Origin of the sequence: Clostridium sp. HBUAS56017, assembly GCF_007115085.1 — a bacterium.
Lineage (GTDB): Bacteria > Bacillota > Clostridia > Clostridiales > Clostridiaceae > Clostridium > Clostridium cibarium.
This window is the reverse complement of sequence record NZ_SULK01000022.1, coordinates 29,473-73,995: the sequence shown is the minus strand read 5'-3', so window position 1 is coordinate 73,995 and position 44,523 is coordinate 29,473. Positions and strand designations below refer to the sequence as shown.

The window sequence follows — 44,523 nt, the reverse complement described above, 5'->3', positions numbered from 1 at the left end:
AAATAAGTTGAATAATTTCTTCAAATTCAAAAAAGGGAGCCGTCTCCGACAAATGATTTTAAATCATTTGGAGACAGCTCCTTTTGTATTGTACCTAAATTTATTAAATTCATAATTAAAAGGCCTAATATTACGCCCCTTTATTTTTTCTTGAAAAATATCTTTTTCTATATATCAAATAAATTATTGTTGGCCAAGGTGCTTGAACTAATCCTATAATTCCCCAAAGCCAAGGATTAGGAATATTTTTTTTCATTGCATCTCTAAAAATAGTAGTTCCCTGTATAATAAGAATTATAAGAGCACAGACTAAAGCAATTTTTGTACTTAATGTCACTGTGCCTCCCTCCTTGATTTCTTCCTTAAAAGAACAAAGTTTATTATCAATAACACTATTAATAATATAGTTTGAGATATCATCATAACTTCTATTGACGTTTTTATATAAACAAATCCAACTAAAGTAGATACTAAAATGGCAAATATTAAAAATCTAAATGTAGCTTTTCTAATTTTTGAACTAAATCTTACCTCTTGACCCTTTTCCACTATAAAACTTACATCAATAGGAACTGATACTTTATCATCTATATTACTTCCAAGAGACATCTTATCTAAAGCTTCTTTTATTTCCAACTCATCAGAAGTAGTGCCAACTAATGAACCTTCATAATACTTATCAATCTTTTTATCTAAATTATCAAAAGATTTCATGTTATCTACCTCCTTTAAATTTCGAAAGAATCTCTTTTATTCCATAATGCAATCTTGATCGCACAGTACCAACTGGACAATTCACCACTGCACTGATTTCTTCATAACTATATCCATAGTAATGTTTTAATATAAAAACAACTCTTTTATCATTTGACATAGATTTTAATATTTCTAAAACTTCCTCTAACTCTTCCTTATTAATTATTTCCTCTTCTAATGAATAGGAAGATGGAATAATATCTAATAATATATCGGTTTCTTTATTTCTCCTTAAGTAATCTTTATACTTATTTGTTGCAATTTTTATTAACCAGGTTGAAAATTTAGCCTTTGAAGTAAAAGAATCTATATGAATAACAGCTGATAACAGGGTTTCTTGAAGAATTTCTTCAGTTAAGTCTTTATTACAGGTAAGCTTTAATATATATCCCTTTAATATAGATAAATTTCTACCTATGAGCATTTCAAATGCATATTTATCACCATCTTTGGCTCTTGCTATTAATTTTTCTTCATTTTGATCTTCTAAATTCATATAGCTTACCCCTTTTTGCTGTTTTCATATATTAAACGCATTAGCTTTAAAAAAGTTCAATAAAACCAAAAAATATTTTTACCCTATATTATAACAATAAAAATCCCCTAAAATACATTTCTGCACTTTAGGAGACTTTACTGTATTTATATATAATTATTAATCTACTATAAATTTATCTTATATAGCAAACAATATGACAAACAAAGCCGAAATAACATATAATGCTTTAGGAATTTCTTTTGCTCTACCTGTAAATAACTTTATTAATACATATGATATAAATCCAAATGCTAAACCATCTGTAATTGAGTATGTTAAAAGCGTTAATATTAATGTTAAGAATACAGGTACTGCTTCTGTTATATCTGAAAAATCAATCTTTGCTATTGGTTCCATCATTATGCATCCTAAAACAATTAATACAGGAGCTGTAGCATATCCAGGTATAACTGTTAATATTGGCGAGAAGAATAATGATAATAAGAACATACCAGCTATCACAATTCCTGTAAGTCCTGTTCTACCGCCTTCTGCAATTCCTGAAGCTGATTCAACGAATGCAACTGGAGTTGAGGTTCCTAAACAAGCTCCTACTGCTGACCCTATAGCATCAGCTGTTAAAACTTTGTCTGCATTCTTAACATTACCCTTTTCATCTAAATATCCTGCTTTTGAAGCTAATCCAATTAAAGTACCAATACTATCAAATACATCTATAAATAACATAGAAAGAATAGCTGGAATTATTCCAATTACCATTGCACTCTTAAAATCAAATTGCATGAATACTGGAGAAACTGATGGAGGCATAGAAACTATTCCTTTTGGAAGCTCTGCAACACCAAAAATTAAACCAAGTATATAAATAGCAGCCATTCCTATCATGAATGCTCCCTTTACATTTTTGTATGACAGTACAGATATTATAACTACTCCAAGTAAAGCTAATAATACCGTTATATCTTTCATATTACCAATACCAACTAATGTAGATGGATTAGCAACGATTATCTTTCCACCTTGTAACCCTATAAATGCTATAAAGAATCCAATCCCTATACTAATTGCATGTTTTAATGATTGAGGGATACTATCAATAATAACTTGTCTTACTTTAAATACGCTAAGCAATAAAAATATAATTCCTTCTATAAATGAAGCTGCCAAAGCTGTTTGCCATGAAAAGTTCATTCCTAAACAAATTGAAAAAGTAAATAAAGCATTTAATCCCATACCTGGCGCCATACCAAATGGATAGTTTGCTAAAAAAGCCATAATAACTGTTCCTACAACTGAAGCTAATGCTGTTGCTGTAAACACTGCACTTTTATCCATTCCTGATTGGCTCAAAATATCAGGATTAACAACTAAAATATATGCCATAGTAAAAAAGGTTGTTATTCCAGCCAATATTTCAGTCTTAACATTTGTATTGTTCTTTTTTAAGTGGAATATCTTTTCTAATAAACCACCTTCAGTTTTGTTTACCGATTCTTTTGATAGATTGTTCACTATGAATTCCTCCTGTTTTATGAAGTGTACAGTTATATACTGCCATTCAAAAAATAATTTCGTTAGATCTTCTGCTAACCTTTGTAAAAGAATATGATAAGAATTTATAGGTATCATAAAAAAATATAATCCCCTTTGTATTATTAACAAAGGGGCTTGAAAGTAAACCAAATACCTACAAACACCCATAGTCAGACAATTTACGGTAGTCCGGTAGAAACACTTAGACCTTATCACTAAGCATATACGGGAAATTTTTTTATTTTTATACTCTTAATGCTACAATAATTTGTTTAATAAATCAATAGAAAAGGTAAAAAAAACGAATATTTTTTTGTTTTATTGCAATATTATTTGTGTTTTAAAGCTGATTTATGTAAATTCCTTCTTTAAAATAACATTTGATTTGTTATAATTACCAAAAATATTTTAATAATTATTTTATCTACTAAACAATCTCCATAAAACTACAGGTATAACATTTAGTATTCAAAATATTATTAGGTGAAGTATGATTTTTAGAATCCACTCCACCTAATAATAATTTTATAATATTTAAATTTTAGTTTGAATTGATTTACTAGGATATAATGTTGTTCCCCATATAGAAAAAGTCGTTTCTTTAGCTAATGGTACATTTTTTTCATCTATTACAGTTCTCCACCACTCCCATGCAAGACCTGTACATTCTCCTGCTCTTACGCAAATATTTCTAGCATTTCCTTTTAAGTATATTTCCGTATTGAAATGAGCTGTTTTACCCTTTCCATTTCCGTCCCATGATTTATGTTCAACAACTTCATTTCCGTTTTTATCATAACTTACCTCATCCCATGTTACATAAAATTTCGCAACGTATGCTCCACTATGGTCAAGTATTATCTTCCCATCATTATGCTCTGTTGTGGTTGTCTCCACATATTGTGTTTTATTATTTACACACGCTACCTTATTATCTTTTAAAAATGTAGTTGTATATGATATTGGATATCCTGGATTTTGAGGACTATATACTGAATTATTTTGAATAACATTTCTTATATCATCAAAGTTTTTAGTGATTATTTTATTATGCTCTTGTGCTCCTCCACCTAAAACCACAGCTGTAAATGAACTTTGATCTATAATATCTTGATACTCCGCATTAGTACTTATTCCTTGATTCTCTATTAAAGCATTAAATGCAGCTTTGACATTTGAACTCTTAGAATTACTTTCAAGTTTAACGTAGATTGTTCTACCATATGAAACACTGGAAACATATGCAGGAGGATTGTCTTTATTTACCCCTCTTACAGCTAAGTCATTATAAGTTACATTATCACTAAATAAATCAGATGGTCTCTCTGGTGAGTCTACATTTGCTGTATAAAAAATTTGCTTGTAGGCTACTATCATAACCTTTTTTTCACCTTTATATATGGAATCAAAATCTATATTTAATCCATTCTCTAAAACTTTAAAGTTACCTCCAAACATAGTAGATAACTGAGATTTACTATAAACCATTGTATCAGTATAGCTCATTCTTGTAGGAATGCTATATCTAGGTGCATATTTTGTATTCCATGTTTCTAACAAAGAATTTAAAGAAGACTTAACCGAAGAATATGTAGGAGAATTAACTACTGTCTTCCCATCATCACTCATTCCAGGCAAATCAACACTTAACGTAATTGGCTTTCTTTGACATGAAATAATATCTGGTCTATTTTCTACAAGATTTCTATTAGCAAGCTGTATAACCCCAGGATAAGTTCTATCATTCATTGAATCTATTATAGAAATATCTGAAGTAGAATTAGAAATATCCTTCTTTTCTCTTTTTATTTGAACATATTTATTTTGCTCTTGAAAACCTTCTGCAGGTACAAAACTCGCAACATTATCCCCATTAGATGATAATATTGTATTTGAATCATATGATAAGCCATAAATACTTCTATCTATATCCTCACTATTATTTTTAATTTGATTATCTTGTATAGCTTGTCCACTATTTTCCATAGATACATTTTCTTTAGTATAATTATCTTTAGCAGTCAAACTATCTCCACCATCTACAGTAGATCTAAAGAAACTGCTAACAGAATTATTATTTTGATTAATAGTTTCCCCATATACAAAACTACTTGTAGTAACGATAACCGCTCCACATAATGTTAATGACAATAAAACCTTTTTAATATTTTTCACCTATATTATCCCCCTTATAGTCTTCAAAGAATATAAATTCATTGAAATTTTAACAAAATTATACATTAAGATGCGATAATTGTCAATTTTCATCTTATTTAAAAAAATCCACGATAATTTATCGTGGATTACACTAAGAAAATATAATTCTATTATGCTCTTACATCAATAATATTCCCTTTACTTGTATCTACAGCCATCTTTCCAATCATGTCTGTCATTTGAGTTGCCATTTCTTCCCCATTATTCATGGCCATCTTTAAAACTGATGTTGAAACCGCATTTTGAGTCGATGATTGACTCATATACATCGATAATGCTCCTATATCCATAAATTCACCTTCCTTTCTATACCTCATTTCTTTATCGTCTTATAAAATATTTACTTTAATAGATTATTATCCTTTTATTATTTAAAGCAACTTCATCTGGCCTAGATATGAATATACCAAGTTTATAAATTGCAGTAAATATATGTTAATCACTTCTATTACAGTGTATAATAAACTTTGTAAAAGGAGGCTATGATAACTCATGAAGAAATATAAATTAACATCAAGAATTATTATTTTTCCTATATTAATCTGCTTAATTCTTTTCTTTTATTTTCCTAAATCGCAGAAAAACTCTGAAGAAAGTCTAATATTATCCTCATGTGATAATTTAATAGTTCCAACACTTGCTTACGATGATAATAGCATTACACTAGCATGGCATAAACAAACTAACTCTAGCGACATTGTTGATTATAATATTTATATTGATGGGAATCTTATAGGTAATGCAAATAATAGTAGTGAATTTAAAGCTAAATCACTTATTGAAAAATTTTATAATGATCCTAGCAATAGTTCAGCAGTAAATATAAGCTCACATAGTTTTAAAGTTTCAGGTCTTACTCCTGATACATCCTATAGTTTTATAGTAAAAGCTGTTGACAATAAAGGTAATGAAATAGCTGAGAGCAACAAAGTGATTCAATCTACAGAAAAACCTTCTAAAATATTTAATTCTCTTGATTACGGGGCTGCAGGTGACGGGAAAACTCTAGATACTAAAGCAATTCAATCTGCTATAGATGCTTGCACTCCTGGTGGACAAGTATTGCTTCCCTCTGGGAAAACCTTCAAATCTGGTTCTCTTTTATTAAAAGGCAATATTACCTTCAAAGTAGATGGAACTCTTCTTGGTTCTGAAAATCCAGAGGATTATTTAAAAAATAATAATTCTAGAGATAAACTAGCAAATTACTCTCTCCTTTATATTAATGCAAATAATAAAGAAGAAAACCTAAAAATTATAGGTACTGGCACAATTGATGGAAATGGATGGAGACAAGCTGCTTTTGAAAATGAATATGGATTTCCAAACTCTTTAAAAAGCAGCCTAAAAACTGTTGAAGAAAACGGAATTTTAGCTGCTAACCAATTCAAACTTTGTAAAACTAATGGTCTTTCAGAAACTGACGCTTATTCCAGACGATCAAATTTAATTTCTATAAGGAATATGAAGAATATTTATTTTGGTGATGGACTTTCTTTTATTAATCCTTCAAGACATACAATTTCATTAAGCAATTGTAATGATGTTGTCCTAAATAATGCTTTAATTAAGACTTTTGATTGCAATAACGGAGATGGAATAGACTTTAACGGCAAAGGATTAACAGTTTTAAATAGCGTTTTCGATACCGGTGATGATGATATAAATTTCAATGCCGGAAAAGGTGATGATGGTGAGGAAAGTTCTACGCCTGTAGATAATGCATGGATATTCAACAACTACTTTGGACGAGGACATGGTGCCGTTGTTGCTGGTAGCTATACAGCTGCATGGATACAAAATATATTGGCAGAAGATAATGTTTTAAACGGAACGGGATCAGGACTACGTTGTAAGTCCTCTGCTAGAATTGGAGGTGGCGCTAAGAATATTGTATTTCGTGATTCTGCTCTTAAGAATATTGTTGATGAAGAAGGCAAACCGTTTATATTTACTTCAAACTACTCTGATTCAAATTCAGCAGGCTCCTTTAAACCAGCAAAAACCTTTCCTCAATTTAAACATATTCTTGTATCAAACTGTAGCGTAGATACCTCTAAAGACAGCTCAATATTAGTAGCAGGATTAAAAGATTCTTACCATGAAGATATATATTTTAAAAATATCTCTTTCAAAGGAACTAAACCCGCTAAAATAACTTATATGAAAGATAGTACTTTTAAAAACGTGACCTTTGATAGCAATATAAAAGACCCTTGGGATATAACAAATTGCAAAACACTTGATTTTGACAATGATTAATTCACATAAAAAAGGCTATAGTTTTCACTATAGCCTTATAACAATCTAAAATTATCTTCTATTGTTTTGTTGTTTCTTAGCTCTTCTGCAATCTGCACATCTTGTTGGTTCATTTTCGAATCCTTTTTCTTTGTAGAATTCTTGTTCTCCAACTGTGAATACAAATTCGCTACCACAATCTCTACAGATTAATGTCTTATCAGTCATATTAATTCCTCCTATTTTAAAGATTCTAAATTGATAATAATCTCTAATTACGAGAAACTATTTACCTAAATAAAACTCTTATATTTATAGCTTTTTCAGCTACCTATTCATAATAACATATAAACATATTAATTACTACACTTTTTTTTAAATTATCAATATACTATAAATGGTATATATAAAATCTATTACGGTAATAGCTCCTAAAACACCACTTATAATCAAGCTAAATCTCATTCTAAAATATTTATCTAATACTTTATATAAAAATGGATGAATCCAATATACTAACATGATCCCAAATACTCCAAAGCCAATAGAACTAAATAAACTCACTCTTCCATAAATATTAAATATCCATCCACTATAATCCCACCATATCCTTCTAAAAAGTTTTTCCATCTCCCAAGATGTAATAAACTCTAATAACCCTGTTACCAATACACTACCCCCAAAAACAGTCATCATATTATAATTTCTTTTGCTAAATAAGAATAAAATTAAAGCTACCCCAACTCCATAAATAGTACAAACTGGAATATGCAAAAAGCCTCTTTCTTCTAGCGTTCCATCTATAATGAATATAAATACTTTTTCCCAAGCCCAACCTAAAAAACTATAAAACATAAAATATAAATAATATCTACTAACTTCTGATAGATTCAAACTTTTAGCTTGAATGTATTCACCATTCTTTTTATTTACTGTATTAATAATTGTCATCTCCTAACTTTTGCAAAAAATAATATATTTTCTACACATAGGATGCCCAATTATTATAAGATACATTATTAAGTTCCTTTAAATTTTTTCATTCAAAAAAAGCCTATAAAGTAATTCAATTAAAGTACAAATACTACTGGAAAATTGAATATGAATTTCTTAAATTCTATAAACATTGCAATTTCTACAACTGCTTTTGCATCTGTATATAACAGTGGGTTGCCTACAGTTGGATATGGTTACACAACAAGAGGATATTTTGTTCAGGAAGTGCAACGAAAATTAAACTTTATTGGACAAATGATACAACTATACCTTAAATTCTGAAGTTAACTTTCTTAGTTTACTAGCCATTTCTGATAATTGTGATGTTGTACTTTCTATTTCGTTCATAGTACTAAGTTGCTCTTCTACACTAGCACTAATATTTTCAGTACCTTCAGCCATTTCACTTGAAGTATAAGCTATATTACTTATAGCTTTTTCCATTTCTTTAGTGCTTTTTGCTTGTCTATCGTTTGCTTCATCTATTTGCTCTATTTGAACTACAATATTTTGTATATTATTAATAATATTTTTTATACTTTCTTCAACTTCTGAAGCCTTACTAACTCCTTGAGTTACTTTCTCCTCAACTAAATTAACAGAATCTACAGCTGAAGCTGATTTTAATTGATTTTCTTTTACTAGATTAGATATTTCTCTAGCAGCGTTATTACTTTCATCTGCAAGATTTCTTATTTCATCTGCTACTACATTAAACCCTTTCCCAGCTTCCCCTGCACGAGCTGCTTCAATAGCTGCATTTAATGCTAAAAGATTCGTTTGTTCTGAAATAGAAGTTATTATTTGAATTATATCTCCTATTCTCTTTGATGAATCATCCAATTGTTTTATCATCGATGATACTTCCTTTGATGAAGAAGCTATATCTGTTATTGAAGATGCAACCTCTGATATCATAACAGCACTTTCTTCTGCTGTTGCTTTAGCCTTTTTACTATTAACAGTTGTATTTCTACTAGCAGTAGATGTAGCTTCTGAAAATTTTGCTACTTCCGTTAATCCTGCATAAGTTTCTTCCACTACTGCCGCTGAATCTGAAGTACCTGCAGATAGTTCAACTACTGTATTTGAAATTTCTTCTAAAGATTTTGTAGTTTCATTTGTTGCCAAACTTAATTGGTCACTTGAAGATGCTATTGTTTCAGCAGAAGCAATTACTTCTTTTATAATTCCTTGAAGCTTGTCTACAAACAAGTCAAAGCTACTACTAAGCTCTCCTATTTCATCTTTACTCTCATATCCAATTCTTTGTGTTAAGTCTCCACCACTAGTTGAAATTTCTCTTAACTTTTTTGTAACTCTATTAACCGGAACAGTAATTGACCTTGCTATTATCACTGATATTACTAATAAAATAAGCATAGATATACCGATTAACACAATAGTTGAAACTATGGTTTCTTTATAAAGGAATCTACTTTCATTATAAGTTTCACTTGCATTACTTACTTGTTGATCTATAATATTATCGAAATCTTGAATTACTGTTGCTTTTGCATTGTCATAATCGTCCATATCACTTCTTGATTTATTTGCCTCAACGTTGTTAGCTGGCGGTCCTCCTGCTCCTGGTGTTTCTCTAACTGTACCTACACCGTGATTTTTCACAAAACTATCCTTAGCTTCTATAAAAGCATTAAAATCTTCAAGCAAAGTTTGAAATTCTTCCTCATCATTATGTTTTGATAATTTTTCTGTTGTTGTAGCTACTCTAGCTTCAATATCGTCTTCTATAGTTTGTCTAACACTATCATCACTACTCTCCATTAAGGCACTTGATCTTGTTCTTATATATTCAATATCTGATTTTATGTCTTGCAACTCTACAATTGGAAGTAGTCTAGAATCATTTAATTCCATAAGTTTAGAATTAATTGAAGATATTTGAATGATTGACGTAATCCCTATTATACCTAAAAATACAAGAAAACTTACAGAAAGTAATCCAATCTTAAATCCTAGTTTCCTATTTTTAAAAAAGTTCATTTTGCTTCCTCCTACTTTTTATCTCTTGCTTATTATTGAATTAATTATGCATTAAAATTGTCTTATAATTAACTAAAAAGTATGAACAAATTGTGTACAATGTCAATCACATACAAAAAAACATCAATAATTCTAAAGTAGATATCTACAAAAAGTTAACTTTTTTACAGTAATCAAGCATTCTTTTAACAGCTTCATCATCTAATTGACTCCATTCAAAGCCTAATTTCTTTAAAATGGAATTTGTTCTATTACTAACAGTTATAAATGTTGTTAAATTATTATTTTCAAGTAAACCTAGGTGAACCATAACATCATCAATATATTCTCTTAAATTTTCATCTTTATTCCTAAAAGAAATATATGACATAAATTCATCTATATTTTTAATTTCTATATTTTTATATCTTATTCTTAATAACTCTGCTAAATCTATAGAACTTAATTTTTTAGGATTTTCTATATGAAATACTTGGTTATTCAAGTTTGTCTTGTTAAAAATAAGAACAACTGCTTTAGACAATTCATCTACATAAGAAAAATCAAAAACCTTTTCTTTAATTTTAGGTATACAATTAAGTTTAATAAATGCTTTAATATTTTTATAAAAAGCGTTTTCTATTATATTCTCTTGAAATAGTCCTGTTGAATAATTAAAAGTTACATTTCCAAGTCTAAATATTTTAGTATTTAATAACTTTTCACCAGCTTCTTCAACTAATTTTTCAGCTTCTAATTTTGAACGCACATACACATTATCACACTCTTGCCCAATATCAATATCTGATTCTGAAAACATAACTAAATTTTTATTATGAATACTTCCACTTCCAACACTGATAGTAGATATTTGATTGAAATCTTTTATTAATCCTTTTTTAGCAAAATCAATCAAATTCTTTGTTCCTAAAACATTTATATTATAAAACTCATCATATTTACCATAATGTTTTACATTGGCTGCTGAATTGATTATACAATCTATTTCTAAAGATAGTTTTTCATAAGTATCAATATCTAATCCCAAATTATCTCTTGAAATATTTCCCATTAAAATATTTATTCTATTCCTATATTTAAAGTAAAATTCTTCTCCAAAATAGAAATTAGTCTTTTCTATAATTCTCTCTTCAGCTGTTTTAATATTTTCTCCTCTTAATAACAAATGTATTTTGCAATTTGTCCTTAATATAAGCTCTTTTAAAATATTTACACCAACATATCCTGTAGCCCCTGTAAGCAAAATGTTTTTATATGTAGTTTCATTATTTAAATCCAAATCTGTATATCTTTTAATATCATCTATATATGATTTATAAGCTAATTTTATATCTTTCGGAATTTGATTTCCTTCTTTAAATTCTGTAACAGCTATTTCATCATGACCCCATTCAGTATTTACTCTTAAACTCTCTTTTTTCAATTTAATAATTGAAGCCAACTCTTGTATGGTTGGATATTTAAATATATCATTTATAGAAATACTAAATTCTTTAGCTAGTCTTGAAACTACTGAAATTGCTTTTAATGAGTTACCTCCAATTTCAAAGAAATTCAAATCAGTGCTCACATTTTTTATACCCAACACTTTACTCCATACTTCTGAAATTTTTTCTTCAAATTTATTTTGAGGCGCTATATATTTACAATTAAAATTATCTAGATTAGGTGTAGGCAATTCTTTTCTGTCAATTTTTCCATTAGAATTAATAGGCATACTTTCAAGCTGCATTATATAAGAAGGAATCATATAACTTGGAACTTCTTTCTTTAAAAAATCCTTTATTTCTTTTGAGCAAACTTTTTCTTCACTTACAATATATGCACATAAATACTTGTTCCCACTTTCATCCTTTTTATCTACTACAACTACTTCTTTCAATTTTGAATACTGTAATAATTTTGCTTCAATTTCTTGAAGTTCTATTCTAAAACCATTAATTTTAACTTGATAGTCAATTCTCCCAATAAAATGTATATTCCCATCTGGAAGCCATTTTGCAAGATCCCCAGTTTTATATATTTTCTCTCCCTTTACATAAGGATTTTCTATAAACTTTTCTTTTGTAAGATCTTTTCTATTTAAATATCCTCTTGCAATTCCATCTCCACCTACACATAGTTCTCCAGGTACCCCTATTGGAAGTAAATTATTATTCTTATCCATTATATAGGCTGTTGAATTAGATATTGGCCTTCCTATAGGTATTGCTATATTTTCATCCCACTTTTCCTCAACTTCATATACTGTAGAAATTACTGTATTTTCTGTTGGCCCATATCCATTTAAGATTTTCAGTTTCTTATACATCTTGGTTATTTTACTTACATACTTACTTGATAAGACATCTCCACCTACCATTAAATATCTTAAGTTCTTAAATACTCCTACATTACTTTCACTATATTCATTAAATAATGGAGTTGGCATAATCATTATTGTTATTTTGTTATGATTAATATAATTTTCTAATTTAATACCATTTATTATTAAGCTTTTATCTTCTAAGTGTAATGTTATGCCTTTAATGAGTGTAATCCAAATTTGAAATACTGATGCATCAAAAGATAAAGATCCAGATTGAAGAACTTTATCATTATCATTAATTTCAATATAATTAGGATTTTTTACAAGGTTAATCAAATTCTTATTTTCAACACATACTCCTTTAGGGTTTCCAGTTGACCCTGATGTATAAATTATATATACTAAATCATTTGGCAAATTAATATTTTTAAGGTTTTCTTTACTTTCTTTAAATATTTCTTTACTATTTAAATCCATTAATTTTATATCTATTTTCTCTAGATTCACTTTTTTCAATTGATGTTTTTTAATCAAAATCATTTTACTCTTGCTATCCTTAAGCAAATAATTTATTCTTGCCTCAGGGTAATCTTCATCTATTGGCATATATGCCGCACCACTTTTTATAATAGCTAAAATTCCAACTATTGTATCTACACTTTTATCACATATTATTGCAACAATGTCCTCTTTACTCACTCCTTTTTTTACTAATAAATTACCAAGCTGATTTGCCCTTTCATTTAATTGTCTATAAGTTAGTCGTTCTCCACATGATACAAGGGCAGTTTTATTTTTTGACTTTTCAGCTATTTCTTCAAATAATTCTTTTATTGTTTTATTTTTTTCATATTTTCTTTTTGTATTGTTAAATTTATTTAATATTAAATTTTCCTCTTTCTTAGATAAAACTCCAAAGTTATTAATAGGTCTATCTAAATCCTCTAGAACTTTTATTAGAATATTCATATAATGTTCTACAAAATTCTCCATTGTTTCTTTTTTATATAATGATGTTTGATATTCTAATTCACCTAATATTTTTTCCTTATCTTCAGTAAGTATCATAGAAATAGAAAACTTTGATCCTTTGCCTTTTAATTTATAAGTTTCTATTTGTACATCATTAAAACTTAAATTCTCAATATTTAAATTTTGAAAAGAAAAAATAACATTAAAAATATCACCTTTTTTTACATCTACTTTTTCAACTAAATTTTTAAGATCATAGTTTTGGTTTTCAAAAGCTTTCAAGGAGTTCTCCTTAACTTCATTTAAAAAATCTCTAAAACTCATATCATTACTTACTTTATTTCTTAGTGGCAATGTATTAACAAACATACCAACTATGTTCTTAAGATCTTCATGTGTTCTTCCCGCTACCGGAATTCCTATTATCAAATCCTCTTGATTGCTATACTTATATAAAAGCACATTGTATGCAGCTACATAAAACATAAATTTTGTTACGCCTAAACTATTTATAGCCTTATTTATTTTTTGAATTAAAGTTTTATTTATCTCAAACTCTATTTTATTTCCTTCAAAACTTTTAGCTGATTTACTTTTGTAATCTGAAGGCATATTTATCACAGGAATTTCTCCTTCAAACCTATGAATCCAATACTTTTCCTGATCATCTAATAACCCATTTTTATATAACTTATTCTGCCAATTTGAAAAATCTTTGTATTGAAATTTCAACCCAGCAAGTTTCTCATCATTGTATAATGAAGATAATTCTTTTGTTATTATACTCATTGAAACACCATCTGAAACTATATGATGTATATCTATTATTAAAATTGAAACATCAACGAATTCAATAATACTTACATGAATAAGAGGAGCTCTACTTAAATCAAATGGTCTTACAAATCTTTCAACATTAATTTTATTTTCATCAAATTTACTATGAACTTTAATATTCTCAACATTAAAATCCACTTTAGAATGGATTTTTTGAAATATATTCCCATCAAACATATGAAAACTTGTCCTTAAAGTTTCATGCCTATTTATTAACTTGCAAATTGCTTTTTCGAAACGTTCCTTATTAAAGTTTCCTTTAATAAGGTATGCAATAGGTATATTATAGTTTGTACTATTTAAATTTACTTGGTTTATTGCATATATCCTTTTTTGTACTGATGATGCTTCATAGTACTTTTTTTCTTCCACCTTTTCAATTTCATTAATCATCCCCTTATCTACTTTTATAGAATCCAAATACTCAGCTAATTCTTCTATTGAAGGCTTATTAAATACATCTGTAACAAGAATTGGACATTTAAATTCTTTATGAATTTTAGATACCAAATTTACAGCTGTTAAAGAATTTCCTCCTAGCTCAAAAAAGTTATCTTTTATAGATATCTCATTTATGTTAAATATCTTGCACCAAATACTCATAAGCTTTTGTTCTATTTCATTTCTAGGCTTTACAAATTCTACATTACTTTGTGATAAATCAGGACTAGGTAATGCTTTTTTATCAAGTTTTCCATTATAATTAAGTGGTATATTCTCAACCTGAACTATATATGAAGGAATCATATAATTAGGTAATTCTTTTTTCAAAAAATCTTTTATTTCTTTTAAAGAAACTCTCTCTTCACTTACAACATATGCACATAAATATTTATTACCGATTTTATCTTTTCTATCTATTACTATTGCTTCCTTTAGCCTTGAATATTTTAGTAGTTGCGTTTCAATTTCTTGAAGTTCTATTCTAAATCCCCTTATCTTCACCTGACTATCAATTCTTCCCATAAAAACTATATTCCCATCTGGCATCCATTTTGCAAGATCTCCAGTTTTATATATTATCTCCCCTTTTATATAAAGATTTTCTATAAATTTTTCTTTCGTCAGTTCTTCTTTATTAAAATACCCCTTGGCAACTCCATCTCCACCTACACATAATTCTCCAGGAACGCCTATTGGAAGTAGGTTATTATTCTTATCCACTATATAAGCAGTCGAATTAGCAACTGGTTTACCAATTGGTAATTGTGTATTTTTATCCCAACTACTACTTACAGTATAAGTTGTTGAAAAAGTAGTATTTTCTGTTGGTCCATATCCATCAATTATTATTAACTCCTTATTAACCTCTTTTAATTTACTTACAACAATAGGTGAAACTACATCTCCACCAGTTAACAAACATCTCAATGGCCTAAATAAATTTATATTTTCTTTACATAATTGATTAAATAATGGAGCTGTAAACCAACATATTGTAATTTTATTTTTTCTTAAATAACTTTCAAGTAATTCTGGATTTAAAATAATATCTTTTGATTCTATAAATAATTGCTTACCATTAAGAAGGGCCCCCCACACTTCAAAAGTAGATGCATCAAATGCAATGGATCCTGTTTGAAGTATTTTATCATCTTCTTCAAATTCAATGAAATTAGTATTCTTAACAAGTCTTATAACATTCCTTTGCTTTATACACACTCCTTTTGGCTTTCCTGTCGAACCCGATGTATACATTACATATATTAAATCCTCTGAAGTGTTGATGTGATCTAAATTATATGTACTTTCATTTAATATTTCTTCATCATCATAATTTACTATTTCAATACTATTTTCAAAATCAAATTTATCTACTGAATTCTTTTTTCCTAAAACTACTTCACTATTAACCTCTTCTAACATATATTCTATTCTCGATTTAGGATAATCCTCGTCTATTGCTAAATATGCTCCTCCACTTTTTACAATAGCTAAAATTCCTATAATTGTGTCTAAACTTTTATCACATATGATTGGAACTATACTATTTCTTGTTATTCCTTTTTTTCTTAATAAAAATGCAATTTGGTTAGCTCTTTCATTTAACTGTCCATAAGTTAGACTATTCCCTTTTGATGTAACTGCTATTTTATCTTTTGCATCATCAACCACTTTTTCAAACAATTCACTTATTGTTTTATTTTTAGGATATTTTCTTTTTGTATTGTTAAATTCATTTAATATAATATTTTTTTCTTCTTCAGAAACTATTTGTATTTCTGATATTTTCAGATTTGAATTATTAATAATTTGACTAGCAATAAGGCCAATACTTTTAACCATTTGTACAACTTGTTGCTCTGTATAATCCTCTATTCTATATTGAACTTCCAATTCAATATTTCCCTCTTTTTTTAATTCTTTAATAAATATATGTAATGGAATATTTGTATACCCTTGGGAAAGAATTTTATTGCTTATAAATTTTCCGCTACCTTTTTCTAACTCATAGCTTTCAAGTACATAGTAATTCACACAGCATTTAAATAGAGAATTAACTCTTTTTTTATTTAATTCTAAATCCTGTACCAGCAAATCATAAGGATATTTTTGATTATTATAACAATTCTTAAGTTCTACATTTAAATATTCTAAAAATTCATTAAAGCTTTTTTTATCTTCTATGTTTATTCTTAAAGGCATAGTTCCTGTAAACATACCCATTGTATTTCTTTGGCGCACATTACTCCTATTAAAGCAAGCAATAGCTAGTGTTATATCATTTTCATTTAATACCCTGCTCATATATATGCTTAAAACAGAAACAAAAAATTTGTTTAAAGAAATTTTATGTTTATTCAAAAATCTTTTTAACTCTTCATTCTTACTTTTATCTAACAAAAACAACTTTGTTTTTGACTTAGCGCTTTTGGGATTTATATATAAAGATTTTTCATTTAAATTTGAAAATTTTTCATTCCAAAATTTTTTGTTTTTCTTAAATTCTTCAGAATTTAAATACGCCCTTTCATCAGATATAAAACTTATGTATGAATTCCCAACATTGTCATCTACAATTTCATTATTGTATAATCGCTGATATATGGTAGAAAGCTGTTTAATCAACAAATTACAGGATGCTCCATCAAAAATAAGATGATGTATAAAAAAGCATATTCCCATATCTTTTTCATTAATTTTGTAAATAAAAAACTTAAATAATAATTGATTTTGCTTATATAATGTTTTTACACCTTCATTTATACAAAACTCTTTAAATTTACTTTCAGCACTACTACCATAAGTTGTAAAATCCAAAAAAGATATATTGATAAATTTATATTCATCTACATATTGATATAATTTACCACTTTCCTCATAGAATTTTAATCTAAGTGAATCATTTTTTTTAATAATTAAATTTACTGCTTTCTCTAACATCCTAACATCTAAATTACTACCAATATGTATTTTAGATACTATATTGTGCATTGGTGTATTAGAAAACAGCATTTCATTGTACCAAATTCTCTTTTGTGGATGAGTTATTTCAGATTTTTTGACAATATTATTCATAAAGAACACCTCCCAATATATTGCTTTCATTAAATATTACAATTCAAACTAGAAAATAGTTGCATTTTTTCATTTATAATACAAAAAAGAATACTTAAAGCCTTTATTGCTCTAAGTATTCTTTTTGATTCTTATTTATTATATAAACTACTCATAATAATATTTATTATTGACTCTTCATTAATTCCATCTTTTGATGAAATAGAATATGATACATCATCCTTTTTCCAAGTTGCTAGATTAACTACTTTATTTTTATATCCCTCTAAACATATAATAGTTCCATCTATTTCATGTGTATTCTTAATTTCATATTCATTATAATCACCACTTATATCTCCAGTAACTTTCCCAGCTCTAAATTTTACTATATCCTTCCCATAATTATATTCTATTTCAATCGTATCATTTCCTATAACACATATATTATGTATGCTAAGTTCAGCAGGGATTTCTTTTATATGATTTATTTTTAATTTTATTACATCTTCAGCTTCCTCTAGTGTTTTACATTCCTTAATCCCACTTCCACAAACAGTTGAAAGTCTCCCTCCATCATAATTCCTATTCTTATCATTATCATTGTCTCTATTATCATTATTGTCACTATCATTGTTATTACTATCATTACTTTTGCTTTCATTATATTTTGAATAATCACTTTTCTTATAGTTTTCAACATTACTATTATATTTATTTATACTATCATATTCTTTTAACATTTTATCATTTTGAATATAACTATTCTCCGTACCCTCTTTATCTTTATCATATGATTTGCTTATTTTCACTTCTTTAGAATCATTATTCGTATCATTTATTTCTTCCTGTTTTAAATTATTACTATCATATTTATTTAACTGATTATTCATATTCATGACATTAAAAGATATAACTACTATAAAGCATAAAGCAATAATTTTTACCTTTCTTATAAATACGCTATATTTCTCTATTCCCGGTCTCTCACTTTGAATTTTTATATTTTCATTGAGCACATTATGGAGTATTCTTTTTTTCATATTTTCAGTCATAACAATTTTATTTAACTCTTCTTTGTATCTCTTACTCAAAATCATACTCCTCCTTTAACTCTTTCTTTAATATCTTCCTTCCCCTACTAAGTAATGAACGAACCGTTGCTTCTTTCTTATCTATAATAGATGCAATTTCCACTGTTGTATAATCCTCATAATAATATAAATAAATAATTTCTCTATATTTTACTGGAAGTTGCATTACTTTATTAAGAACATTACCATCTTTATATTGGTCATAATATGGAATTTCTATTAATTCTGCTCGTTTTCTAAACCAAGCAGATTTTAGTTTGTTTTTGCAAATATTTCTTGTAACACAAATAAGCCAATTGTTTTTATGATCATTACTTTTAAAGCCCCCTATATTTTTAAGCAATTGTATAAAGACCTCTTGTACTACATCCTCTGCATCATAAATATTTTTCATATATGAATATGCAAGCCTCAGCAGCATATCTCCATAATCATCTAAATCTTGTGAGATAATTTCATCTATACACAATGAAATCTCATTCATTATAAACCTCATCCTTCCATCCTGTAGTACAATTAAGTAATTATGAAATCCATCCTAAGTTGTGCATTCTTCATCTAGAGGTTATAAATATAAAATAAATATATCATTAGATTTTTCTCGCCTTCTAAGTTAAATACTATTTTTGGTTTTTCTAAATATGATACAATTTAACTTATAAAGATGTTGCAATAAATATAAATATTATTATATTTCCTCTTTCTATAATATCTAAATTATATATTCTTGTAACCAAAAGATGATCACTTATATTTAGAGTTAATATCATTGATATCGAAGGAATATATACTTTAAAAATAAAAAATCCCTCATAGCACCTCTACCATAAAGGATTAAATAGTATCTTTTTATTCTTGTTTAAGCGGATTAAGCTTCATATAACTACTATATTGATAAGGATAAAACTCCTTTAAATGTTGTAAATAGCTTATCCATTGAAAAGTTAATGCCTTATATACCCTAACTACATCCCCTTTAAGGTGTGCACAATCCTCCTTAGTTAATTCTTTATATCTTACAAGTACAATCTCATCCCTTAAATGTACCAAAGCGATGAGTAAATCAGCAAAAGTCTCATGCTCCAAAATATTTTCATTACTTATAAGATTGGCTAAAACATCTCTATTCTGAACCACAAGCTCTTTCAATTGCTGATAATCAATCTTTTGAAAATCTATATCATGATCATATTCTCTTAACCAATCACCACATGATTTCAAATCATTAAAATCTAGTTTTTCTTTTTTTATACTTTCATCTCCAGCTACTATAATCTTTAAAAGTTTGTATCCAATATCGCTGAAAAAAAGTCCAACTAGCATATTTAGTTTACTTAATCTTTCATTATAACTACGTCTTTCTGCAAGCTTGTCAAACAGCACAGTTACAGCAAGAATATTTATTGGAATAAAACAAATATTCATTACAGAATAGTATATGGTATTTTCCAGTTGTCCAAAAATTTCATAATGGATAAAGAACATCCCAAACGATAAAATTATTAAAATGATAGAAACAAATAAATAGTGCTTTAAATTTTTCATATGTACTCCTTTTAAATTCTTACTACTTAATATTTAGCAAATCTTTTACATCACTTTCCTTTTGAAAAAGAAGACATCCTCCATAATGTTCTCCAACTAACATCTCAGTTTCATTAAGTCTTCTAAATAATGGGGATTTTAAGGTTTCTCTCAAACTAGTATTACCTAGATTAGTATCTGAATATGGTGAAAATGGGCATGGTTCTGCTGATCCATCTACATTTATATGAAAGAACCCCCTACCTGCAGCTAGACATCCTTCTGAATATTTCTCATCACCAGGGAATGATATAAAAATAGAATCTTTATACTCTTCTCTAAGCTTTTGCTGTCCCTTTTCCAATATGCTCCTTTCATTATCTGTAGGTGCTAAATACTTAGTCCCTTCCGTTACAGGAACATATTCTACAAAAATTAATATCTTACACCCTTTTTTATATAAACCATCAAAGAAATCCTTACCAGTAACAGTGTTAATATTTTCTCTAGTAACTGTTACAGATACCCCATATAATATACCTTTTCTATTTAGGTTATCCATTAACCTGATTAATGCATCATAAGTTCCTTCTCCACGTCTATTATCAGTTTGACTTTTATCTCCTTCAATACTAAGCATAGGAAGAAGGTTCCTGCTTTTATCAAATAATTTTAAATAATTTTCATCAAAGATTATTCCATTTGTGAATATGGGAAACATAATATTCTTTACTTTTGCTGCCTTTTCTATTATATCCTTTCTCATTAAAGGTTCTCCACCTAAAAGAACTATAAAAGGTATTCCTATATCTTTTGCTTCGTTAAATATTTCTTTCCATCTCTCACTAGATAACTGTTTCTTTTGCAACCCTTCACCACAGGATTTATTTGCTCTCGCATAACATCCCTTGCAAAACAAATTACAGCTACTGGTTATACTTGAAATCAAAAAGACAGGAACATTCTCTCCTTTCTCCTGAAGGTTATCTCTTTTCTTCTTGGCTTCCTTAACAGATAATGAATACTTTAATATAAACTTAGTTTCTTTTGGATTCTTTAAAGAAGCTTTCATTGCACCTTTCACCATATTCTCAATACCATTACTCATATACTCCGCTAAATTAAAATCACTCCCCATTTTACCTCTCCCTATAAAATTATTAGCTAATTACCATAGATATTTTAATTTCTATTTTCATTATAACAACTTCTATATGTATATTGTGAAGTTATCACAAAATTCCAATACGACTTAAATGTAATCTTATATAAAAAAATAGCAGTCAACCTAAATAAGTTGAAACTGCTATTTTAAAATATATCTAACTTAGCCCTAAACCTTTTCTTTTGCTTATTATATGTGCTTCAATATCATTTGCTACTTGCACTGGATCATCTCCTAATGCAATTTTCCCACCTGTTAATCCTTCAACATCCTGTGTTAATAATTTTACCAATTTTTCTGCCCCAGTTAAAAATGGTGTTGGAGATAGATGAGTATATGCTCCATAAGCTACTGCAAACACTCCATCTATAGTAGCTTTCTGCTCCATCCATTCAGGAGCTGTTACTGCGATTGGAAGCTGTGGTACATCCACATCAAGATGATTAGCTAGCTCAGTTACAAGCATAGATATTCTTCCTGTATCTGTGCAAGTTCCAAAGCTTAAAACAGGAGGTATCTTTAACATATTGCATACTTCTTTTAATCCTTCTCCTGCCATATTTATTGCATCAAGATTACATAGTCCTGCCACTTCTAAAGCATGATTTCCACATCCACCTGCTACTACTAAAATATCTTTTTTAATTAACTGTTTTACTAGATTAACTGAATTCCAATCTTGAGGTCCATTTCTTAATGTAGAGCAGTTTGCTAAAGCAACTACTCCTTTAATCTTTCCTGCTGCAATTACATCAACTAAAGGATCCAATTTATTTCCTAATGCTTTTAAAACTGCTTCTGTTGAAAATCCTGCTATGGCTTTCTGTGTTATTTTAGGAACCTTTGGTGTAACTTTATCTTTTCTCTTTTTAAAGTTTTCAATAGCTAAATCAATTAAGTTATCTGCCATTTGATCTACTTTTGAAGGATCATATGGAATCATATGATCAAGTCCTGGAAGATTAATAATAGTACTTACTCCTACTAAAGTTACCTGATATTTTTCAGCATAACAATCTATTGCAGGTGGTGAACAATTTTCTTCCATAGCTAAAACATCTACAGTTCCTGTAGCTAAAAGAGGTTCTATTGAAAGCCAATTACCCATTAATCCTACAAATACATCATCCACTTCAAATCTTTGTAGTAATTCTTGACCTGTTTCAATTGATCCTACTACTCTAACTCCTTTTGCTCCAGCATCCTTTGCCCTTTGTTGAACTTCTTGCATCTTTGCCTTTTGTATAGTAGCTACCCCCGGCCAAGGTTGATGCCCATTAAACACAATATTTACATACCCTGGATCCATAATACCTAAATCAACATTTACTTCATGTGGCATAGGTGTTCCAAATAATATATCTTGTGTCATTTCTAATCCAATTTGTGCAGTATATATTGTGGATAACCCTAATCTTAATGCTTTTTTTGCTAAAGATACATGATCTCCATCAACATTTGTCAAGCAGCTTGCTACTGCATTTTGCTCATCATGTACTACTCCATTTGGATATATATCAAGATCTTTCCAAACTTGTTTTCTCTTATTTGGAGCAAAAACTTCTACCATCACACTTGGTTCTTCAACATCTTTACCCATTTCAGCTTCTAAAAAATCAGCTAATTGTATAGCCATTTTGTTTGTATCTTGATTTGTGTTTATTCCAACTTTTTCACACATCCATTTTAATTTATCAACATCTTTGATTGTAAATGGAGTCTTTCCTTCTCCAGTTGCTCTCAATGTTCTAAAAGCTTCATATGCATGATGTCCATAGGTGCCTGCTCCCATAATATTTCTTAGAAGCATATTTCTCATTGCCATGGCATCTGGTCCAATACCACAAACACCCTTTTGTTGCTCTCCTTTAAGATTAATTCTACAAGGCCCCTGTGAACATAACTGACAACTTAAACCTTCTAAACAGAACTTACACCTTATCTTTTCTTGAGCAGCCCACCTATCAAATACGTTAGTCATTCCATCTTCTCTAATTCTCTTTAGCATCTCTTCTACAGAATCATGATAACTGACACGCCCCTCTGTTTTTTCTAGTATAGTTTCACTCATTAAATATACCTCCTATAATAAACATCTTATATAAATAATTTTCATTGAAAACTCTTTTACATAACATATTAATTAGTATTTCTAATAAAAAAGTTATTATACATGTATATTCTGAGCTCTAATCATACAAAAAAATTAGGGGATACCCAAACCTTTAGATATCTCCCAACTTTGAATTCTATAACCTTATTATTATAAAAGTACTTCTCTCTTATTTTTCTTCAATAAGCTTTTTCAACTTATTTTGAACTAACCACAATTTCTTTTGTTTTCTATTAAATGCTACCATCCTATTCTTATTATTCTTATTTTCCTCAATTAATCTTATATATTCTGCATCCGCAATTTTTAATGCATCTTCTATTACTAAAAGTTCTTCCTTAGAAAACATAAAACTCCTCCTAAATAACACATTCTATATTTTAAAAATTTTATTCATTACTTTTTATTCTATATTTTACTATATTCTTTGTAAATATAATTTATAAAAAACTAGCTTAGCACCTAAGACTAAGCTAGTTTATATCAATTTAAACTCAGAAATTCTATTAAAAGAGTCACTCTTATTAAATAAGGCACCTCTTATTTTTATTTAAATGCGTCTATTGCTGTTGAGAATTTTAGAACATTATTAGACACTTTAGTTGTTGCTCCTAATGGATACTTATCAGGAAGAACACTTGAATTAGCCTCAGGTTCCCAATAGAATACACCTAGTCCCTTTCCATTTGGAACAGCTTTTACTTTATTTATTACTGCTTTAACCATGTTATAAGTATTTGTAGGATTACTTTCAAGTCCTCCAACTTCACAAATCATAACTTCTTTTCCATAACGAGCTACCATATCATTTAAATTGTTACCTAATGCATTAATATTTTTAGTATAATCAACGTTATTCCAATATGGATAATATGACATTCCTATCACATCGTATTTAGCTCCCGCTGCTTTAAGTCCATCAAAAACACTTCTATATAAACTATTATCAGCCCCATTAGATAAGTGAATAATAGTCTTTGAAGATGGACTTACTGCCTTGATTGCATCATACCCCTGATTAATTAATTGAGCCCAGTTACTATAGTTTGAAGTACTTGCTGTAGGCCATAACATCCCTGAATTTGTTTCATTTCCTATCTGTACCCATTCTGGAGTTACTCCAGCATTTTTCAATGCATTCATAACATAATATGTGTGACTATAAACATCTTTTTTTAGTTGATTAAAATCATGATTTACCCATGCTAAAGGTTTGTCTTGATAAGCTGGATCTGCAAAATGGTCACTATAATGAAAATCAAGCATTACTCTCATCCCAAGCGCCTTTGCACGCTTAGCCATATAGATTACACCAGTTGTATCTGCATAACCTAATATACAACTTGTTCCATCATTTTTAGTCCATTGAAAATTTGATGGCGGATTAACAAATACTCTTAGTCTTACAGAATCAATTCCATGATCTTTTAGGATTTGAAGTGCGTCTTGTTGAGCTCCATTGTCATTTTGCCACTTTACTCCTTTATTCTCCAATTGATTTAACCAACCAATATCAGCTCCTTTTGCAAAGGTAGTAGCAGCTTGTACAGGTATTGGCTTTGAAGCAATTCCAAGGGCAACCCCTGTTAACACTGATAAACTAAGAACTCCTGATATAATGGCTTTAATACTTTTTTTAAACATACTTTTTCCCCCCCCTGTAAAATATTGGATTTATAATATAGCGAATCATAATATATTAGATTTCTTCAACTACAACTTTTTCAAGTAATTCATTAACTACATTTTCTTTTACACAACCTGTTTCCTTCTCTATAGCATTTGCTGTTCCACAAGCTGAAGCCAATTGCAGTATTTCTTTTATCCCATATCCTCTTTCTAATGCAACTGCTATTCCTGCTACATATGAATCTCCTGACCCAACTGTATTAACTACCTGAACTTGAGGAAATGTTACTTTATAAAATTTTCCTTCATAGCCAGCTATTGAGCCTTCTTCTCCTAAAGATATTGCAACAAACTTTATTCCACTTTTTTGAAATTCCTTAATCTCTCTTATTGCATCTTCTACACATGTAATTTTTCTTCCTGTTAATACTTCTATCTCATCTCTGTTAGGTTTAATAAAGTAAGGCATTCCTTTAACACCTTCTCTTAAAAGTTCGCCACTACTATCTAGCAAAAACTTTTTGCCTTGAGAATTTGCCATTTCTATTAACTTCTTATAGAAGTCAACAGGAATATTTCTAGGAACACTTCCTGAGGCTACAACTACACTAGATAGAGAAAGCAGACTTTCATATTTTTCTAGAAATTCTTGCTGTTCTTCTATGCTAACTTCAGGTCCTGGTTCCAGTATTTCCGTTTGTACAAGATCATCTGTTATAAAAGCTAAACATTCTCTTGTTTCTCCATTAATTTTTACAAAATCCTGCTTCACTCCATAATCTTGAAGCTTTTCTTGTATAAACTCTCCACTTTTCCCACCAAGAAACCCCGTTGCTATGCAATTTTCCTTTAGGATAGTAGCTACATTAGCAACATGTAAACCTTTGCCCCCAGGTGTATTTTCTACAGTCCTTGCTCTCATTACTTGACCTTTTTCTATGTCTTTAATCTCATATCTTTTATCTATTGATGCATTCAAGTTTATAACTAATATCATATTTTTTCTCCTTTTATGGTGTACCATTACTAATCAATCAAATATTTTTATATCTCCGCTAGTATCCTGATTCTTATAAAGGCGTAGATTATTAAATTCTACGCCTCTTCTATTGTGTTTTTTTATTTTATGTTTTAATATTAATCTGTACAATTTTTTTATTTATTTTTACTTGTCTTAGGTTTAGTATATCTATTCCTAAGATTTTTTTTATATCTTTCCATCGCATATCGACAATTATTTGTTCTATATATGCTAGTCCTATTTTTAATATCTATTTGCACTTCCGCATACTTCAATCTTATGTTTTACTATCTTTTTCATAGCATCTTTTCCAGGAGTCATATATTTTCTAGGATCATTCTCCTTTGGATTTTCTTTAAAAAATTCCTTTACTGCATCTGAAAATGGAATCTTTAAATCAGTTGCAACATTAACTTTGCATATTCCAAGAGAAATGGCCTTCTTTACTAACTCATCTGGCACATCCGATGCCCCATGAAGTACTAATGGTATACTAACTTTATTTCTTATTTCTTTTAATCTTTCAAAATCAAGCTTTGGTTCTCCTTTGTATAACCCATGAGCTGTGCCTATTGCAACAGCTAATGAGTCTACTCCTGTCCTTTTTACGAATTCTGCAGCATCATCAGGATTTGTGTACATTGTATCTTTTTCATCTACAACTAAATCATCTTCTCTTCCACCTAGTTTTCCAAGTTCAGCTTCTACAACAGCATCATATTCATGAGCATATTCAACAACTTCCTTAACAATTGCTATATTCTCTTCAAAAGGCTTCTTAGAAGCATCGATCATACAAGATCTAAACCCAATATCTATATCTCTTTTAATGGCCTCAACATCTTCAAAATGATCTAAGTGTATAGCTATAGGTATCTCATATTTCCCTGCCGCTACTTCTGCCATAGCCTTTACATAGTCTGGTCCAGCATATTCTTCTATTGTGGATGGAGTTCCTGCTATTATTACTGGAGATTTCATCTCCATTGCAGTTTCAACAACCACTTGTAATGTCTCTAAATTATGAATATTAAATGCTGGAACTGCATAACCTTCTCTTTGTGCCTTTAAAAGCATCTCTCTTGTTGATAATATCATCTTCTATCATCTCCTAATATTCAATTTCATTTGAATCTACTAGTTCTTTAGTTTCTACAATCTTTTTATACCAATAAGCACTTTTCTTTGGATATCTCTTTTGATCTTTATAATCTACATAAAATAAACCATAACGTTTATTGTATCCATTTGACCAAGATAATACATCCATTAAAGACCATACATAATAACCTTTAACATTAACCCCTTCATCTATAGCTTTTAGAATGTATTCAAAATGTTTTTTAATATATTCTATACGAGGTGTATCATCTATCTTTCCATCAACAAAATCATCCTTATATCCCATTCCATTTTCAGCTATATATACTTTTTTATAATTAGGATAATCCTTCTTTATTCTAAGTAATGTTTGATACATTCCTTGTGGATAGATTGGCCAATCCCAATCAGTAGTTTCAACTTCTGGATTATTAACACGAGCACCTATTCCTTTAAGGGCAAAGATACTTGTCCCTTTTTCACCAGTTCCATTATGATGAATTTTACTTTCTCCTTCATAAGCCTTTAGAAAATGACTAGAATAATAATTCATTCCTAAGAAATCAATTTTCTTAGCAGCTGCCTTAATCACATCCATATCTCCATCATAAATTGCTAACTTTCCATTATTTTTAGAAAGTATTTCATTTACTGTTTCTAATGTTTCTTTGGCGTACTCACCTTTAAAGCATGCATCAAGCATAAATTTATTTGCTAATGTATCATCTAAATAAGCTGCTCTTTTATCTTCCTCAGAATCTGTTATCGGAACCTTTCCTTCAAGAGTGTGAACTATTCCAATTTCACCATTTAAATTCATGCTCTTATATAATTCAATTACTTTAGCATGAGCAACCATCATATTATGCATAATTTGAACAGCTTTTTCTATGTCATATCTTATACTTGGTGGAAAGTTCCCAATTATATATCCATTTTGTGCTACAGACCAAGGTTCATTAAATGTTGCCCACTGCTTAACCCTGTCTCCAAAATTCTCAAAGCATACCTTTGCAAAATTAACAAAGTTATCTATATTCCTTCTATCTAACCAGTCACCATTTTTAAATAATTGTAATGGTGTATCAAAATGATGTAATGTTACAAAAGGTTCTACATTGTTCTTTAAGCATTCATCAATAAGATCATTGTAATATTTAATACCTTTAGGATTAACTTCACCTACTCCATTTGGAATTACTCTACTCCATGAAATAGATACTCTTATTCCATTCACTCCAAACTTATTTGAAAGTTCAAGATCATCTTTATACTTATGATAAAAATCACTTGCTACATCCCCATTAAATTTGCTTTCTGGTCTATTTAAATATTCATCCCATTCACATGGACCTCTTCCTTCTTCTTTAGCTGCCCCTTCAACTTGGTAAGCTGCTGTTGCTCCACCAAATATGAAATCATCTTCAAATTTATTCATATTATTCATTACCTCCTGCCATTACTATTGTTATGTTGTGTATATTATTTATTTATTAAGTCTAATGCAAACTTTAATGCCGCATCTGGATCTCTAGTTAATTTTACATATTCTTGACCTGAAGTTGTTGCTGATTTAGTTCCCTTTGCATCACAATCGCTCTTTAATTCGTCATACATTGATGCCATTTGTGGGGCTAATACAATTAGATCAAAATCTGTTATCTTTTCTTTATGTTGACCATAAGCCATAGCTATTGAATCTAAGTTTACTCCATGTTCTTTAGCGCCCTTTGATATTGCTTTTGCAAGCATACTGCTTGTAGCACCACTTGCACAAAGTACTAATACTGCTAATTCTTTATCTGTTTTACTTTCTAACTTAACCTCTTTTAACGCAGGTTTAACAGTTTCCTCTTTAACTTGTACTACTTCCTCTACCCCTTCAACAGCTATTTGAGCTTCCTTAGCAAGTAATTCTCTATCATAGTACTTAAAGAATGGATAATAAATTACAGTGTCAATTACTAATAATAAGGGCGCTAGTACAAATGATAATTTTGCAAATCCTGTTCCTAAAATTAAACCTATTGTACCTGGGGTTGTCCATGGTAAGGTATAAATAAATCCATTCATTCCTAAACCATCAATAAAGAATTTAAATAACCATACATTTACTATTGGAGTCACAATAAATGGTACAAATAATATCGGATTTAATACAATTGGTGCACCAAATAATATTGGTTCATTTACTGCAAATAGTACTGGAATAATAGAAGTTCTACCAACTGCTTTTAATTGTTTTGATTTAGCTATAAAGGCACACATAGCTGTAAACATTAAAGTAGCACCAGTTCCTCCAAGAGTTGCTACGAAATATGAAGTTCCATGAGTCAATGCATTAACTGCATGTTCACCAGATTGGAATAATTTTAAATTAGCATCAACATTTGCTATATATATTGCTGTTACTGCTGGCTCTACTATAGATGGTCCATGAATACCAACAAACCAGAACATTGCCATAGCTCCAAATATTACAGCTAATCCTGCATATCCATCTGCTGCTGTAAATAAAGGCTTAAACACTTCTAAAATCCATGCACTGAAACTCATTCCAGCTACATCTCTGAATCCTATATCTACTAACCAAAAGAATAAAACTGATAGAGCTAATGGAATTAAATCTGCAAAAGTTTGTGATATATTATGTGGAACTTCATCTGGCATTTTTATGGTAACATTATTCTTAACACATACTTTATAGATATTAGGAACTATAAATGCTACTACAAAGGCTGATAATAATCCCTTTGTTCCCATATAAGTACTTGAAAATCCACCTTCAATAGAATCTACACTTAGTAATAAGAAACAACTTATAGATACAATCATTACTGATACTGGATTGATTTGTCTAAGCTTAGGTAATTTATTGTTAAAATTATCTGCTAGACTTTTAGCAATTGTTGCTACCATTAGAACTGCTAATATTCCCATTGAATAGTTATATGCTTTCCAAAGCATATTACTTACATCATCAGACCAATAAAAATCAAATATATTAGGCACACAAGCGATTAATATGAATATACTTGAAAATAAAACAACAGGTATACAACCGATAAATCCATCTCTAATTGCTCTCAAATACGGATTATTTGATATTTTTTCAAAGGCTGGTTTCATCTTTTCAATTAGTTTAATTAACTTTCCCATTATATAATTCCTCCTCAGATTAGATTACTATAAATCGCCCTATAAACTACTTTATCTGACGTTTATTATTTTTTTAGGCTAATTACATTTCTTACTTAATTTTAAGAAACCCTTTACAACATCCCTTAAAAGCATCACTGTCATTAAGTGATCTTGTGCATGAACCATCAAGAAACTAACATCTACCTTTTCTCCTCTTGCTTCCATTTGGATCATATTTGTTTGAACTTTATGAGCTTCTTGGATACAATCATTTCCCTCTTCTATTAATTTTTCTGCCTTATCAAATTCTCCATCTGTAGCTGCATTCATAGCTTCTATATATTTAGTTCTCGCATCTCCTGCAAAAGCTACTATTTCAATTGTTGTTAATTCTAATTCTTCTCTAGTCATTTAAAATCATCCTCCCAATCAAGCTATTTATTATTATTAATCGTGATATTCTCCTCTGTCCCACTTTTCTAAAAATTCATCAAAGAAATGTTCATTTCCAAACTGATCATCCTTTTGAGTTGTTATAGCATCTATTTTAGCTATAATCTTTTTATCTTCTTCAGTTGGTTCAAATTTTGTTTCTAGGAAAGCATCTATTATATTTTCCATTAACCCAACTCCTGTTATTCTTCCACCAAATGCAATTATATTTGCATTTAAATGCTTCTTAGCATACACAGCTGTCGATACATCCCTTACTAAAGCTGTTCTTGTCCCTACAACCTTAGCTGTAGAAGCACTTATTCCAACGCCTGTCCCACAAAGAACTACTCCTAAATCAGCTTCCTTAGATACAACTTTTTCAGCTGCTTTCTTTCCAAATATAGCGTAATGTGTTCTTACATGATCATAAGTTCCACAATCTATTACCTCATGTCCTTTCTCTGTTAAGTACTCTACTATATGTATTTTTCTATCTGTAACAATATGGTCACATGCAACTGCAATTCTCATCTTCTATTCCTCCTCTTATAACATTTTATTCAACATATCTACTCTTATTTGATGTCTTCCACCAGCATATTCAGATTCTAAATATGCATCTACTAATGCTTCTGCTAATTTTTCTCCTACTATTCCTGAACCAATTGCTATAATCGATGTATTATTATGGCTTCTTGTCATATAAGCTGAATGTTCATCTGAAACTTCTGCACATATAATCCCTTTATGCTTGTTAGCTGCCATAAAAGATCCAGCACCATATTCATCTATTAATATTCCTCTATCCCCTTCATTAGATAAAATTCCTTTGCAAACTCTATCTGCCGAATCTACAAAATCCACTTCATCTTCTGTTTTATCCAATACATCATGGCCCTTTTTTAATAAATAATCCTTTAAATATTCTTTTAACTTTATTCCTGCTTTATCTGAACCAATTAAAACTTTCACTTTTATTCCTCCTCTATCTTATCTATTACTTTACAATATCTTGAATACTTCTTCTTCATACCAGGATCAATTCCTGAATCTGTTACTAAAGCCGTAACATCTTCTAATTGATATAATGTAAAAAAGTCTTCTTTTTCTATTTTTGTAGAATCACAAATAACATATCTACTTATGGCATTGTTCATAATAATCTTCTGTCCAACGCCTTCTTCTTCATTAGAAGTCATAATATTATTATCAGAAATTCCATTTGCCCCTATAAAGGCTGTCTTAACTCTTATTTTTCCTAAAGCTTCATTTGCGAAACTCCCAATAAAAGTGCTTGTTTTCTCCCTTAACCTTCCTCCAATAAGTATTAATTCAAATCTCTTATCATCCTTAAACTTATCAAATACATTAAGACAATTTGTTATAATTTTTGCAGAAGAAACATTAATATAATCATAAATATGTTCACTTGTTGTTCCTGGTCCAATATAAACAATATCGTTTTCCTTAATTAAACTTGCTGCAATCTTTGCAACTTCAATTTTCTTATCTATATTTAATGTTCTTTTTTCATTAGGAGACAATTCTTCAAATTTAACATTTTCTTTACTTCTTGCTCCACCATGAATCCTTACAAGTAAACCTTGTTCTTCTAAATACTTAAGGTCTCTTCTTAGTGTCATTTCAGTAGCTTCTAGCTTTTCTGTTAGTTCTGAAATTCTTATTATTCCAAGCCTATTTACAGTTTCTAAAATTAGTTGTTGTCTTTCTTCCTTTAACATTCTACCTCACCTTACTTTACTTAATTTCATCTATATATTATGCAAAAGTAAGTTTATCTCCTCCCACACATTTATTGTTTGTATATATGTTTGATTTTTTTCTATTTTGTTCTCTTTTGTTTATATCTTTATTATATATCGTTTTCAGAAAGTTGCAACTTATTATTTTCCGCTTTTACATTGAATTATTTCAATTTATTTAAAGTTAACTAGTACTTTCTCATTTTTTCTTCTCTTTCCTATATTGACCACCTCCTTGTAAACGTTAATATGAGCGATTCTTATTATTCCACGACTTTGCTTAATAATTAATTGTTCTTTAATGTTCTTTTTAAACATTTCTTCTCTTCTATACCTCATAATATAAGGCTATATTGTGTATTTTTTACATTTTTGCTGTATACTATATATTAAAGTTATTAAGTTATATATAAATAAAATGAGGTGGTTTAATTATGAAGGTTTTACTCATTAATGGAAGCCCTAAAGCTCAGGGTTGTACTTACACTGCTTTAAGCGAAGTAGCTAAAGAATTAAAAAAAGAAAATATCGAAGCAGAAATATTTCATGTAGGAAATGATCCTATTCGAGGATGTATGGGGTGTGGTGGATGTTCTAAAACTAATTCTGGTAAATGTGTGTTTAACAATGATACTGTAAATATTGCACTTGAAAAAGCCAAAGAAGCTGATGCTTTTATCTTTGGATCTCCTGTTCACTATGCAGCTCCATCTGGCTCAATTACATCTTTTTTAGATAGATTTTTTTATGCGGGAAACTGTTTCCAATACAAACCTGGTGCTGCAGTTGTAAGTTGCCGTCGTGGTGGTGCTGCATCAACTTTTGATCAGTTAAATAAATATTTTTCTATTTCTAATATGCCTATTGTATCTTCTCAATACTGGAATATGGTTCACGGAAACACTCCCGAAGAAGTAAAACAAGATTTAGAAGGAATGCAAACAATGAGAACTTTAGGAAGAAATATGGCTTGGCTTTTAAAATCCATACAAGCTGGTAAGGATGCTGGTCTTTCACTTCCTAAAAAAGAACAAAAAATAGCAACCAACTTTATAAGATAATAAAAAAAGTGGCAAAGCCACTTTTTTTTATCTTCGATAGCAATTTTCTTCTATTTGCTCATACTTTAAAATTTTTCTAGATTTCATGAATTCCGCTCTTTATTTTTTAACAAGTTTTACAGCCTTATTCACAATATTATCAACTGTGAAACCATACTTCTCAAACAACTTATCCGCTTTACCAGATGCTCCAAATTCATCTAAAGAAATAACTTCTCCGTCAAGCCCTACATATTTATGCCACCCAAAAGAAGTTAATGCTTCAACAGCTATTCGTTTTCTTACATTCTTCGGCATAACGCTTTCTTTATATTCTTCCTCTTGAGCATCAAAAACCTCGAAGGATGGAATGCTTATAATTCTTGCATCTATTCCTAACTCTGCAAGTCTATCCCACGCCTTATATATCAATCCAACTTCTGAACCTGATGCCATTAAAATCACATCCGGAACTTCATTCTTGGAATTTTTAAGAATATATCCTCCTCTTAATGCTCTTTTTGCTGAACCATCATACAAAGGCAACTTTTGCCTTGATAATACTAGTGATGTTGGCGTTTCCTTATTTGTTATAGCATAATACCAAGCAGCCGCAACTTCCTTTGAATCAGCAGGCCTGAAAACAGTCATATTAGGCATACTTCTTAGTGCTGCTAATTGTTCAATAGGTTGATGAGTTGGACCATCTTCGCCTACTCCTATGCTATCATGAGTCAAAACATAAACTACTGGAAGTTTCATTAAAGCTGATAGCCTCATAGCTCCCTTCATATAGTCACTAAATACAAAGAAAGTAGAGCAAAATGCTTTTAACCCTCCATGGGCATATATTCCATTAGTTATAGCTGCCATAGCATGCTCTCTAACACCAAAATGAAAGTTTCTACCACTCCTATCTTCTGCAGAAAAATCTCCCATTTCCTTCATGTATGTCTTATTTGAAGGAGCTAAATCAGCTGATCCCCCAACTAAATTAGGGATTAATTTAGATAATCTATTTATAATCACTCCTGAAGATTCTCTTGTTGCCATTTCCTTATCAAAGCTCCAAAACTCTTCATTTTCTAATAGTTCCTCCTCACTTATTTGTTCATTATTCCATCTGCTATATTCTTTAGCAAGTTCAGGATAAGTTCTCTTATAATCTTCAAATAAATTATTCCACTTTTCTTCTTTTTCAATTCCATCATTAATGTACTTATTCATATAAGTATATACTTCATCAGGTACATAAAAATCTTTTTCTTCCCATCCCAAGTTAGCTTTTAATTCTTTTATATTTTCGGCTCCCAAAGGTTCTCCATGAGCTGATGCTTTTCCTTGTTTAGCTGGACATCCAAAACCAATTTTGTTCTTAACTATGATCATTGATGGCATAGAAGTCTCTTTTTTAGCTTCGTCAATAGCATTAGATATTTCCTCCATATCATTTCCATCTGATACTTTAATTACTTGCCAACCATAAGCTTCATATCTCTTAGCTACATCTTCTCTAAATGCTATGTCTGTACTTCCTTCTATTGAAATATTGTTTGAATCATATAACACAATTAATTTCCCAAGTGCTAGTGTACCTGCTAGTGATGATGCTTCTCCTGATATGCCTTCCATTAAGCAGCCATCTCCAACTATTGCATAGGTATAATGATCTACTATATTAAAATTATCTCTATTAAACTTATTGGCAAGATGGGTTTCTGCTATAGACATACCTACAGCATTACATAGGCCTTGTCCAAGTGGTCCTGTTGTAATTTCAACACCTTTAGTATGTCCATACTCTGGATGCCCTGGTGTCAAGCTGCCTATTTGTCTAAAGCTCCTAATATCTTCAATTGTTAATCCATATCCAAAAAGATGTAATAAAGAATACTCTAACATCGACCCATGTCCTGCCGATAATATAAATCTATCTCTATTATTCCATTTAGGACTTTTTCCATTATGATTCATCTTTTTCCACAAGGTAAATGCCATAGTAGCTGCACCAAGTGGCAATCCTGGATGTCCAGACTTTGCCTTTTCAATAGCATCTGCCGACAATATTCTTATTGCATTAATCGATAGCAAATCTAACTTCTTACTCATAATTCTCCTCCTTATTTACCAAATGCAGCTGCCCAATCAGCCTTAAACTTTTCTAATCCTTGATCTGTCAACGGATGCTTAATCATTTGTTTCACTAAGTTATATGGAACTGTTGCTATATCAGCACCTGCTCTTGCAGCCTCAATAACATGTATTGGATTTCTTACACTTGCTGCTATTATCATAGTTTCTATACCATGTATTTCAAAGATTTCTGAAATTGTTCTAACAAGTTCCATACCATCCATTGAAATATCATCTATTCTACCTAAAAATGGACTTACATAAGTAGCCCCTGCATTAGCTGCTAAAAGCGCTTGAGTAGCTGAAAAAATTAAAGTCACATTGGTCTTAATACCTTCACTTGATAAAACCTTTGTAGCCTTAAGACCTTCTCCTGTCATTGGAATTTTTACAATCATATTTTTATGGATTGCTGCAATTTCTCTTCCTTCTTTAATCATTCCTTCTGCATCTTCACTAATTACTTCTCCGCTTATTGGCCCATCTACAATTTCTGTTATTTCTTTTATAACTTCATTAAAATCTCTGCCTTCCTTAGCTACTAAAGAAGGATTAGTTGTAACTCCACAAATAACCCCCATCTCATTTGCTTCTCTAATATAGTCCACATTTGCTGTATCAAGAAAAAATTTCATTTTATACTCCCCCAATTACTTATATTTTACCTAATTATTATCTAATTTCTAAAAATTCCTCAATAGAAGTCATAGCTGCACCTAGCAAATATGACTCTTTGAAACTAGCAACACTAACATTGCAATTATTCTCATTTGTAAATAAATTATTTCTATAAATATTTTTTCTTATGATCTCTATCTTGTTGGCTAATAAATTGTTTATATCCCCCCCTATAATTACACTATTTGAATCTAGAATCATAATTAAATTTGATATCCCTACACTTAGTGTTCCTAAATACTTTTCCATTATCTTTTCTGCTTTTTCATCTTTTTCAACAAGTTTTTCTTCAAACTCTTCTATATCTGTTATCTCATAGGATTCGTCTTTATTATACTCTTCAATTAAAGCATTTGTTGACGTATAAGCTTCTAAGCATCCTCTAGCCCCACATTTGCATTCTTTCCCATCTATAACTATTTTCATATGTCCCATTTCCCCAGAAGCACTATTATCTCCCCTATATATGTTTCTGTTTATTACTATACCAAGACCAAGACCCTCAGTTATTGAAACATATAATAAATTATTTAATTTCTCTTTTCTATTCAAAAATTCATAATAAGCAGATAAATTCGCTTCATTATCTACATATACAGGCAAATTAAGATGACTAAATCTCTCTTTAATATTGAATTCTTTTACACCAAGAAAATAACAATTTTTTATTGTGCCAGTTTTAAAATCTACGGTACTCGGCATAGATATCCCAATTCCTAACACTTTTTCAAGACTGATTCCATTATCCTTTAATATCTTAAGCAAGTTCTCTTCAATTAAATATATTATTTTTTCTATTCCTTCATTGTTGTGCCTTATCTTTATAGTATCTACTATTGTTTTCTTTAAATTAACTAAGGCTATTTTTATATGCTTAGGAGTTAAAGCTATTCCAACAGAATACTTGCACTTCTCATTTAACTTATACGATATTGCTTTTCTTCCTCCCGTTGACTCTAATGACCTTACCTCTTCAACAAAACCTTCACTCCTTAGTTCAGTTATATTAGTTGAAACTGTTGTTATACTTATATTCAATTTTCTAGAAATCTCTAATTTAGTGATTTCCTCTTCATTTATTAATAATGATATTATTTTCTTCCTATTGGTTTCTTTTATTTTGCTATGATTTATATCTATCAAGTCTACTTTTACTCCTCTCAAGTCTTCTTTAATAAGTAATACTTTCTTTAATAATACCACTATCATCCTTGTTTAAATATTAAAATCTTTTACTCTTGGATAAGCAGAATTATATAAATTATATACTTTTGAGTATTCTTCTTTCACCTCTTCATTAGGACTTACTTTCTCTCCGCCTTTTACAATCTTGCAACAAGCCTCCTCAACAGATTCATATATTCCCGCTCCTACCCCTGCTAGTATTGCTACTCCAAGAGCAGGTCCTTCTGAAGCTTTAATTGTAGTTAATGGATATTGAAATATATCCGCCAAAATTTGTCTCCAAACTTCACTTTCAGCACCTCCACCACTTATTCTAATATGGTCAACCTTTACATCCATATCCTCTATAATATCCAAACAATTTTTTAAGCTAAAGCCTACTCCTTCTAATACAGATCTAATAAAATCATTATGATTATTTATTAAAGATACTCCTAAAAATGCACCCTTAACATTTGGATCAATATGTGGTGTCCTCTCTCCCATAAGATATGGCAAGTAAATAATTCCGTTAGCACCCGGTTTTGAATCTTTAGCTTTTTCAGTTAAAATATCATATATATTTTTACCTAGCTTCTCACTTTCCTCTATATCTTTATGACAAAAAGTCTTTTTGAACCAATTTAGTGAAAGTCCGGCTCCTTGAGTTACTCCCATTACATGCCACTTATTTGGCACTGCATGACATAATGTATGAACTCTTCCAAACTTATCAAACCTAGGTGTGTTTGTAGCCGCAAATACAACTCCAGATGTACCTATTGTTGTTGATATTATTCCCTCACTTACTATACCATTTCCAATTGCTCCTGCCGCTTGATCTCCAGCGCCACCAACAACGGGTGTATTTACTGCTAATCCTGTTAACTTAGCTGCTTCTTCCGTAACTTTTCCACTAACAATAACTGATTCATATACATCTGCAAGTATACTTCTATCTATTCTCAAATCATCAAGCAACTCTTGACTCCAATCTCTAGTATTTATATCTAACATCTGCATCCCACTGGCATCTGACACTTCTGTCGCAAATATATCGGTTAACTTAAATCTTATATAATCTTTTGGAAGAAGAATTTTATGTATCTTCTTATAATTTTCTGGTTCATTATTTCTAATCCATAATAATTTTGAAAGAGTAAATCCTGTCAAAGCTGGATTTCCTGTTATTTTAATTAACCTTTCCTTGCCTATAACTTCTGTCATATAATCACATTCTTTTTCGGTCCTCTGATCACACCATATTATAGAATTTCTAATTACTTTGTTATCCTTATCAATCATAACAAGTCCATGCATTTGCCCGCTTAATCCTATTCCTTTAATATCAGATGCCTGTACTTTGCTTTTTTCTATAACATTCTTAATTCCTTTAACAGAAGCCTCCCACCAATCATTTGGATCCTGTTCTGCCCAACCTACTTGTGGTTGAAATAAATTATACTCGTAAGTTGCTGTTCTTATTGTATTTCCATATTCATCAAATAATGCTGTCTTTGTTCCTGATGTCCCAATATCTAATCCTAATAAATACCTCATAATACCCCTCCTATTAACCCTCGAACACATTTTAAAATACTTTTTAAATGTATTTTAATAAGTTAATTTTATACCTTATTCTCCCACTAGTCAATTTAAAAATATCGATCTCTTCATTTATTGCTAAGTGATGATTAATTAATTTAGGTACAAAGGAGATTTCCAACGCCTTACATCATTTTAGTAAAACAAAACAGTAAAATATAAAAGACTATTTCAAGATAGAAATTTTAATTTCTATCTTGAAATAGCCTCTTCTTTACTTTGATCCTATATATTCTATTTTTATAATCTTTATTTATTTCTATAATATTCTATAACAAAATCTCTAAAACTTTCAGCAGCTTTAGTTAAATACTTATTCTTAAGCCAAGATAATCCTATAGTAAAATTACAAACTGGTTTTTCAATTGGTATAACTACAAGAGGACTATTAGAATACATTTCACAAATGGACTTAGGAATTAGTGCAACACCTCTTCCTAGGTGCAACATTTCGTATATAAGCACATCATCAACTTCAAAGATTATATTTGGAGTAAATCCAGCAAGACTACATAAGTTATCGGTAATACTCCTATAAGTATAAGCTCTAGCTATAGATATAAATTTCTCTTCTTTTGCTTCTGAAAGTAATATGCTTTTTCTATCTGAAAATCTATGATTTGGTGGAACAACTAAAACTATTTCATCTTCTTTTAAAATAACAGTTTCAATTTCTTTACTATCTATTGGTGGTGATGTCATAGAAAAATCCACTTCTCCAGTCATTAATCTATCCTGTGATATATTTCTATTACCTAAAAATTGATGAATAGTAACCTCAGGATAACTTGTTAAAAACTCTGTTAATATTCCAAATAAAAACCTTGCATTTCCAGTAACTAAAGAAATACTATTTTCATCTAGTTTAATTTTTTTTTCTATTTCCAATTTTGCGCTTTTAATTTCACTGAATATTGTATTAACTCTTTTTAAAAACATTTTCCCTGCTTCATTAAGCTCAATATTCCTTGCCTTTCTATCAAACAAAGGAGTTCCAAGTTCAGCTTCTAATCTTGAAATCATAATGCTAAGGGAGGGTTGCGAAATATTTAACTCCTTGGCAGCCTTGGTTATATGCTGAAATTTTGCTACAACTTGAAAGTATTTTAACTGAAGTAATTCCATGCCTTAACTCCTATCACAATATTACTTTACATTTAAATTCTTTTATATTGCTTCATTGTATATTAGGGAAATTATATATTAGATCCTTCTATAATACAATGGAAGGTTATGCCTTATTAATTCTAAACTTCTTAAACACTCTTATAATCTAAAAAAACATTCATTAATATAAAAGGTTTTAGTAAGTGAAATATACCTATTCTCCCTACTAAAACCTTATTTTTTGTTTAAACTTAACTTTTTATTGATTTGATAACTACATGTTTTCTTCTAAACCCTTAAACCCAATATTTTTCTTGAACATATTTATAGTCTTAGTGTTTTTTAGTGTATTTATTATAGCTCTTATAATAAATCCTACAACTAAAAATGCACCCATAAAAGTTAGCAATATACCAAAGTTCTCTAAGTATACTGAAGAATTTATTCCTCCAATTGTCATCCTTAACATTCCAATAGAATATGTAAACGGAAGATACTCACCTATAATTCTAAAGAATTTAGGAGCAGTTTCTATTGGGAATGTCCCACCTGAAGAAGCAAGCTGTAATAGGAATATTACAAATATAATTGGTGTTCCAACAATTCCTATAGCATAAGATACTCCATACATCATACTAAAGAATACTACTGATATTAAGATATTATTTAGATAAAAATAACTTGTATTTACAGTATCAATTTTTAATCCTTCCACAAGAACAAAACTTAATAATAAAGCCTGCACTATTGCTATAGCTAATCCAATACTATATTTGCCAATAAAACTCTTTGCATATTTATTTTCTGTTATTTTTAATCCCTTAGCAATTGATAGAAGAAGATTTATAAACATTCCTCCAAGCCATAAAGATAAAGATATAAAATATGGCGCTAACCCTTCACCATAATATTTAACATCATTTAAAGTATTTTCATTTAAAGCTACTGGTTCAGATATAAACTTAGACATATCATCAGATGTAAACTTTAACTTATCATTAATCTCATTGTAACCATTATTTAATCCATCTTTAAGCTTAGTAGCACCATCATTAGCTGTATCTAATCCATTATTTAAAGCTACAGCACCATTATTTAATTTTGATAATCCATTTGATAACTGTCCTGTTTTTTCTGTAGCTGTATTTAATCCATTATATAATTTAGAACTTCCATTTTTAAGTTCTGTAGCTCCACCAATAAGCCTATTTGTTCCTTCAACAGCTTTATTCATACTTTCATCGATACCACTTGCAAGCTTATTGGTTCCATATGCAACTTTTGCTGTACCCGATTCTACTAAAGCTGCACCTCCTTGCAACCTATAAAGGCTATCTATTAAAGGATTCAATCCATCAGCAGAAGTTCTAAGAGGTTCTACAATATTTGTATTAATATCCTTATCCCTAATTGCCTTTGTAACATTTTTGGCAGCCATGAGTTCCTTAGATGCCTTGTCACTTAATTTCCCCCCATTAGCATTATAATCTGCTATTATAGAAGCAAGTAAATCATCAACATTACTAACTCCATCTGAAACACCTGCAATTTTATCTGCTACATAATTTGATTTTTCTGAAAGTTGTGTTTTAGCCTCAGAAGTTTTTGTATAAGCTAAATTGGCTCCATCAGATACTTTCTTTGCTCCACTTGCAGTCTCACTTGCTCCACTTACAAGTTTTCCTATTTCACTATTTTTTTGAGAAAGTCCATCTTTAAGCTGATTTAATCCACCTAGTAATGAATCTGTTCCATTTGAAAGAGCTTTTTCACCATTAGTTGCTTCTTTTAATCCATCTTTAAGTAATATTGATCCCTCTAAAGCACTAAACATCCCATTTGATAAATCTTGACTTCCATTTGCAAGAATTTGTGTTCCATCTTGAAGTTTATTTGCACCATCGGCTGCATCATTTAAAGAAGTCTTAATATTATACAGTTTGTCCACCAAAGCTTTTGAAGTTTCTTCTTGAATTTTAGAAGTTACATCTGATTTAATGCTTTGTGCTACTTTTTCAGATATCTGATAGAAAACATAGTTTTTCCCTTTATTTCCTTCATATATTACCTCTGGCTTATCAAATTTTCCATCATTGGAATCAGCAAGTTTCTTTGAAAAATCTGATGGTATAACTATCATAGCAAAATAATCTTTACCTTCCACGCCATTCTTTGCTTCTTCATAACTTACAAAATTCCATTTCACCTTGTCATTATCTTCAAGCTTATCTTCTACTTCCTTGCCTATGTTATAGGTTTTTCCATCTTTTGAAACTGACTTGTCCATATTAACAAAAGCTACTGGTACATTACCAATGTTTCCATAAGTATCCCAAAAAGCGCTTAGATATATAGATGAATATAACATCGGAATTAATATAATTGCTATAACACTTATAGTTAAAATAGTAAATATAAATTTCCTGCTCTTTTTTCTATTATTCATTTTTTTAATTCCTTCTTTCGTTTGTGCATTTTAATAATTAATTTAAAATTTATATTTTCTCAAATTCTATTTTATTCTACAAATTTAATAGTGTCTAATATATAATTCTATATAAATACATATATCTGATTCTATAATTTTCTTTATTTTTTAATTCAGCTAAATTTTATTATCAAAAACTCATCTTAAATTTACGGTAATATTTTCTGTACTTAACAAAACTAATAATTATTTGTATTATCTTTAATATTCAAATGTTGGTCTGTATCGCTAAAGACATAAGGGTATATCTCACATATCTCTATATGAAATATACCCTTTACTCTAAATTATTACTCTTTATTAACAATTATCGCTAACAGCCATATCAACTATCTCTACTAATGTATTTATCTTTTCATTTTCTTTTTTATAATTACGGGGACTTGTCCCAACATATTTTTTAAATTTACTATGGAAATAATCTATATTCTTATATCCAACCTTCTCACAAACCTGATATACCTTTAGCTTATCGTTTACAAGTAATGCTTTAGCTTTCTCAATCCTTATCCTATCTAAGTGAGTATTGAAATTTTCTCCTATTGCATTTTTAAGAAGTTTTCCTAAGTAAGCGCTATTATAATTGAAAATATGAGCTAATGCTTCTAACTTTAAATCTTTATAATAATTCTTCTCCATATAATTTATTATTCTTTTCACGCTATTTTCTGGAGACTCTACAGCTAATTCTTTTGCTATATTTTCAAACTTATCTACTAAATAATTTATGGTACTGGTCAAGCTTACTCTGCTATATATTTCTTGTATAATCTCCTCATTATTCAAGAAATCTCCTTCACTTAAATTATAATCTTTAATTAATTTTGATTTAAGTTCTATAAATATTTCAATAGCAATAATCTTTATTTGTTTTTCTGAATACTCTCTTTCAACAACATATTTTCTAAAATCTATCATAGCCTCTCTTAATCTATCTAGATCACTTACTTCTACATAACTATAAATTTTATTTATATGATTTTTAATATCTAATATAATATTAGATTTATGCTCTTTTGTATCCTTATCCCAAATCATTCGATTTTCTAAATACAAAAACTTCTTATCAACTAAAGTTTTTGCCTGTCTATATGATTGTCCTATTTTCTTTATGCAACTAACTTGCTTTCCTACAGTTATAAATACACCCTTACTTCCATCCTCATCTATTCTATTTACCAGTTCTCCTAAAGTATTTTTTACTCTTCTTTCCTTAAAACCGCAAAATAAAATTCCTATAAACCCTTCTATATCCATTACTTCTATATCATCATAATATTTTAAATACTCAACTATGTTTTTTCTGCTAATTCTATGAATTTCACTATTAGAATCATCTATATTCATAGAAAGTAAGGCAAATTGGAAATTATCATAATCAAAGTATCTCTCATCAATATCTGTATTACCATCAAAAATTATTTTTTTTAAATCGATTTCTTTTAATAACGGTTTATT

At 29.5% G+C, this 44,523-nt stretch carries 36 protein-coding genes and 1 riboswitch; of the genes, 3 read left to right on the top strand and 33 right to left on the bottom strand.

The window, feature by feature from the left end; translation table 11 throughout:
• Positions 1-130 precede the first annotated feature (130 nt).
• The 6 genes from FAY47_RS16335 to FAY47_RS16310 form a co-directional block, all read right to left on the bottom strand.
• The gene (locus tag FAY47_RS16335) at positions 131-337 is read right to left on the bottom strand and encodes a sigma-Y antisigma factor component (RefSeq protein ID WP_143317991.1); all 207 of its coding nucleotides are present in this window, start codon (positions 335-337) and stop codon (positions 131-133) included.
• Positions 334-714: a hypothetical protein gene (locus tag FAY47_RS16330; RefSeq protein ID WP_143317990.1), complete on the bottom strand. Its 381-nt coding sequence runs from the start codon at positions 712-714 to the stop codon at positions 334-336. Before FAY47_RS16330 ends, FAY47_RS16335 begins: the two co-directional genes overlap by 4 nt.
• A gap of 1 nt (position 715) precedes the next feature.
• Entirely contained in the window at positions 716-1,252 is a 537-nt protein-coding gene (gene sigY / locus FAY47_RS16325; RefSeq protein WP_143317988.1) for an RNA polymerase sigma factor SigY, read from the bottom strand.
• Between the two features lie 180 nt (positions 1,253-1,432).
• Positions 1,433-2,767, bottom strand: coding sequence for an NCS2 family permease (locus FAY47_RS16320; RefSeq protein WP_143317986.1), 1,335 nt, complete (start codon positions 2,765-2,767; stop codon positions 1,433-1,435).
• Positions 2,768-2,935: 168 nt separating this feature from the next.
• A riboswitch (purine riboswitch) is annotated at positions 2,936-3,037 on the bottom strand.
• Positions 3,038-3,322: 285 nt separating this feature from the next.
• Positions 3,323-4,963 carry a thiol-activated cytolysin family protein gene (locus FAY47_RS16315; protein ID WP_279232123.1) on the bottom strand — a complete coding sequence of 547 codons (1,641 nt, stop codon included), beginning with the start codon at positions 4,961-4,963 and terminating at the stop codon, positions 3,323-3,325.
• A gap of 152 nt (positions 4,964-5,115) precedes the next feature.
• Positions 5,116-5,322 (bottom strand): YjfB family protein, encoded by a 207-nt coding sequence (locus FAY47_RS16310; RefSeq protein WP_243129645.1) that lies wholly within the window; start codon positions 5,320-5,322, stop codon positions 5,116-5,118.
• A gap of 175 nt (positions 5,323-5,497) precedes the next feature.
• On the opposite strand from FAY47_RS16310, the gene FAY47_RS16305 reads away from it, so the two are divergent.
• Entirely contained in the window at positions 5,498-7,267 is a 1,770-nt protein-coding gene (locus FAY47_RS16305; protein ID WP_143317985.1) for a glycoside hydrolase family 28 protein, read from the top strand.
• A gap of 51 nt (positions 7,268-7,318) precedes the next feature.
• Here the strand turns inward: FAY47_RS16305 and FAY47_RS16300 are convergent, their stop codons facing one another.
• Both FAY47_RS16300 and FAY47_RS16295 read right to left on the bottom strand, forming a co-directional pair.
• On the bottom strand, positions 7,319-7,474 hold the full coding sequence (locus FAY47_RS16300) for a zinc-ribbon domain-containing protein (protein WP_143317983.1): 156 nt from the start codon (positions 7,472-7,474) through the stop codon (positions 7,319-7,321).
• A 147-nt stretch (positions 7,475-7,621) separates the two neighbouring features.
• Complete coding sequence (locus FAY47_RS16295) at positions 7,622-8,197, bottom strand: putative ABC transporter permease (protein ID WP_143317982.1); 576 nt, start codon at positions 8,195-8,197, stop codon at positions 7,622-7,624.
• A gap of 150 nt (positions 8,198-8,347) precedes the next feature.
• Between FAY47_RS16295 and FAY47_RS20425 the strand changes: the two genes are divergently transcribed.
• The gene (locus tag FAY47_RS20425) at positions 8,348-8,524 is read left to right on the top strand and encodes a hypothetical protein (protein WP_185966869.1); all 177 of its coding nucleotides are present in this window, start codon (positions 8,348-8,350) and stop codon (positions 8,522-8,524) included.
• On the opposite strand, the gene FAY47_RS16290 is transcribed toward FAY47_RS20425, so the two are convergent.
• From FAY47_RS16290 to FAY47_RS20420, 18 genes are all read right to left on the bottom strand, one after another.
• Positions 8,507-10,249 carry a methyl-accepting chemotaxis protein gene (locus tag FAY47_RS16290; protein WP_143317980.1) on the bottom strand — a complete coding sequence of 581 codons (1,743 nt, stop codon included), beginning with the start codon at positions 10,247-10,249 and terminating at the stop codon, positions 8,507-8,509. The two genes, FAY47_RS20425 and FAY47_RS16290, sit on opposite strands and share 18 nt — an antisense overlap.
• A 145-nt stretch (positions 10,250-10,394) precedes the next feature.
• Complete coding sequence (locus tag FAY47_RS16285; protein ID WP_143317979.1) at positions 10,395-17,885, bottom strand: non-ribosomal peptide synthetase; 7,491 nt, start codon at positions 17,883-17,885, stop codon at positions 10,395-10,397.
• A 131-nt stretch (positions 17,886-18,016) separates the two neighbouring features.
• On the bottom strand, positions 18,017-18,964 hold the full coding sequence (locus FAY47_RS16280; protein ID WP_143317977.1) for a hypothetical protein: 948 nt from the start codon (positions 18,962-18,964) through the stop codon (positions 18,017-18,019).
• Positions 18,951-19,442 carry a sigma-70 family RNA polymerase sigma factor gene (locus FAY47_RS16275; RefSeq protein WP_143317975.1) on the bottom strand — a complete coding sequence of 164 codons (492 nt, stop codon included), beginning with the start codon at positions 19,440-19,442 and terminating at the stop codon, positions 18,951-18,953. The genes FAY47_RS16280 and FAY47_RS16275 overlap by 14 nt, the downstream gene beginning before the upstream one ends.
• 365 nt (positions 19,443-19,807) lie before the next feature.
• A complete protein-coding gene (locus FAY47_RS16265) occupies positions 19,808-20,503 on the bottom strand; it encodes a hypothetical protein (protein ID WP_143317974.1) in 696 nt (231 codons plus the stop codon).
• Between the two features lie 22 nt (positions 20,504-20,525).
• Complete coding sequence (locus FAY47_RS16260) at positions 20,526-21,620, bottom strand: radical SAM protein (protein WP_143317972.1); 1,095 nt, start codon at positions 21,618-21,620, stop codon at positions 20,526-20,528.
• Positions 21,621-21,804: 184 nt separating this feature from the next.
• Entirely contained in the window at positions 21,805-23,718 is a 1,914-nt protein-coding gene (gene cooS, locus FAY47_RS16255) for an anaerobic carbon-monoxide dehydrogenase catalytic subunit (RefSeq protein ID WP_143317970.1), read from the bottom strand.
• Positions 23,719-23,929: 211 nt separating this feature from the next.
• Complete coding sequence (locus tag FAY47_RS16250; protein ID WP_143317968.1) at positions 23,930-24,109, bottom strand: hypothetical protein; 180 nt, start codon at positions 24,107-24,109, stop codon at positions 23,930-23,932.
• A gap of 197 nt (positions 24,110-24,306) precedes the next feature.
• Positions 24,307-25,404: a glycosyl hydrolase 53 family protein gene (locus tag FAY47_RS16245; protein WP_143317967.1), complete on the bottom strand. Its 1,098-nt coding sequence runs from the start codon at positions 25,402-25,404 to the stop codon at positions 24,307-24,309.
• Between the two features lie 55 nt (positions 25,405-25,459).
• On the bottom strand, positions 25,460-26,386 hold the full coding sequence (locus FAY47_RS16240; RefSeq protein ID WP_143317965.1) for a 1-phosphofructokinase family hexose kinase: 927 nt from the start codon (positions 26,384-26,386) through the stop codon (positions 25,460-25,462).
• Positions 26,387-26,653: 267 nt separating this feature from the next.
• Complete coding sequence (locus tag FAY47_RS16235; RefSeq protein ID WP_143317964.1) at positions 26,654-27,508, bottom strand: tagatose bisphosphate family class II aldolase; 855 nt, start codon at positions 27,506-27,508, stop codon at positions 26,654-26,656.
• 13 nt (positions 27,509-27,521) lie between these two features.
• Positions 27,522-28,949 carry a 6-phospho-beta-galactosidase gene (lacG, locus tag FAY47_RS16230; protein WP_143317963.1) on the bottom strand — a complete coding sequence of 476 codons (1,428 nt, stop codon included), beginning with the start codon at positions 28,947-28,949 and terminating at the stop codon, positions 27,522-27,524.
• A gap of 44 nt (positions 28,950-28,993) precedes the next feature.
• Positions 28,994-30,670 carry a PTS lactose transporter subunit IIBC gene (locus FAY47_RS16225; RefSeq protein ID WP_143317961.1) on the bottom strand — a complete coding sequence of 559 codons (1,677 nt, stop codon included), beginning with the start codon at positions 30,668-30,670 and terminating at the stop codon, positions 28,994-28,996.
• 78 nt (positions 30,671-30,748) lie between these two features.
• Positions 30,749-31,063: a PTS lactose/cellobiose transporter subunit IIA gene (locus FAY47_RS16220; protein ID WP_143317960.1), complete on the bottom strand. Its 315-nt coding sequence runs from the start codon at positions 31,061-31,063 to the stop codon at positions 30,749-30,751.
• A 36-nt stretch (positions 31,064-31,099) separates the two neighbouring features.
• A complete protein-coding gene (gene lacB / locus FAY47_RS16215; protein ID WP_143317958.1) occupies positions 31,100-31,618 on the bottom strand; it encodes a galactose-6-phosphate isomerase subunit LacB in 519 nt (172 codons plus the stop codon).
• Positions 31,619-31,633: 15 nt separating this feature from the next.
• Positions 31,634-32,059, bottom strand: a complete 426-nt coding sequence (gene lacA / locus FAY47_RS16210; protein WP_143317957.1) for a galactose-6-phosphate isomerase subunit LacA — start codon at positions 32,057-32,059, stop codon at positions 31,634-31,636.
• Positions 32,060-32,061: 2 nt separating this feature from the next.
• Positions 32,062-32,829: a DeoR/GlpR family DNA-binding transcription regulator gene (locus FAY47_RS16205; protein WP_143317955.1), complete on the bottom strand. Its 768-nt coding sequence runs from the start codon at positions 32,827-32,829 to the stop codon at positions 32,062-32,064.
• 195 nt (positions 32,830-33,024) lie between these two features.
• The gene (locus FAY47_RS20420) at positions 33,025-33,189 is read right to left on the bottom strand and encodes a hypothetical protein (protein WP_207706261.1); all 165 of its coding nucleotides are present in this window, start codon (positions 33,187-33,189) and stop codon (positions 33,025-33,027) included.
• Positions 33,190-33,284: 95 nt separating this feature from the next.
• Here FAY47_RS20420 and FAY47_RS16200 point away from each other — a divergent pair, with 95 nt between their 5' ends.
• Positions 33,285-33,911 carry a flavodoxin family protein gene (locus tag FAY47_RS16200; RefSeq protein WP_143317954.1) on the top strand — a complete coding sequence of 209 codons (627 nt, stop codon included), beginning with the start codon at positions 33,285-33,287 and terminating at the stop codon, positions 33,909-33,911.
• A gap of 99 nt (positions 33,912-34,010) precedes the next feature.
• On the opposite strand, the gene tkt is transcribed toward FAY47_RS16200, so the two are convergent.
• The 7 genes from tkt to FAY47_RS16165 all read right to left on the bottom strand — a co-directional run.
• A complete protein-coding gene (gene tkt, locus FAY47_RS16195; RefSeq protein WP_143317952.1) occupies positions 34,011-35,999 on the bottom strand; it encodes a transketolase in 1,989 nt (662 codons plus the stop codon).
• A gap of 11 nt (positions 36,000-36,010) precedes the next feature.
• A complete protein-coding gene (fsa, locus tag FAY47_RS16190) occupies positions 36,011-36,658 on the bottom strand; it encodes a fructose-6-phosphate aldolase (RefSeq protein WP_143317950.1) in 648 nt (215 codons plus the stop codon).
• 37 nt (positions 36,659-36,695) lie between these two features.
• Positions 36,696-37,844 (bottom strand): ROK family transcriptional regulator, encoded by a 1,149-nt coding sequence (locus FAY47_RS16185; protein WP_143317992.1) that lies wholly within the window; start codon positions 37,842-37,844, stop codon positions 36,696-36,698.
• A gap of 72 nt (positions 37,845-37,916) precedes the next feature.
• On the bottom strand, positions 37,917-39,425 hold the full coding sequence (gene xylB / locus FAY47_RS16180) for a xylulokinase (protein ID WP_143317949.1): 1,509 nt from the start codon (positions 39,423-39,425) through the stop codon (positions 37,917-37,919).
• Between the two features lie 294 nt (positions 39,426-39,719).
• Complete coding sequence (locus FAY47_RS16175; RefSeq protein WP_143317947.1) at positions 39,720-40,595, bottom strand: LysR family transcriptional regulator; 876 nt, start codon at positions 40,593-40,595, stop codon at positions 39,720-39,722.
• A gap of 256 nt (positions 40,596-40,851) precedes the next feature.
• Positions 40,852-43,023, bottom strand: a complete 2,172-nt coding sequence (locus FAY47_RS16170; protein ID WP_143317946.1) for a YhgE/Pip domain-containing protein — start codon at positions 43,021-43,023, stop codon at positions 40,852-40,854.
• Between the two features lie 342 nt (positions 43,024-43,365).
• On the bottom strand, positions 43,366-44,523 hold a 1,158-nt coding region (locus tag FAY47_RS16165), incomplete at its 5' end, for a helix-turn-helix domain-containing protein (protein WP_243129643.1).

Coding starts and splice junctions, on each gene's coding strand:
- FAY47_RS16330 (WP_143317990.1), bottom strand. CDS start 714: ATGAAATCTTTTGATAATTTAGATAAAAAGATTGATAAGTATTATGAA.
- sigY (WP_143317988.1), bottom strand. CDS start 1,252: ATGAATTTAGAAGATCAAAATGAAGAAAAATTAATAGCAAGAGCCAAA.
- FAY47_RS16310 (WP_243129645.1), bottom strand. CDS start 5,322: ATGAGGTATAGAAAGGAAGGTGAATTTATGGATATAGGAGCATTATCG.
- FAY47_RS16305 (WP_143317985.1), top strand. CDS start 5,498: ATGAAGAAATATAAATTAACATCAAGAATTATTATTTTTCCTATATTA.
- FAY47_RS16300 (WP_143317983.1), bottom strand. CDS start 7,474: ATGACTGATAAGACATTAATCTGTAGAGATTGTGGTAGCGAATTTGTA.
- FAY47_RS16295 (WP_143317982.1), bottom strand. CDS start 8,197: ATGACAATTATTAATACAGTAAATAAAAAGAATGGTGAATACATTCAA.
- FAY47_RS20425 (WP_185966869.1), top strand. CDS start 8,348: ATGAATTTCTTAAATTCTATAAACATTGCAATTTCTACAACTGCTTTT.
- FAY47_RS16290 (WP_143317980.1), bottom strand. CDS start 10,249: ATGAACTTTTTTAAAAATAGGAAACTAGGATTTAAGATTGGATTACTT.
- FAY47_RS16285 (WP_143317979.1), bottom strand. CDS start 17,885: ATGAATAATATTGTCAAAAAATCTGAAATAACTCATCCACAAAAGAGA.
- FAY47_RS16280 (WP_143317977.1), bottom strand. CDS start 18,964: ATGATTTTGAGTAAGAGATACAAAGAAGAGTTAAATAAAATTGTTATG.
- FAY47_RS16275 (WP_143317975.1), bottom strand. CDS start 19,442: ATGAATGAGATTTCATTGTGTATAGATGAAATTATCTCACAAGATTTA.
- FAY47_RS16265 (WP_143317974.1), bottom strand. CDS start 20,503: ATGAAAAATTTAAAGCACTATTTATTTGTTTCTATCATTTTAATAATT.
- FAY47_RS16260 (WP_143317972.1), bottom strand. CDS start 21,620: ATGGGGAGTGATTTTAATTTAGCGGAGTATATGAGTAATGGTATTGAG.
- cooS (WP_143317970.1), bottom strand. CDS start 23,718: ATGAGTGAAACTATACTAGAAAAAACAGAGGGGCGTGTCAGTTATCAT.
- FAY47_RS16250 (WP_143317968.1), bottom strand. CDS start 24,109: ATGTTTTCTAAGGAAGAACTTTTAGTAATAGAAGATGCATTAAAAATT.
- FAY47_RS16245 (WP_143317967.1), bottom strand. CDS start 25,404: ATGTTTAAAAAAAGTATTAAAGCCATTATATCAGGAGTTCTTAGTTTA.
- FAY47_RS16240 (WP_143317965.1), bottom strand. CDS start 26,386: ATGATATTAGTTATAAACTTGAATGCATCAATAGATAAAAGATATGAG.
- FAY47_RS16235 (WP_143317964.1), bottom strand. CDS start 27,508: ATGATATTATCAACAAGAGAGATGCTTTTAAAGGCACAAAGAGAAGGT.
- lacG (WP_143317963.1), bottom strand. CDS start 28,949: ATGAATAAATTTGAAGATGATTTCATATTTGGTGGAGCAACAGCAGCT.
- FAY47_RS16225 (WP_143317961.1), bottom strand. CDS start 30,670: ATGGGAAAGTTAATTAAACTAATTGAAAAGATGAAACCAGCCTTTGAA.
- FAY47_RS16220 (WP_143317960.1), bottom strand. CDS start 31,063: ATGACTAGAGAAGAATTAGAATTAACAACAATTGAAATAGTAGCTTTT.
- lacB (WP_143317958.1), bottom strand. CDS start 31,618: ATGAGAATTGCAGTTGCATGTGACCATATTGTTACAGATAGAAAAATA.
- FAY47_RS16205 (WP_143317955.1), bottom strand. CDS start 32,829: ATGTTAAAGGAAGAAAGACAACAACTAATTTTAGAAACTGTAAATAGG.
- FAY47_RS20420 (WP_207706261.1), bottom strand. CDS start 33,189: ATGAGGTATAGAAGAGAAGAAATGTTTAAAAAGAACATTAAAGAACAA.
- FAY47_RS16200 (WP_143317954.1), top strand. CDS start 33,285: ATGAAGGTTTTACTCATTAATGGAAGCCCTAAAGCTCAGGGTTGTACT.
- tkt (WP_143317952.1), bottom strand. CDS start 35,999: ATGAGTAAGAAGTTAGATTTGCTATCGATTAATGCAATAAGAATATTG.
- fsa (WP_143317950.1), bottom strand. CDS start 36,658: ATGAAATTTTTTCTTGATACAGCAAATGTGGACTATATTAGAGAAGCA.
- xylB (WP_143317949.1), bottom strand. CDS start 39,425: ATGAGGTATTTATTAGGATTAGATATTGGGACATCAGGAACAAAGACA.
- FAY47_RS16175 (WP_143317947.1), bottom strand. CDS start 40,595: ATGGAATTACTTCAGTTAAAATACTTTCAAGTTGTAGCAAAATTTCAG.
- FAY47_RS16170 (WP_143317946.1), bottom strand. CDS start 43,023: ATGAATAATAGAAAAAAGAGCAGGAAATTTATATTTACTATTTTAACT.